The organism is Roseimaritima multifibrata, from assembly GCF_007741495.1.
In the GTDB taxonomy this organism is placed as follows: Bacteria; Planctomycetota; Planctomycetia; order Pirellulales; family Pirellulaceae; genus Roseimaritima; species Roseimaritima multifibrata.
In genome coordinates, this window is the sequence record NZ_CP036262.1 from 2825901 (window position 1) to 2883571 (window position 57671).

At 55.0% G+C, this 57671-nt stretch carries 33 protein-coding genes (2 of these 33 cut by a window edge); 16 read left to right on the forward strand and 17 right to left on the reverse strand.

Annotated features, from left to right (window positions below; translation table 11 throughout):
- Both FF011L_RS10350 and FF011L_RS10355 read right to left on the reverse strand, forming a co-directional pair.
- On the reverse strand, positions 1–1311 hold the 5' portion of the coding sequence (locus FF011L_RS10350; RefSeq protein WP_145351607.1) for a hypothetical protein. Its footprint begins 735 nt before the window's first position; only the first 1311 of its 2046 coding nucleotides appear in the window; it begins with the start codon at positions 1309–1311; its stop codon lies off the left edge, out of view.
- A gap of 54 nt (positions 1312–1365) precedes the next feature.
- The gene (locus FF011L_RS10355) at positions 1366–4065 is read right to left on the reverse strand and encodes a multiheme c-type cytochrome (RefSeq protein ID WP_246109847.1); all 2700 of its coding nucleotides are present in this window, start codon (positions 4063–4065) and stop codon (positions 1366–1368) included.
- A gap of 325 nt (positions 4066–4390) precedes the next feature.
- On the opposite strand from FF011L_RS10355, the gene FF011L_RS10360 reads away from it, so the two are divergent.
- Both FF011L_RS10360 and FF011L_RS10365 read left to right on the forward strand, forming a co-directional pair.
- Positions 4391–4885: a hypothetical protein gene (locus FF011L_RS10360; RefSeq protein WP_145351608.1), complete on the forward strand. Its 495-nt coding sequence runs from the start codon at positions 4391–4393 to the stop codon at positions 4883–4885.
- 83 nt (positions 4886–4968) lie between these two features.
- Positions 4969–5550, forward strand: a complete 582-nt coding sequence (locus FF011L_RS10365; RefSeq protein ID WP_145351609.1) for an adenine phosphoribosyltransferase — start codon at positions 4969–4971, stop codon at positions 5548–5550.
- On the opposite strand, the gene FF011L_RS10370 is transcribed toward FF011L_RS10365, so the two are convergent.
- The 12 genes from FF011L_RS10370 to FF011L_RS10425 form a co-directional block, all read right to left on the reverse strand.
- Complete coding sequence (locus FF011L_RS10370) at positions 5547–6470, reverse strand: formylmethanofuran--tetrahydromethanopterin N-formyltransferase (protein ID WP_145351610.1); 924 nt, start codon at positions 6468–6470, stop codon at positions 5547–5549. The two genes, FF011L_RS10365 and FF011L_RS10370, sit on opposite strands and share 4 nt — an antisense overlap.
- A complete protein-coding gene (locus tag FF011L_RS10375; RefSeq protein WP_145351611.1) occupies positions 6467–7078 on the reverse strand; it encodes a 5-formyltetrahydrofolate cyclo-ligase in 612 nt (203 codons plus the stop codon). Before FF011L_RS10375 ends, FF011L_RS10370 begins: the two co-directional genes overlap by 4 nt.
- Positions 7079–7227: 149 nt before the next feature.
- Positions 7228–9570 carry a tetratricopeptide repeat protein gene (locus FF011L_RS10380; RefSeq protein ID WP_145351612.1) on the reverse strand — a complete coding sequence of 781 codons (2343 nt, stop codon included), beginning with the start codon at positions 9568–9570 and terminating at the stop codon, positions 7228–7230.
- A gap of 46 nt (positions 9571–9616) precedes the next feature.
- The gene (locus FF011L_RS10385; protein ID WP_145351613.1) at positions 9617–10552 is read right to left on the reverse strand and encodes a hypothetical protein; all 936 of its coding nucleotides are present in this window, start codon (positions 10550–10552) and stop codon (positions 9617–9619) included.
- A complete protein-coding gene (locus FF011L_RS10390; RefSeq protein ID WP_145351614.1) occupies positions 10549–11829 on the reverse strand; it encodes a glucose-1-phosphate adenylyltransferase in 1281 nt (426 codons plus the stop codon). Before FF011L_RS10390 ends, FF011L_RS10385 begins: the two co-directional genes overlap by 4 nt.
- 203 nt (positions 11830–12032) lie before the next feature.
- The gene (locus FF011L_RS10395; protein WP_246109848.1) at positions 12033–13235 is read right to left on the reverse strand and encodes an ABC transporter permease; all 1203 of its coding nucleotides are present in this window, start codon (positions 13233–13235) and stop codon (positions 12033–12035) included.
- Positions 13236–13322: 87 nt separating this feature from the next.
- Positions 13323–14276: an ABC transporter ATP-binding protein gene (locus tag FF011L_RS10400; protein ID WP_246109849.1), complete on the reverse strand. Its 954-nt coding sequence runs from the start codon at positions 14274–14276 to the stop codon at positions 13323–13325.
- 317 nt (positions 14277–14593) lie between these two features.
- Positions 14594–17317 carry a DNA translocase FtsK gene (locus tag FF011L_RS10405; RefSeq protein WP_145351617.1) on the reverse strand — a complete coding sequence of 908 codons (2724 nt, stop codon included), beginning with the start codon at positions 17315–17317 and terminating at the stop codon, positions 14594–14596.
- Positions 17318–17620: 303 nt separating this feature from the next.
- Complete coding sequence (locus FF011L_RS10410) at positions 17621–19021, reverse strand: IS4 family transposase (protein WP_145351618.1); 1401 nt, start codon at positions 19019–19021, stop codon at positions 17621–17623.
- Between the two features lie 398 nt (positions 19022–19419).
- Positions 19420–20955, reverse strand: coding sequence for a sulfatase family protein (locus FF011L_RS10415; RefSeq protein ID WP_145351619.1), 1536 nt, complete (start codon positions 20953–20955; stop codon positions 19420–19422).
- A 7-nt stretch (positions 20956–20962) separates the two neighbouring features.
- Positions 20963–21652 carry a 4'-phosphopantetheinyl transferase family protein gene (locus tag FF011L_RS10420; protein WP_145351620.1) on the reverse strand — a complete coding sequence of 230 codons (690 nt, stop codon included), beginning with the start codon at positions 21650–21652 and terminating at the stop codon, positions 20963–20965.
- A 12-nt stretch (positions 21653–21664) separates the two neighbouring features.
- Positions 21665–23104, reverse strand: a complete 1440-nt coding sequence (locus FF011L_RS10425; RefSeq protein WP_145351621.1) for a TlpA disulfide reductase family protein — start codon at positions 23102–23104, stop codon at positions 21665–21667.
- Between the two features lie 275 nt (positions 23105–23379).
- Here FF011L_RS10425 and FF011L_RS10430 point away from each other — a divergent pair, with 275 nt between their 5' ends.
- From FF011L_RS10430 to FF011L_RS10455, 6 genes are all read left to right on the forward strand, one after another.
- A complete protein-coding gene (locus FF011L_RS10430; RefSeq protein ID WP_218933120.1) occupies positions 23380–23658 on the forward strand; it encodes a hypothetical protein in 279 nt (92 codons plus the stop codon).
- Positions 23655–25997, forward strand: coding sequence for a hypothetical protein (locus FF011L_RS10435; RefSeq protein ID WP_145351623.1), 2343 nt, complete (start codon positions 23655–23657; stop codon positions 25995–25997). Before FF011L_RS10430 ends, FF011L_RS10435 begins: the two co-directional genes overlap by 4 nt.
- Complete coding sequence (locus FF011L_RS10440; RefSeq protein WP_145351624.1) at positions 25994–26953, forward strand: ABC transporter ATP-binding protein; 960 nt, start codon at positions 25994–25996, stop codon at positions 26951–26953. Before FF011L_RS10435 ends, FF011L_RS10440 begins: the two co-directional genes overlap by 4 nt.
- Positions 26950–28533 carry an ABC-2 transporter permease gene (locus tag FF011L_RS10445; RefSeq protein WP_145351625.1) on the forward strand — a complete coding sequence of 528 codons (1584 nt, stop codon included), beginning with the start codon at positions 26950–26952 and terminating at the stop codon, positions 28531–28533. Before FF011L_RS10440 ends, FF011L_RS10445 begins: the two co-directional genes overlap by 4 nt.
- Before the next feature lie 236 nt (positions 28534–28769).
- Positions 28770–30077 carry a glycosyltransferase family 87 protein gene (locus FF011L_RS10450; RefSeq protein ID WP_145355199.1) on the forward strand — a complete coding sequence of 436 codons (1308 nt, stop codon included), beginning with the start codon at positions 28770–28772 and terminating at the stop codon, positions 30075–30077.
- A 334-nt stretch (positions 30078–30411) separates the two neighbouring features.
- Positions 30412–33312 (forward strand): hybrid sensor histidine kinase/response regulator, encoded by a 2901-nt coding sequence (locus FF011L_RS10455; RefSeq protein WP_145351626.1) that lies wholly within the window; start codon positions 30412–30414, stop codon positions 33310–33312.
- 355 nt (positions 33313–33667) lie between these two features.
- On the opposite strand, the gene FF011L_RS10460 is transcribed toward FF011L_RS10455, so the two are convergent.
- Both FF011L_RS10460 and FF011L_RS10465 read right to left on the reverse strand, forming a co-directional pair.
- A complete protein-coding gene (locus FF011L_RS10460) occupies positions 33668–40480 on the reverse strand; it encodes an ICP22 family protein (protein WP_145351627.1) in 6813 nt (2270 codons plus the stop codon).
- Positions 40477–43728: a hypothetical protein gene (locus FF011L_RS10465; protein WP_145351628.1), complete on the reverse strand. Its 3252-nt coding sequence runs from the start codon at positions 43726–43728 to the stop codon at positions 40477–40479. Before FF011L_RS10465 ends, FF011L_RS10460 begins: the two co-directional genes overlap by 4 nt.
- 401 nt (positions 43729–44129) lie before the next feature.
- Between FF011L_RS10465 and FF011L_RS10470 the strand changes: the two genes are divergently transcribed.
- The 7 genes from FF011L_RS10470 (at position 44130) to FF011L_RS10500 (ending at position 53403) form a co-directional block, all read left to right on the forward strand.
- Complete coding sequence (locus FF011L_RS10470) at positions 44130–44753, forward strand: ECF-type sigma factor (protein WP_246109850.1); 624 nt, start codon at positions 44130–44132, stop codon at positions 44751–44753.
- A 139-nt stretch (positions 44754–44892) separates the two neighbouring features.
- Positions 44893–47556 carry a serine/threonine-protein kinase gene (locus tag FF011L_RS10475; RefSeq protein ID WP_145351629.1) on the forward strand — a complete coding sequence of 888 codons (2664 nt, stop codon included), beginning with the start codon at positions 44893–44895 and terminating at the stop codon, positions 47554–47556.
- An 89-nt stretch (positions 47557–47645) separates the two neighbouring features.
- Positions 47646–48641, forward strand: coding sequence for an AEC family transporter (locus tag FF011L_RS10480; protein WP_246109851.1), 996 nt, complete (start codon positions 47646–47648; stop codon positions 48639–48641).
- Between the two features lie 401 nt (positions 48642–49042).
- Complete coding sequence (gene pgl / locus FF011L_RS10485) at positions 49043–49765, forward strand: 6-phosphogluconolactonase (protein ID WP_145351630.1); 723 nt, start codon at positions 49043–49045, stop codon at positions 49763–49765.
- 550 nt (positions 49766–50315) lie between these two features.
- On the forward strand, positions 50316–51488 hold the full coding sequence (locus FF011L_RS10490) for an efflux RND transporter periplasmic adaptor subunit (RefSeq protein WP_145351631.1): 1173 nt from the start codon (positions 50316–50318) through the stop codon (positions 51486–51488).
- Positions 51485–52696 (forward strand): ABC transporter permease, encoded by a 1212-nt coding sequence (locus FF011L_RS10495; protein ID WP_145351632.1) that lies wholly within the window; start codon positions 51485–51487, stop codon positions 52694–52696. The genes FF011L_RS10490 and FF011L_RS10495 overlap by 4 nt, the downstream gene beginning before the upstream one ends.
- Positions 52693–53403: an ABC transporter ATP-binding protein gene (locus FF011L_RS10500; RefSeq protein ID WP_145351633.1), complete on the forward strand. Its 711-nt coding sequence runs from the start codon at positions 52693–52695 to the stop codon at positions 53401–53403. The genes FF011L_RS10495 and FF011L_RS10500 overlap by 4 nt, the downstream gene beginning before the upstream one ends.
- A gap of 81 nt (positions 53404–53484) precedes the next feature.
- Here FF011L_RS10500 and FF011L_RS10505 read toward each other — a convergent pair whose 3' ends face one another.
- On the reverse strand, positions 53485–54900 hold the full coding sequence (locus FF011L_RS10505) for an outer membrane protein assembly factor BamB family protein (protein WP_246109852.1): 1416 nt from the start codon (positions 54898–54900) through the stop codon (positions 53485–53487).
- Between the two features lie 477 nt (positions 54901–55377).
- Between FF011L_RS10505 and FF011L_RS10510 the strand changes: the two genes are divergently transcribed.
- Positions 55378–57671, forward strand: partial view of an AsmA family protein gene (locus tag FF011L_RS10510; protein WP_145351634.1) — the 5' portion only. Its footprint extends 1294 nt past the window's final position; only the first 2294 of its 3588 coding nucleotides appear in the window; the start codon lies at positions 55378–55380; its stop codon lies off the right edge, out of view.

Below are 57671 nucleotides of genomic sequence, written 5' to 3' on the forward strand. Positions count from 1 at the left end.
GTCGAAGTTCGACCAGTCCAGCAACACACTATGTTTGGCGGGAATGGTGATCGCGGCAGCCGTCACCGCGTCCTCCATCCAAACGCCATTTTGAAATAGCAGCGGAACCAGCCCTAACGCAACGGGCATTTCGAATGGGGAGGGCGTTCCGTCCAGCCCACCCAACATGGCACCGATGTCCCCTTCGAAGAAGCCGGTTACCGGATTCAAGTTCACGAACGAATCGTACTCGACACTGCCGTCTTCCAGTCGAAATTGCGAGAACTGCGTTGCTTGATTTAATGGTCCAATAAACGCGTGGAACCGCTCGGTCGCCGTTAAACGTAGGTCCAGGTCCAGGTTTAACCGGTGCGCGACATTGTCGATGCGGCCCCCGGCATTACGTCCCGTGGACGCACCGATTCGATAGTCCCCATACATGTAGAACGCAGGGTGCAACAGATTCGTTTCGCCGAATAGCGTTCCTCCGCGAGGCATCATGCCGGGAGCATAAAACGGGATGCCCCATTCAATCAACGGTCGTTGAGTCGGCACATCGTACTTCGCGTCATAGACGTACTGTTGTGCGGAGGGATCGTAGAATTCGGATCCCATTGGCAGCGGAGTCGGGGAGAAATCGTTCCACTCAGGCAAAGGGCAAGAGAATAGCTCTAGCGGATCGGCCGGGTTGGGCGCAGGCTGTTGGGCATGCGACGTATCCGCGGGAGCTTTTGGTTGAACCGGAGAGTGCGAAGGAGTTGGCTGGAATAGGGGATCGTTGCTTTGCTGGGGACTCGGTGCGGCGGGAACGCTGGGACCCGACGGAAATGGTGGTGTAAAGGGCATCGCCGGACCGGCAGGAGGAAGGTCCAGTCGATTGGGATTGCTTTCCAGTAGATCCCATTGAGGGATTCTAGGGATAGGGTCTCCCAGAGGGCTTGATGGCGCGGCCGGTGGATTTTGCATCGGGGCGGCAGGTGCCTGCAGCGGCCTATGGTTTTGGAAGTCGTCCACCCCTGGTAACCGTTGAGGAACCTTCGTCGCGTTCGGGGTTGGCAAGATCTCGAAAGGCCCCGAATCGGGCGAAGTCGCTTGCCCTGCAGGAGGCAGCCGCGTCGGTGCAGGCAAGGGGCTTGGGGTGGTCGGTTGAACGGGCGGAGGTGCCTGCGTGTAGGTGACCGGATACCCTTGTGGTTGTCCATAACTAATCGACCCCAGCCAACCGAACTGCGCAATCAGTAGCACCCCGGCAGCGCAACGTCGACGCCAACGGCAGCCTGTCGGCAGCGGCAGTTCGCATCGGGGGACGGTTACCTGGGGGGACGATTTCATTAGGCTGCGGTGATTCTGTAAGGAACTAAAATGAGAGGGCTTGCTGCAAAGACGTTAACGGACGTGAATCGTGTGGCTTTGCGGATGTAACGTCAGGATTCCCTCATTCATGCGGCGAATCATATCGGGGGTCGCTCCGACCAGTCTCATCAGGTAACTCGGTTCGGGTTTGCTTCGAAAGCGAACGGCCAGTCGATAGAATCCTGGTTGCGACAGATGTTCTGCTGGAATCCGGTAACGGGCTTTCCGGGATCCCAGGGGAGGCAACGAGTGAGCCTCCATGCGAATCCCTGGAGGATGATTTAGCAGGCTGACTGGAACCGCTCCGGGACGCAGAAAGACCAATTGGTCAACGTTGAAGTTCAGCGGTAACGCGACCTCTCTGTCGGTTCCCCTAAACGAGTTGATCAAGAATTTTGTTTGCAGGTTAAACAGCTGCGTATCGGCAGGCAGTTGGCCGGTCGCGACGTCATAGGATTGAACGTCCGCGAGGTCGCCATTGCTGTCCAAGTAGCCCGATTCCCAGACTCGCATTCCCTCTGGATTGATCAATGCTACATTCATCCAAACTTGTGGTTGAGCCCCGAGCGAACCGGTCGAAAGGTTATGTCCTTCACTAACGTTTGTGACATCAAAATAGAACGCCAGGTCACTTTGTGCCGTTGGTGGGTTGCTGAAGAACGGGCCATCTATTTTCAAAGCCGATTCCAGCACTTGGACGGCGGACTGTCGCTTCCTATCCAGGCTTTTCATATTGGCGTCGATGATTTTCCTGGCATCACGGCGATCGTCGGTGTTGTCCCATGGTTTTGGGAACGTCTGCCCTTTCGCCGCGTTCCGTTCGAATTTGTCTTTGCCCCAATCGCTGTAGTAATCAAACGCTAACCAATCACGCGGAGTCCAGCGGTCTGCGACCTTGCTGATCGGGTAGATCCCTGGATGCGCAATCGAATAGTTGGGACCCCAGAAGGAATGGTTGGCATGTTTGCGCACCTCTCCCCAGGGTTTGCCCGACAGTTCGGCGATGTGGCATTCCTCGTATCCCTCTGCTTTGCCAGGGACAGCGCCCATGTGACAGTCTTGGCAACTGATGCCCTTGGCCGCGGCGGGGCCGGCGCGATACTGAGCATGGACCACCTCCAGACCGATTCCGGGATGGACGGCCACTTGATGGCAGGTTGCACAGAAATCACTCCGAGTGATCGGTTCGAAGAAGCGTCCTTCGGTATGGATCGCTTGCCCCGGCCCTTTATCACTAGGGTCGGTTTTTAGTTTCAGCTGTTTGCGATCGGAAATCGCTTTGGCAATCCCCGATCCATTACCGCCACCGTAGACCGGTGCAAAGATATCGCCTGGTTCAATCCGGCGGCGACCATTGGTGCGTCCGTATGCTTCGTTGACACGGTGGCAGGCGATGCAGGTGATACCTTCGCGAACGATTTCAGGTGCTTCTAGAGCAGAGACGGCGCGCGAGAACGATTCCTGGGTCGCTACGGGGCTGTGGCATCTGGCACAGAAGGTACCGACCGTTCCCTGCGTCAAGTCGGTCATCGTTTGTTCAAAACGTTGATACATGGGGGATAGCATCGAGTAAGCATGGGCGCTGACCCGCCATTCCTCAAAATGTTTTGGATGGCATTCGGCACACGTTCGAGCCGACGGATAGCGCGTCTCTGCAAGTAACGCGGCATGGGGATCGACGTTCGATTCGGGTGACAAGATCGACGCGTCGCCCTTCGGGGTTAGCGGTTTGCCAGCCGGAGTCCCTGTCGCGCTGGCGTGCGGATTGGGGAGCCGACTTGGGGAGGCCGAAGCGTGTGGGTTGGCACCGCCAGACATATTGCTAAGCGGATCGGGACCGTCCAGCAGACTTTCATCGTCCAGCAGACTGTCATCGCCCAGCAGGTCATCCTCCTGCCAAGATGGGGACGCCGGTGCGTTGCTTCCACCCAGCAAGTCGTCTCCGTCCAACAGATTGTCCCCCCCCAGCAAGTCATCCCCCAGTACGTCATCCCCCAGCAAATCATCGCCATCCAGCAGATCATCATCCCCCAGTAAGTTCCCACCCAGCAAATCGTCCGCAGGTGCTGGATTGCTCGACCGGTTGGGGGCCATTGCCGAAAGCTCATCCTCCAGTAGGTCCGCTCCGCCGGAATGTTCCGGTTCGAAGAGGGCTTCTGGTCTGGAGAAGTACTGGTTGGATTGGATGTTTCGAGTTTGTGACGGTTGGTTGGTTGGTTCTGGCGTCAGGTTCCCGGGATTTTCGCTGTTAAATGGATTGGGTTTGGCATGCCCGACCGTTGATGAGCGACCGCCAGCCCGCATGTAGGCGGGTGGTGTGATCGTTCCTTGGCCCCATGATTGGTTGTTAACTGCCGGAACTGCCGTCTGATGTCGTTGCCGATAAGGAAACGATTGGGAAAGCTGGGCGGACTGGAGCGGTGTTTGTTGCGTCGTCCGCTGATTGGCTACGCGGGGGATTTGAAGTCGGCCGTAACTGGAATTCGCTTGGGAATTGGCGGCCGGTGGATCGGCTTGCCACGTATCCAGGCATCCCGGCGGCAATTGCTTCAGCCATTCTGGCGAAATGGGTGGAATGTCGGCCGTCGCGGGGCGCCCTATATCACTCGCTGGGCGTCCCATACCTTGAAATTGGTAGCCTGACGGAGCCTGACCGTACGCTGCAACCTGAGTAAGGCACCCGATCCAGAGGATGAGTTGAGCGATTCGATGTCGGTCGTAGAGTACGTCCATGGATACACAAAGGGCTGAGGAAAGGCCCTTGTTTCGAGGCTATTCAAAACGTGACGGCCGCAGCGATGCCACGGTATCAATAATCCAATCGACCAGACTGAGCGGGAGATTTGGTTCGTTCGTAACATCCAGAAAGGCTGACGTAGGCTTTGGATCTTGCCAGGGTTCACTACAGTCCCATTCAGGCCGCTTTATCGTCACAGTCGTTACAGTCTGCGGCGGATCTGACTAAGCCTTGCGGCGACCCGCAATTTTGGCCGTTCGGGGGGAAAATCGGAGATAGGTTTCAGATTGACACAGCACCCTTTTCTTTTGGTGATCCTCGATGCCTGCAACCGAATCTAAGCAAGCCGATTTTTTCCGCTGTCCTGTTCAACCGGACGTGGCGGCTGCTTCCATACGAATTGGTTTCAGTACCATTCCGGTCGTTTTGCAGGAGCAGTCGATCGATGGTTTCACCGTAAAAGTGTCTGCACGGGATGCGGTCAAACTTCGAGTGGGAAAGCCCTGGAGACTAATGACCGCCGGAGAGTGCAATTCGGTGCGGGCGGAGTGGATGTTTCATGCGGGCAATGGCGAGGTGCAGCTAGCCCTGCGGCGGCTTGAGGACTTAACCAGCCCCGAAGAGAAAACACGATTTCGTTGGTCGTTCTTTCAGCGAGACACACGGGTCAACGGCGAGTACGGGGGGAGCCAAATTCTCTTCGCCGGCGTTGTGATCGGTCTGTTTATCGTGCTAAGCATGCCCGGTATCGGCGACAGCTTGGGAACGGCGCCACGCATTCAGGCGGCCGTCCGAAGCCTGTTTATGAACTACTAAGCGGCTGACCTGGATTGCGATTCGTGGTAGGCTGTTGGAACTGGAAACTCGTTCCACATGCTTTTTTGCGCAGGCTAACCATAATGAATTCGCATCCTTTGCAACGTTATATCCGCGACATTCCAGATTTTCCTAAACCAGGAATTTTGTATCGCGACATCACCCCTTTGCTGGCCAATTCGGCGGCATTTCAAGAAGCGATCGACCGGATGGCCGAACCGTTTTTTAACCAACAGGTTGATGTTATCGCTTCGGCGGAAGCTCGCGGATTTATCTTTGCTGCACCGCTGGCCCTACGGTTGAACGCAGGATTTGTCCCGATTCGAAAGCCCGGCAAATTGCCGTTTGAACGGAATTCATTTCGTTACGAGCTGGAATATGGCGCGGACGAGCTGGAAATTCACGTCGATGGTGTTTCTGCGGGGCAGAAGGTTCTGCTGGTCGACGACCTGTTGGCCACCGGAGGAACGATGGAGGCTTGCTGCCGGCTGCTAGAGCAATGCGATGCAGAGATCGTCGGCTGTAGTTTTCTTGTCCATCTGGTGCAACTGGGGGGAGAGGACCGGCTTAGTCCTTATCCTTGCCATAGCGTGTTGCGTTACGACGACGACGATTCTGAATGCGAGTTAAGCGTTCAGAATCGTGAGCCAGGTCCTTCGGTTTAAGCGTCTAGTAATTCATGTAAATGAACGAAGCTTTTTCCGAGTCTGCCGTTGTAGTTCCCCGCACTGATTCGCATCAGTCCGGGGGTGGGGGCGGCTGCCAGGATGGCGTTTTTGGTGGCGATTTTCAAAGCGTCTAAGTCGCGTCCGTTAACGATCAATTCCATGATCGAATTGCAGCCTTCAGGCACCTTGGAAGTCTCCCCTAACTTTTCTTTTAGGGTGGGACAAAATTCAGCGTAGGTACTCGCGATCGTAAACGAATAACTACTGCCTGCTTTGCTTCCGCTGGCAGCGACGCCGCCGGGGAAGGTGGTGATGACGCCCGGGGTTGCTTCCGCCGCTTCTGCAGCTCGTTCCGCGGCGATCAATGCCGCCTCTTCGGTCTCTCCGAGGAACCATAGATTGCCGCCCATGACACCGTCGCGGAATCCAAATCGCCGTGACAGAAAGAACTCGCCCCCCAGGATCGGAATCACCCAGCCTTTGATGCCATAACGAGAATCACGGAACTGATGGCCGTCGCCGAAGAAGGCGATTTTGCGTCCCAGCTTGTAATAGTCTTCGGTTTCTAGGCGGTTGAAGCAGCGAGCGGTCGGACAGGTCAGCACGTTTTGGCTGATCCGTGCCAACATGACTTTTTCAAGATGTTCGCGGCGGTCTTTGCGAAAACGTGGCACATGAAATTGGATCACTGCGCCGGGGCGACTGTCGGGCGTGGCACCGCCAAGTGCGGCATCTTTGTCGATCCACTCGGAAACGCCCGCTTCACAATCACAGAGGATCGTGCTGGAGGCGTGCCCGGTCACTGCGTTGACCGCTTTCTCTAACCAATTTTGATCGCGGGCGGTGATCAGGATTTCGCCGTAGATGCTTCGAAAACCTTCCGCGTATGTATCTTCTACTAATTCGTGCAAGTTCATGATGCGCGACCTCGGCCGGGATGGACTGCGGTTTCGGTAACCACTTTGTCCATGTAGATGTCGTGCGACTGCATCGGGATTTCAGGGAACATCTGACAGTCAAAGGCGAGCGCGATCAGAGGTGCATCCTGGCGGGCGTTTTCCAACAGTTTGTCGTAGTAACCCTTGCCGTGCCCGGTCCTGCCACCCTGGTCGTCGAAGCCGACGCCCGGCACAAGGACAAAATCCAGCTGGTCAACCGGGACCCGTTTGGAAGCGACCTCGCGAAGGTCCGCACGTGGTTCCAGAATTTTGTACATCCCCGTTTCTAGTTCATCCATCGATTCTAGGTGGAACAATTCCAGTTCACCGTCGACGCAAAAAGGGACAACGATCTTTTGCCCTGTCGCAATTGCCGAGGGGAGGGCATGTCGGGTGCGGACTTCGTCACGCACGTCGACATACCACATAATCGTTTTCGCCGCCTTGTACTCGGGTAAGTCCATGACGGTTGTGGTGATCTGTTCACTGACCGAATCTTTGTCGGCTTGAGATTTTCGATTGGCGTGTGCCGTTTTGCGGATTTGGTTTTTCAGTTCCGTCAATTCGTCGCCATTCTGAACAGTCATCTGGGATTCTCAGTAAGAGGCTTCGTTCAATTTAGTGCTGTTTGCTGATCCACGATGATAGCGTTTGATGCAGGCCTGCTAAATGACCCATGGTGGACGGAGGAGTCGTCTTAGGCAGAGAGGCGTTTGCTCCCTCTGGGAATCGCCACTTAGGGCTGCTCGGCTAGTTTCTCTTTCAGCAGTCGTAGGGCGAGTTGGTAGTCTTGGTTTTGAGGTTCCAAATCGATGGCCCGCTGCAACTGTTCCAGCGCTTGTGGGTATTCTCCCGCCAGATAATAGGCCAGCCCCAGTCGATATTGCAAAAACGCGTTATCCGGAACCAGGTCCGCGTCCCGTTTCAGGAATGGGAGTTCTTCCTTGCGGAGCTGTTGAATCCGATCTTGGCGGCGCTGCAGCACGTCGGGCTGCAGGCGTTCGCGTTCGGCTTCGGTCATCTGTTCTAGCAAGCTTGCCAATTGCGTTCGTGCACCGGTCCGTTTCGGTTCGACGCTTATCGCGGTTTCGTAGGCGCTGATGGCTTCTTGGAAATCGCCTCGTTGTTCGCAGATGCCAGCCCATGCCATGTGAGCGCCTGCTCGATCGTTCGTCGCCATTAGCGATTTCTTGATGTCCAGCAGGATCAGGTCGACGCGGTGACGCTCGTTCGATGTCAGGATCGAGTAGATGGCAGGTTGCACCAAGGCGCGGGCGGCATCCTGGCGTTCAAGTCTGGTGTTCGCGGACAATTCAGGAAGCAGCGTTTTGCGAATGGCGCGGGGATCGATGGGCGCCGATCCGACGACGCGTATCGCTGCAGCACGGACAATCGGTTCCTGAGCCGGGGTGGTTTGCGCCAGTAACTCCCTTGCGGCTTTAACGGCTTGAGGCGATGGAGGACCGGCGGTAAGTAATTCATCCAACGCGGTAGCTCTGGCGATCGCGGCGGTCTGCAGGTCCGTCTGCAAGGCAATTTCTAATAACGCTTCTGCCGAACCCGGTTTTCGTTCTCGGAAATTCAGCAGCGGTTCGGCAAAATGAGGTTCGCGGTGGCGTTCTTTTCCGTACCACTTCTCACATGCCGCGTCACACCACTCGTCGGTTTTCAGTATTAGGTCAGCAAGTTGTGCATCGCCTGCAAGTGCTTGTTCTTGCCAATCGGCATATTCGTTCAGGGATTCACGGGCTGCTGGCGGCAGTTGGTCTAACTGGTCCTCGACGTGACATCCGGAACAGGCATTCGGCAGCCCATGTTTGACCGATAGATCAGGGCGTGGGATTCGAATGCTATGGTCACGCCGTGGATCGACTTCCATATAGGTCCGCTCCGGCATGTGGCAATTCACGCATGACGCGCCGGGGGTGCCAGGTGCATGGTGATGATGAGCCGGCGTGTCGTACTTGCCAGCGGGGTGTTGGTGGCACGAGGTGCAGGTTTGGTTCCCGGTGAACTTCAGTTTTAACGAGTGCGGGTCATGGCAGTCGGTACAACGAATATTCTTGTGGTACATCTTGCTTTGGATGAACGATCCGTAGACGTAATCTTCGTCCCGAACTTGGCCGTCCGCGAAGTAGGTTGGGTCGCGGAGGATTTCTAGATTGAAGTGATCGCAAAATGCATCGCCCGCTTGGTAATCGTCGCTCAGGACGCCTCGGCGGCTGTGGCAGGGGGCACAGGTTTCCACTTGGGCTGTATTGGATTCCGTCTTCAATTTGGCTAGACCATAGCCATGATGGCGATCCCAAAAGAGCGATTTGGATTTGGCCATTTCAACATGCAAGCTGGCAGGGCCATGGCAGGCTTCGCAGCTGACATCGATTTCGGAAAAGGTGGTGTGATAGACCAGGTCCTGGTCGTCAAAACCGATGACCAGATCGGTTGAATGGCATTCGGCACACATGGTTTGCCATCGCTGGGCGATTCCGGTCCAGTGCAGCGGATCGTCCGGTTCCAGTTTTTCGCTGACATCGGGAGGGGAGAGGTAGAACCAGCGCTTCTTTTCGGTATCCCAGCTGATCCGGAGGACCTGCAGGCGAGCGACTTCGTTTTCTTTCACCTCAGCCGTGCGATCGAATTCAACCATGTATTGCTGAAGCGGTTCGTAACCAAACACATATTTGACTTCGAAATCATTCAGTTCGCCATCCGGCCCTTCTGTGTTAACAAAGAACCTTCCGTCTCGCTTGAACATTCGACTGACGATCCCGTGGGTTTCGATCGTGGCATCGTCAAAATCGCCCCGGACCGTTTCTTCTGTGGCTAGGTCCATCGCTCTGTCATGATGCGAACCGTTGAAAGCTTCCACTTCGGTTTGGTGGCATTCAATGCAGCTTTGTCGCCCGACGAATCGAGGTTCGGCATCCAGCGGTAAGCCGGTGAAGTAATCGGCCAGGACGGCCGCTCCCAGTAGGCTTAGCGTCAGGACCAAGCCAGTGGCGAGTAGAGTTCGTCGTGACAGCCCGCGATTCGTTGAGGGATCGGGGGCTGGAGAAGAACGTTGCGAAGGCTTAGGCATGCGGGTCCAAAGCAAAGCCCTTCTGCCGGCGATGCGGCGGGGCTGGTTAGTAGGTGGCTATTGCGGGCTGCTGCACGTCAGGCATCAGGCACTTGAGTGCTTGCAGTCGCATCAAGCGGATTGTTTCGGTTCGTTGAGGGTCGTTTCCCGGCATTTCGGCAAGCATCCGAGCACCTCGGAGCAACGTTTCGGACAGTCGGTACTGAGCCTCTGGTAGCGACGCGGGGACCGCGGAATCAGGAGGAATCGGAAACCAAGGTGCCGTCCGTCGTTGGTGGGGCGCCTGCGGTAAGGCGTATGGATTCCCCTGAACCGAATGAGGCATGGGAAGGGCGGGCGGTGGAAAGGAGCCCCTGTTAGGAATCCCCTTGTTAGGAATCATTGGACCGACCGGTGGACCCTGGTGCTGAGGGTTCGGGCGATTTTGATTCGGCGGTCCAAACTCTTTGCGTGGATCACGCTCCGCATCCTCTCGCTGTCTAGCAGGGGCTGGGCGGACATGCGGAGGAGCGGAGCGATCCATTTCGGGGGCGTCCGGTTTGGAGTTCGGACGCGTTGTTCGCCCACGTGGTGGGTGGGGATCGTTTCGTTGTCGTTTTGAATCGCGGCGATCGGCTGTCGGACGTGAATCTTCAGGATTCAGTTCTGGAAAGTTGTCGACAACGCTGCCACGGTTCCGGACCCCTTTGAGGGCTTCGTCGAGAAGCGGGATGCCCGTTTCGCCAACATCCTTGCCGTTTAGGGCGTCTTGGATCCAGCCTTCAATTTTGGGGTTCGGCTCTGTCGGGGTTGCCTCGGGAAATTCTGCGACTGGGGGAACGACCAGTTTGGTCGCTCCAGCATCTCCGGGCACGTCGATCAAACGAGGTGCCTCTACCGATTCGTTATCCAGGGAATCAATCGATGGTGGATCATCGGCAGGGAAAGCCCACGCCAATGTTCCACATGCTAGCCACAGCGTAACCGCGAGGGATTTGATCATCCGAGTTTAAAACCGTCTGCGAGTTCGGCGTTTTTGATCACGATAGGAATCCCATCGCGGATTTGAACGGGCTCGTCTTCGCCTTGGTTTTCGACCCCGTTATCGTTTACGATACGGCAGTTTTTACCAATCCGCGCGTTTTTGTCCAAGATCGATCCTTCGACGATCGAATTGTCGCCGATTCCCAAGGGGATTTCACTGACCGGTTCGACAAACTTGCTGTCGGTGTAATCGGCACCCATGACGACGCTGTTGCGAATCGTCACGTTTTCTCCGATGACGGTTCGCAGACCGATCACGCTGTTTTCGATGACCGCGCCTTTACCGATTTTGCAACCGTCCGCGATCAAACTGCCAGTGACTCGAGCGTCTTCCATCAAGCTTGGAGGGAGGAATCGCGGCCGACTGTAGACCGGGGCCTGCATGCAGCTGAAATCAAACGGAGCGTCGCGGCGCGCCAAGCTGAGGTTGGCTTCGTAAAAGGCCCGAATGGTACCGATATCTTCCCAGTAATCATCAAACAGATGCAACTGGACACGGCGAGTGCGAATCGCTGTTGGAAAGACTTCTTTGCCAAAATCTTCGTAGTCTGTTTTTTCCAGCAAGTCGATCAAGAACTTCTTGTTGAAAATGTACAGCCCCATGCTGGCAACGCAGTCACGCCCTTTGGAGGGAAGTCCCTGGGCATCGATCCAGGCCGGATCGGTTCGCACCAAGTCGATCTCTTCCTGGGTTTGCGGTTTTTCGAGGAAACCGGTTACGCGTCCGGTGTCGTCCGCTCGCATGATTCCCAGTGCTGAAGCTTCTTTGCGTTCGACAGGAATCCCCGCGATCGTGACATCCGCCTTGTTGTCGATGTGGGTTTTCATCATGTCGCGGAAATCCATGCGGTAGAGTTGGTCTCCCGAAAGGATCACGACATGTTCGACGTCGGCTTGACTGACATAACGCAGGTTCTTGCGGACCGCATCTGCGGTCCCTTGATACCAATCGGTTCCTGCGTCTACCGTTTGTTGGGCAGCCAGTAGTTCGACAAATCCGCCTCGGAAATTGTCGAAGCTATACGTCTGCCGAATATGGCGATGGAGGCTCACCGAAAGGAACTGAGTCAGAACGTAGATCCGGTTCAGTTCGCTGTTAATGCAATTGCTAATCGGGATATCGATTAGACGATATTTACCTGCTAACGGTACGGCCGGTTTTGACCGAATTTTCGTGAGCGGAAACAAACGTGTTCCACGTCCGCCGCCAAGGATCAGAGCAATTGCGTTCCGCATAATGGGCGGTACCTTTCAGTAAAACCGGGGTGTAGGTTGGGTCGACGCCACAATCGTCGACTGGCAGACGAGATTATCTAGAACCCAAATCGTACCAGTTTCCCGGCCGTATTGCATGGGGCGATATGCCGATTCAGCCGAAACCGAACGACTCGCAAGCGGGAGAATGGAAAAGAAGGAATCGCTTCGCTAATTGGCAAAGTTCAGTTGATTTCCCAGCGAAATGCGAGCAGGCGAGCGGCGATTAGCATCACAAATCCCGAGACCAGCAGAACCATCACCTGCGGCCAAAGGTCGGAAACCGGCAGCTCGCGCCAAAAGACTTTGTTGTACCCGTCCAGCGCCCAGGCATTAAACGTCCAGAGCCCGGCGGTTTGCAGCGATTCGCTCATGATGTAGCGAGGGACCATCGACCCTCCGAGGGCGCTCATCGTTAATACAAGTATCACGGACAACCCGTTTAAGGCGCCACGCGTTCGGCACAGCGTTGCTAGTAACAGACCAAAACTGGAGGCGGCCGCTGCGGTCACGATGGTCATCACGATGAAACCGTCCAGATGCCCTGCTAAGTCGACATCGAACATCCAGGCTCCCCAGATGAACATCAGCGTCGTCTGCAAACATCCCAGGCCTGTCAGGTAACACCATTTGCCCAGTAGTAATTGATCCATTGTCAGTCGAGTCGCTAGCAGGCGGTCGAGGGTGCGGTTCTCTTTCTCTTCCAGGAGCACGCCCCCACCGCCGGTCGCTCCAAATAACAAAAACATCACGGCGATCCCGGCTGCATACATGCTGACAACAGGCTTGTTCTCGTCAGCTCGCATGACATCTTCCAGCGTGACCGCGGAGGGGGGACCCTCCGGAGGGCTGGGTTGGACGGTTGGGGCGATGGCCTGCCGCGCGGCGACTTGATTGACTCCGCTGATCGTTTGCTGCACGATCGCTTGCAGAAGCTGTCCGGCGATTGGATTGGACGAATCGGTTAACAGCCTAGCGGTCACCTGCCGTTCGGATTGATCGAGCAGGATGGCCACGGTCACCTCTCCACGTTGCACCAACTGCTTCGCGGTTTCGATCTCTGGCGGATCCGTTGATCGGTGGGAGGTTTCAACCAAGGCGAGCGTTGATTGTTCGGGTTCTGATGCTGCTCCGTTTTCCGCCTTTTCCGCAGGAGCGATCGTCATCCAGCGAATGGCATCTCGGAGGCGAAGTTGTTGAACCACCATCGACGAGATCGGCGACTTTGCCGAATCGATTACCAGTACATTTATTTTCGGAGCCGAATCGCTGCCGGGGCGACCTCCAAAAATCAATGCAAAAACACTGAAGAACGCGATAGGCATCACAAACGTCAGCAACAGCTCCGCTGGGCTGTTCCGTAGTCGCTGCAAGCTGATTTGGATCACGGTCCTGATCATCGTGGCCGTTCGCTGAGGATCGCTAAAGGGAGGGAATGTTTGAGGAAATGCTGGGAACTGAAGATCGAGTGACGGTTAATCGCGAAGTTCGTTCCCTGTCAAATGAAGAAAGACATGGCTTAGAGATGGTCCTTGGATGTCAATGTCCTTCGGGTCGATTCCCGCGATGGTTGCCCGGTTCAGTAAGTCGGGCAGTTCGCTGGCGACGTTCTGGATCGCGGCGGTCCACTCGCCAGGCTGGGGGCCCTGCTGCCAGCCTGGAATTTGCACGGAAGATTCCGCTGGAGCTCGCAAGCGAATGCGGCGTGAACTCCCTACCGTTTGTTGAATCAGGTCATTCAAAGTCCCCGAGGCGATTACCTGGCCCCTGTCAAAAACAACGATTCGATCGCACCTTGTTTCGACTTCGTCAAGTTGATGGGTGGTGAGAACGATCGATGTCCCCGCGTCGTTTAGGTCGTCTAGCATCTCAAAGATTCGTTGGCGACTTTGAGGGTCGACGCCCACGGTTGGTTCGTCCAGGAGGAGGACTTGAGGGCGGTGTAGCACCCCGCAGGCAAGATTGACGCGGCGCTGCATCCCGCCGGAAAAGGTGCCGACCAGATCTTTGCGGCGAGGTTGGAGCCCGGTCCATTCGAGCGCCCAGTCGACCTGTTTTCGCAGCGCTCGCCCTGACAGGCCGTGGAACCGCCCGAAAGCGAGTAAATTTTGCTGAGTCGTTAAATCGACATAAATCGCCAATTCCTGAGGGACCAAGCCAATCGCTTCACGGCCCCCTTGAGGTGGCAATTCTTTCCCGTTTAGGAAAATCTGTCCCGAATCGGGGCGACTGCGTCCGGTCAGGCATCGAATCAGAGTCGTTTTGCCAGCTCCGTTAGGACCAAGCAGCCCCAGGCGTTCGCCGGCGCGCAGTTCTAGCGTGGCCCCGTGAAGGACTTTGTGCGAACCGTAGGACTTATGCAGCCCGTCAGCGTGTAGTGCTAGCGTGGGATTCCCGTTTGTCACGTTATCAACAGAGGTTTGCGTCAAAACCGAGGTAGTCAGATGTCCGCAAAAACCGTTGCTACGTCAATCCCACATAGGGTGACGCTTAGTGATCCTGTTGCCGCAAAAATAGAGCGGAAATCACCCCAAGTGAGGAAATACCATTGCGAGGAAACATCGAACTGCAATGAAGAACGGAGGAAAGAGAGGACGGAAGGCTGCCAAAAATTCGCGTTCCGCTCCACCCCCTAAACCAGCGGCGTGACCGGCGGTGGAGCGTCTGCTTCGATCCCTGGTAGGTTTCCTGCGAGGGGGGTAGGTTTCCTGCGAGGGGGCAGCCCAGTGTTGATAGGAGGCGACGTTTAGTGAACGTCTTCCCATTCTTGATCCTCGTCGTCCGCATATTCTTCTTCCTCCTCTTCGAGGATCTCTTCTTCTTCGTCTTCCTCTTCTTCGACTTCTTCGTAGTCGTCGTCTGGATCGCTCTCGCCGCCGGGAGGAGGATCGCTGGGCTCGACGCCTTGCATGGCGTCCCATTCAGCGATCGTCATGACGACTTCGCGGGCTTTGGAGCCGTTGTAGTGACCGACGATTCCGTCTTCAGCCATGAAATCGATCAGTCGTGCAGCACGTCCATACCCGATGCCTAGGCTTCGTTGGAGCAGGGAGCAGCTTCCACGTCCTTCGCGGATAACCACGTCGACAGCACTCTCGTACAGGTCGTCGCGAGATCGAATCGAATCGGCCGACACCCCATCGCCGCCGCCCTCTTCTTCGGTTTTCAATTTCATCAGTTCGCCAACGAAATTCTGTTCGCCGCCGTCACTGCAGTGGGCACATACCGATTCGATTTCTTCGTCCGATAGGTACGTACCCTGACCGCGAATCAAGGTGCTTGTGCCTGGCCACAGGAATAGCATGTCCCCGTTACCCAGCAGTTTGTCGGCACCATTTTCATCCAAGACGACGCGGCTGTCCGTTTTACTAGCGACCTGGAAAGACAACCGGGCAGGCAGGTTACTCTTGATCAAACCGGTGATCACGTCGACCGTTGGTTTTTGGGTTGCCAAGATCAAGTGGATCCCGACCGCTCGTGATTTTTGAGCCAAGCGAATGATATGTTGTTCGACGTCTTTGCCTGCGGTCATCATCAAGTCGGCCATTTCGTCGGCGATAATCACGATGAACGGCAGATGATCGGGGACGTTTTCCATTTCTTCGCTATCTTCGATCTGCAAACGACGAGCAACCTCATCGCGTCCAAGATCGTTGTAGCTGTTGATGTGCCGGACGCCTGCCTTAGCCAACAAGGAATAGCGTTCCTCCATTTTCTCCACCGCCCAAGCCAAAATCGCTTCGGCTTTTTTCATGTCGGTGATGACGGGATGCATCAGGTGAGGCAGCCGACCGTAGCCGCTTAATTCGACCATTTTAGGGTCGATCATCAGCATCCGGACTTCATCGGGACGGCAGGTCATCAAGATCGAGGCGATGATCGCATTCAAACAGACCGATTTACCGGTACCCGTTCGACCCGCGATCAGAAGGTGAGGCATTTTTGCCAGATCGACGGTCATCGCGTTGCCGGAAACGTCTTTCCCAAGGAACACGGGGATGTTCATTTTGCTGACCGATTGTCCGGCCTCTTCGATCACTTCGCGCAGCCGGACCACTTGCCGATTCTCGTTGGGAACCTCGACGCCAACGGTGTTCTTGCCCGGGATCGGGGCGACAATTCGAACGCTAGGGACTCGCAGTGCAATCGCGACGTCATCGGCCAGTCCGGTGATTTTGCTAAGTCGCAGGCCCGCTTCTAGTTCAATCTCGTACTGCGCAATCACCGGACCGGTTTCGATTTCGACGACTCGAACGTCAAACCCAAAACTCTTAAACGTTTCTTCTAGAATCTTCGCTTTGCGACGGACCTCGCGCAGTTGATCGTCATAGCAGATGTCGTCCGATTCGGTCAGCAGTTCCAGGTTTGGCAGCGAATAATGGTCGACGCTGTCAGGTAGGTCTTCACTGACGCTGTCGAATACTTGCTGACGTTCATCCGCCGTTCGTTTCGGCGCTTTGACTTTTATCTTGGGTTCAGGGTGATTGGGATGCGCCGGGTCTTGACGGAGATTTTGCTCTTCGTCGTTGACGGTTAACGTGCGGGTTTCGGAACCTTCGAGAGGTTCCTCTTCTTCGTATTCCGCGGATTCCGAATCGTCCCATGTTTCGCTTGACGCGGTATCCGATTCCGCGACCGGTTCGTCCGCGGAGGGTTCATCGGCAGCACTGATCTCGGATTCGTCTAATTGACGCCCCCGAATTTTGATGGCTGGTTCGGAATCCGATTCAGCGGCAACAATCGCCGGTTGTGCTTCTGCTTCGCTGCTGCCGTCGCTGGCGCCGTCGCCTACCAGGACTTCGTTATTCTCTTCGGCTCCATCGGTAAACGGGCTGCGATGACGTCGTGGGAATCGCTCGCGGACCCGACGAAGGCCCCCGGCCGAAGCGGCAGCGCTTCCCGCGATCGCTTTTCGGCTGGCGTGCAGCAAAATGTAATCGGTCGACAGCAGGGTTCCAAACAGCAGCAACGTCAGCGTTAGAATCCAAGCTCCGAAAACCGCAAAGTGTTCGCCTAACCAAGTGCTCGTCATCGCCCCCAGGTATCCACCCGCCCCGACGATCGGCATGCCCGCGGGATGCCACGGAGACATCGCGGCAGCGGTCACAACCGCAACCAAGATAATCGAAGCTCCCAACGACCGAAGAGCGGGGGCATTCAGGTCGCCGCGAATGAGCAGATTGGCCGAAAGAGCGCCCAAGCAAAAGACGATCAGGCTGGCGCCAATGCCAGTCGCTTGTAGCATTGCCGCCGAAAAAAGGGCTCCCCAGTACCCACATGCATTGTGGATCGAGGGATTGGTCGGAAACACACTGTTGGTAGGCGAAAAGATCAGATGGATAGGCCAGACAGGTTTATCGATCAGATCGGCAGGATCGTGCGTCACCAACGAAACCGTTAGAAACAGCGCACAGGCCGACAGCGCAATCGCCGCCATATCGCGGCCCATTTGTCGCGGTTCTTCTGACATCGTTTCGTACGGTCCCCCGGATTGAAGTGCAGGCGGTCCTGCCTGTATAGAAGGCTATCGACCATCTCCGTATCGAAGGCCAGTACAGTTGCGTTTGCTAGCATTTGTGGAGTATTCGCAAGAATCGTCAAAAGAACGGAGTGCAATTACCCTCCTTCCTAGCGGCAGGGCGCGAGCCCTCCGGCCCGTTGCGGCTCTTGCGAGAAAGGCCGGACGGCTTGCGCCGTTCCGCTAAGAATTTGCGAGCGCATTCAGCCTTCTTCCTAGCGGCAGGGCGCGAGCCCAATGCCACTTACTTTAAGTCTATTCGGGGGGTGGAGGTTGTTCGGTTTTTGTTTTTTTCTTCTTGCGCAATGACTTTTGGAACTTGGTGGTTTTGGGGCGGCGCGGGTGGGCGATCCGTGGGTAGTTGCGTGGTTCCTTGCGAACTGGAAGCTTGCGTTTGGAGGCGCTGATTAACGCGCTCGTGAATGCTCGTTGCCACTCCTCAAATGTATCGCAGGACTTGCGCAGCAAGTGATCTTGGAAGCTCAGCCATACGCCGCTGAAGCTCAGACGTCGGGGTGTAACCTTGGCAAGTTTCGCCGCACTTCTTCGGAGCTGAGACACCAAGTTGTACGCGACGACCGAGCCCATCAGCTCTTTCATTACCATGTCCACGCTCTTGGCACGGATGTCCTCAGTGTTCATTGTCACTTTGGCATCCCGTATGTCGAACTCCACGTCGTATCGTCGACGATAAAGTTCTGCCAGGCAGGTCGCGTCGAACTCCAGCGAGCTGACCATCGCCAAAGTCGTGCCTCCTTCGAGTTGGACCTCGTGAATGAATACATCCAGGCATGTCCCCGGAGGGATATCGGGATTGCCTTTCAGATCTTTTTTTGTTGGAGTCCATTTGAGCCGGTAGCTCTTGTAGCCTTCGCCTTCATCGACCAGTTCCGCTTTTTTGCGATACGACTTGTACCGCGTCATCGACAGGCGAAACAAGAAATCATGTTTTGCCACACGTGTATGATAAGCCACGCCATAGATGCCAAAACCACTGTCAGCAAGCACAATGCTGTTACTGGGTAGTTCGCCAACAATCTCGCGAGCTTGCTTGGCTTCGCTGGAATTATTGGGTCCGTACATTGGGTCGATTTTGGGGACCAAAATGCAGCCACTTTGCATCTCGGCAGCGACCATTAGCATCGCCACTGGCCAAACCGATTCGCCGTACTGGTTGGTTGAAGGTGGAAAAGCTTTTTTCAGTTCTGGTGTTGGTGGCAGTGTGATCGTGGTTCCGTCGATAATGAAGACGCGGCGGTCATCGAAAGCTCTTTCGGCAGTGCGTCCTAAGTAGTCACAAACACATCGCGAGAATCGCTGGATCGCTTCGAGCGGCAGACGGGTGCGTGCCTTGGAGAACGTGGAAGTATTCTCTCCCAATGTTCCTTCGCGGACACGTTTATTGTCCGGAAAGAGGTCGGTTTGATGGTTCACGGCTTCGGAGACAACTTGACTCAGCGAAGCGCCACCACGTAACCGCTGGAGTATTAACAGCCAGATGGTCGCAGCTTGGCTGTAGACCATTCTGGTGTTGGGGCGATCATCGATATCGAAGATATTTTTGAGCTCAGGAACCCGCAGGATCTGATCGAGAAGTGCCCTGGCAGCGACGAATTGCTCATCAGGCGGATCGGAAGGGTTTGGCGGAATAAGCATGGCAGACCGTCAGAATGGCAGGGGATTGGAAACCTCCTGCAATAGCGCAAATTTTGTTCCATTCGCTCTGTTTAACGAAATTTTCTCCAAAGGAAGCGGCATTGGGCGCGAGCCCTCCGGCCCGTTGCGCCTCCTGCGTGAACATGCCGGACGGCTCGCGCCGTTCCGCTAAGAGTTGCGAGCGCATTCAGCCTCCTTCTTAGCGGCAGGGCGGGAGCCGTCCGGCCCGTTGCGTCTCCTGCGTGAAAGGCCGGACGGCTTGCGCCGTTCCGCTAAGAGTTGCGAGCGCATTCAGCCTTCTTCCTAGCGGCAGGGCGCGAGCCCTCCGGCCCGTTGCGGCTCTTGCGAGAAAGGCCGGACGGCTCGCGCCGTTCCGCTAAGAGTTGGCTTTCCAACGACTACTTGATCCCGAGGGCTCGGGTTCCCTGCTTGGCCTGGACCATTGCTTTTAGCTGGTCCGACAGTTCGTTGGCGATGGCTGGATGTTCCTTCGCGACGTTGGTTTGTTCCCCCACGTCGGTCGACAAATCATATAGTTCGTTCGGCCGCTTTTTGTTCCCTTGGATAAATTTCCATTGTTGGCGGCGAATGGCGGTGCTCCTTCCCGACTCTTCCAGCATGACCGTCAGTCCGTCGGGTGAGCTGCCGAGGAACGCGGGCATGGTGTTTCGGCTGTCGATCGCTTGTTCTGCGGATAATTCGATTCCTAGCAAGCTGGCAAATGATGCGATGAAATCAATTTGATTGACCATTGCATCCGAATGCCCCGGAGTGACCTTGCCCGGCCAACGGATGATAAGAGGAACCCGTGTCCCTCCTTCGTAAGGTTGGTACTTACCGCCCCGATAGGGACCGGACGCATCATGTCCTCGATCACTTTCCTTGGTCGAGGTAAGCACGGTGGTCCCGTCTTCGTAGCCGTCGTCGTAAACAGGTCCGTTGTCACTGGAAAAAATCACGATGGTGTTTTCGGCGAAACCATTCTCCTCTAACGCATTCAGGATTTCGCCAGCGGCCCAGTCCAGTTGGACCATTGCGTCTCCGCGAAAATCAAGTTCCGACTTGCCTTTGAAACGGGGGTGAGGTGCTCGCGGGACATGAATGTCTTGCGAGGAGAAGAACAGGAAGAAGGGTTTCTCTGCCGAACGGGAATCGATGTACTTCTTCGTTTGCTTGACAAACTCATCCGCCATCGTTTCGTCGTTCCACAATGCGGATTTACCACCGAACTGATAGCCGATTCGTCCGATCCCATTGATGATCGAAAAATCGTGCCCGTGGCTGCTTTGGTAGTACGTCATCGCCGAGCGATCTTTTTTGCCATCCGGGTACTCGGTCACATTGGCACCGTCTGGTTTTTTGCCCACGTATAGCGGGTCGTTAGGATCTAGGTTCACAACGCGATGGTTTTCAACGTACACGCAAGGGACGCGATCGTTTGTCGACGGAAGCAGAAAGGAATAGTCAAAACCGACTTCCAGTGGTCCTGGTTTGACATCGCCATTCCAATCGACAGGGTCTTTGCCGTTTCCCAGACCAAGATGCCACTTGCCAACGATGGCGGTTTCGTATCCCGCTTGTTTGAATAGGCTTGGTAGCGTGAACATTTGTGGTTGGATCGTCAACGGAGCATTGGGGGGCAGGACGCGAACCCCGTGACGAAAACCGTGGATACCGGTCAGCATCGAAAATCGAGAAGGGGTGCAGGTCGATGCCGAGCAATGCCCATCGGTGAATTGAAGTCCTTGACCGGCCAATCGATCGAGATTGGGTGTGGGGATCTTTTTAGAACCGTAAGCTCCAAGGTCCGCGTATCCAACATCATCGCCGTAGATGATCACAACATTCGGATGTTCGGCTGCGGCGGCATAAGAGGAAAACCCAAATACAACTGCAAGGGTGCACGCCAATAAGCGAATGGGAAAGGCATTCATGATGGGATTAGCTTTCGAAAGGATGAGTCGTGAAAGAAGGCCGGCGAGGATCATGTACCGAGAGTGCGGCGACATAACCTGGAACCGGTTGAAAGACGAAGGCATGCCAATCGGTATCTTTGCCATGCTGGTCCGAATCGATGCGAACGGTTGGCTGTGAACTTTCTAGATCATGGAATGCAAATTCATCCAGCGGCATGGTTAGGCCGGTTCCAATCGCTTTGATGAAGGACTCTTTTAATGTCCAGATTTTAAGGAAGGCGCTTGTTTGCTCGGCGGGAGGGCGGGCGAAGACCCATTCTACTTCGCTTTTCGCGAAGTAGCGTTCAGCGAGCCGGATGTCGACTTTTCGACCCGTCGATTCAACGTCGACGCCAACTTGCTGGTATTCGCCAATCGCACACAGGACCATTCCCGTTGTATGAGCAACATTAAAGCCTAATTGCTGCGGCGAATCGAGAAGTGGTTTTCCATGAGGGGAAAACCGAAAAGGGATGGATTCTGGGGCGCAGTTCAGTTTTGCACCCAGTAATCGCCGGGCCATCCCTCGGCCGACGACAAATTGGTTCGCGGAGGTCGGTTTGCGAAACAGCGTTGCTCGCTCTGTTTCTTCAGCGCAGAGGGCTTTGCGGCAGTCCGCTTCAAGAGGCCCCGGCGACTCCGCCGAAGCCTCTGCATACCAAACCTGGACAGCCATACCGCTTATCCGTTATTCAGCCGGAGTTGCATCAGCAGGCTTGTTCTCAGGAGCTTTGTCGCCCCCTTCTTTCTTTTCTTTCAGCTCGTTGAGGAAAACGGTAAGACGATCTTTCATTCGTCCTTCAGAGGTTTCAACGGCTTCGGTTTGAGCGGCAATCGCGGAATCAATGTCCCCGTTTTGCTCGTGCAGATGGGCGATCGTATCGAGCATGAATGGACGTGCTTCGGCGTCCAGTTCTTTGATCGAAGATTCACTGGCGGCGATTGCCTTTTTGATCAGGGCTTTATCGACGTCGGTGTTTTGGCTTGCCTGGTAGATGTACCAAGTAACTCCATTGATGGTATTCGGATCGGAGACGTCATCCAGCATCTGATTCGCTAGGGCAGAGAATTCTTTGCCCTTGTCGGCGGCTTGGGCGTACAACCCAAGTTTCAGTTGCTGCAACTGTAGGGCTCCGCTTTCGCCCAAGGTCTTCGGATCGATTGCATCGATAGCCTTGATCGCACCATCGGCGTTACCGCGGCGGGCCATCATCATGATTTCAGTCATTTGCTCTTTGGCTTTGAACTCGGCCAAGTAAGCATCTCGATCCCATGAATCGCCAACAACTTTTGCCAGCGGTTCATCCATTTCCATTGGGTGGCCGATCCATTCGATCTGGCCGGTCTTGCCAACGATGAAAGCGGTTGGGATACCGTTTTGGTTGGACGCACGCATGTAGTCGGTCTGGCAAGATCCGTCAGGGTCGGTGGTCAGGCTGTAGGCGCTGGTCAATTGTCCAAAAGTCTCTTCTTTCCCGTCATCTTCGCTGCTTGGGACTTTGCGTTCCAGGAATTTTTCGACCGTGTCCAGGTCTTCGTCGCTGATGCTGATTAAGCGAACGCCTTTGTCTTTATATTTCTTTTGAGTTTCTGCCAGATGTGGCATCGAAGAGACACAGGGACCACACCAAGTCGCCCAGAATTCGACAATGTAGACATTTCCTTTTTGGAAATCGGTGACTGGTTCAAAGTCCTTAGATACCCAGTACTCAATATTCAGCGGAGGAGCGACACTGCCGATGGTCATCGGAGTCGGTTCAGCTGGTGCCGTGACTTGGGCGGTCGGGGCTCCGGCGGCTGCGTCCTCGGGAGGCAACTTCAACGCAGGTGCGTCAGAAGCATCCGGAGTTTTCGGAGCCGGTTCGCCTGGCTCAGGGGCGACCATCTTTGGTGCGGGTGTCTCCGGAGCGGCTGGCGCGGGGGTGGATGGTTCGGGAATGACCATCTTTGGTGCGGATGCTTCAGCGGCTGGTTCCGGCGTCGCTTCAGGTTTAGCGGCCTCTGGAGTGCCCTCTTCAACCGAAACTACCGGATCGGCGGTTGGCTCTTCAACGGGAGTGGAGGAGTCGCAACCGACTTGGAAGCCTAGCCCGAGAGCCAGGAGAGTGGACAGCCATAGAGCACGCATTCGAAATTCTCGCAGTTTTTGGAGGGGAGGTTCGGGGAATCGGATACCAGCTTGATTCGTCCCGAACTGTCAGTTTAACCGTCGCCGGCAGAAAGTAGCAAGCGACCCGGGGAGTCTGCTATGATTGCCCTTTGTGGCGGCGAAGCGGCACAGATGGACTCTTCTATTCTTCTCTTCTTGGTCGGGCTCCGAACGCTATGGTACTGAGACCTTGGAATTCGATTTCGAAAGATTCGCAGGGCCGCGGAGGATTTCAGTTTTCCTTCAAGACTTTTATGGTCTGTTTCACCGCAGCGATTGTCATCACCTGGGCCGTGCGCGAAGGTTTACGCGGGAGTGAGATCCTGTTTGCGTTGATCGGCGCAGTCTTGATTGTTTTTAGTTTTTTCACAATGGCGGCCCTGTTGTTTCTGATTGGTTGGGTCCCAGCGGTGATCGCCAAGCGGTTAGGAGTACCGATCGAAGACCGAGACCCCTACGGACGAAACGCGGCCCCGCCGGAAATCCCCAATTCGATTCCGACGCCGACAACAGAAGGCGTACCCGTGGAATGAGGTTTGCACTCTATAAATCTTCGCCGGTACCGAATGATGCCAAGGCACGCCCAACGCGATTGCTTGCCTTGTGCCCATTGGTTTATTGCTTATTTGCGCCGTTGTCCGCCACTTCGCAGCAAATCGATCCTCGCCAGAGTTCTGATTCGTTGCCGCAGGGGAGTCTGAGCAACGAGCGTAACGACCTGGAAGTTGGAATCGTTAAATCGTCGGACTGGCGGGTAACGCTTCCGTTGCAATCGCGGATGGCGGATGGTTTCACGGTAGATATCTTCACGATCCCGGCGAATTCGATTGGGTACCGTCCAGTTCATATGACCGCGAAATCGACAACAACATTCCCCTCCGAACGAACGTTGGAAGTCAGTTTTACTCCACTAGATGATAGGAAAACGAAACGTTTCGAATCGGGGATCCGCAGTGTGGTTACGAGCTCCCTTGTGCTGACGCAAGGAGATTCGGTGGTCTCGAAGGATTTCTACCTCCCGCAGTACACGTTCGATTCTCGCTATTTGATCCAAATTCGCGAAGCGGGCCAACTGTTGGCTGGGTATCAAATCATTGCCGGAAGCGCGAAATATGCTGTCCCGTTGGATTTGTTGCCATACCAAATCGGAGTTCTACTGCCTCGCGAAATATTGGTTGACCCTGTCGCGGGCGAGCAACCGCCGGAATGGACGGCGGTTCCTGAATTGGAAAATCTGCTCAGAGAAGTCGGAAATTTCCGTTATCGGGGGGCGATTCAAGGTCCTCGCGGAATCGCTCCGGGGGATAGGCATTCGATGGATTATTTTTTTCAGAGGGTCAGCAAGTTTAGCGATTCCAGGCAGGACGTCCGTCGCAATTCATTAAGGCAAATCTCGCCATATTTCGGAGCGGTCCTTGATGAAGACGAATTGTGGGATTCGTGGCTTGGGTACGACGGCTTGGACGTGCTGTTATTGCCGCTTCCGATGCTGGAAAGGGTTGCCTTGGAATCACCCAAACAATTCCATGCGATTCAGGATTTCGCGGCGGCTGGCGGAACGCTGTGGCTTTATGGTGCGAGTTCGGCAGACGCTGCGAACGGACTGTTTGCGTTAAATAAATCGACAAAATTGATGCAAGATAGGCTCTTCGAGGCGGCTCGAAGTGATTTGTCCCCGGCGGAAATTCAGCGGCTTCGCGATCATGTTTGGATCCGGGAATATGTTGCCGGCAGAATCGTCTTAATACAGGATCCGTATCCCTTCCCCGGATCAAAGCCGGAATGGAAAACGTTGCTGGGAATGAATCAAAGCCGCTCAACAGCGATGATTCGTCGCGGGGTCGATTCAGCGATAGGGGACAATCGATATTGGAACTGGGTGCTGGCCGACGTCGCGAAACCGCCGGTCTTTTCTTTTCTTGCCCTCTTGGGACTCTTCGCATTTTTCGTGGGGCCCGTGGCCTACTACGTTTCCAGTCGGTTGTCGCGGATCTATTTGATGCTGGTTGCCGCACCCGTTTTTGCATTGTTGACCACAATGGCGATGGGCATTTATGGGTTGGTTTCCGATGGCCTTGGGTATCAGGGACGCGTGCGTCAGGTGACATGGGTCCACAGTGCATCAGGCCGAGGACTGGAGTGGTCGCGAGCAACCTATTTTGCCGGAATCCAGCCGACCGATGGATTGCAGTTTCCGGCTCAGACAGCGGTCTATCCTTACCCCCAGGGAGCTGAGGGGCGGCCTCGCTTCGCGGCGCCAGATTCGACCGTCGGTCAGATTCGTTTAACTCCCGACCAACAGATCTTTCAGCATGGTTTTTTGCCCGGTCGCGAGCAACGACAATTTGTAACGTTTGCCCCGCAAGGCGGTTTAGGTGGCATTCAACTTTCCGTCTCGGATGCTGCCTCGGACGGAGCACAAACGGCCACCGCAAAAAATCGTTTTCCTTATCCGCTAAGAAACGTCTTGCTGCGAGACCTTCAGGGGACTTATTGGTTTGCCGAACAGGTCGATTCATCGGAGCAGGTTTCACTTGAGGTCCGAGACGAAAGCGAGATCGCTGCGATCGTTCGCCCCATCTACACCGAAACGATGCCGGAATTGCCAGAAGGTTTTCAGCGAAGACGCTCCAATCAAAATGGATACCGCGGTGCCGACCGTCTTTCTGCGACGCTGAGTGGTTTGCCTTCTTCATCGCAGGGATTACAGGATGGGATCGTCGAAAACCGGCTTCGCGAGTGGATGCAGACGACAGGGAATCTGCCTGAGGGCAGTTTCACCGCAGAGGCGGATGTCACCGAAGCGATCGTTGCACGTCCGCAAGCGAGATTGTCGGACAGTATCCATTTTGTGATTGGGACCTGGGAATGACAGTTGGCTATCACCGGTTAGATGCTGGAGGGATTCGACTTCAGCAGTTGTATCGTATCTTCGGCCGGACCGTTGCCGTTCAAGACGTCAGCTTCCATGTCCCGAAGGGGAGCGTGTTCGGGTATATCGGACCAAATGGAGCTGGGAAAACGACCAGCATGCGAATTCTGGCGACGCTTGATTTGCCAACGTATGGCGATGCATTTGTGGATGGTTTTTCCGTTATCCATGATCCGGAACTGGTCCGTCGGAAACTAGGGTTCATGCCCGACGCGTTTGGTAGCTATCGAGACGTTAGCTGCTGGGAATACATCGACTTCTTTGCCCGTGCATACGGGTTGATCGGCAGGGAACGCCAGAAACGCCTTGAATGGGTGACAGACTTTACCGGAATTCGAGGGATGCAGCACAAGCCAATCAGTGGGCTGAGCAAAGGGATGAAGCAGAGGCTCTGTTTAGGCAGAGCCCTCGTTCATGACCCCGCCGTATTGATTTTGGATGAACCGGCTGCAGGACTGGATCCTCGAGCTCGGATTGAACTGCGAAATATGATCGGAACATTGGGGGCTGAAGGCAAAACGATCCTGGTCAGCAGTCATATCTTGACCGAGCTAGCGGAGATGTGTGATTCGATTGGGATTATCGAACAGGGCCGTCTGTTGGCCACGGGATCGGTCGAAGCGATTCAAGAAGCGCAAAGAAAGACCCGCGATATTCGGTTGCGGGTGGTTTCCGATCCGGTCGCGGCTGAAAAGTGGTTGACGCTTCATTCCGACTGTCAGTCGATTTCTGTAGCCGGAGATACACTTCGTTTCGATTTTAGCGGAGACGAAGAAGCGCAGGCCGACTTGGTTGCTGCTCTCATTCAGGACGGCTGTCGAATCAGCGAAATTCACGCTCATCAGAAAAGTTTGGAAGATGTCTTCTTGCATGTCACCGAGGGGCTGGTCCAATGATCACTGAGTGGCGGGAACGCTTGCTGCGCTGGGAGGCGTCGTGCGAACGACTGGGCGATTCATTGAATCCGATTCTGGTAAAAGAGACTCGGCAATCTTTAAAGAGCCGCCAGTTTCTGGTGACCTTTTCACTGTTACTGTTAGCTTCTTTTGGCTGGTCGGTCGTCGGCAGCATGATGCTGATGCCGGGGCTGTACTACAGGCCTTCGGCGGCTCCGATGCTGGTGGGGTATTACTTGTTGCTTGCGGTGCCGATGTTGTTTGTCGTTCCTGTCGCTGCCTACCGTTCGTTGGCGGTCGAGATTGACGATGGGACTTTGGAGTTGCTTCGGGTGACCACTTTGTCGCCGATGCAGATCGTGATGGGCAAGTTTTGCAGTGCCCTTTTGCAAATGATGCTTTACTTCATTGTCCTGATTCCATGTGTCGCCTACGCCTATGCCCTACGGGGAATCGATTTTCCGACCTTGGCGGTTCTCTTGTCGCTGGTTTTGTTGGCCGCGATTCAATTGACCATCTTTGGGCTGTTTCTCGCGCCAGTTCCTTCCGGGCGAACAGGCCAACTGACGGCACTATTCGCTTTGGTTGGGGTTCTGTTGGTTGCGGAATACCTGATCGGTACTCAGGCAATCGCATTAATTCAGCAGGCCAACGCGATGTCCACTTGGGTACGCGCGTTCCTCTCTTTTAGCGGCGTCGCGATTGTCGCCAGTACGAGTTACGTCTTTATGACCGCCTCGGCGGCTTTGTTGGCGCCTGCGTGTTCCAATCGGTCCACTCGAGTTCGAGCTGCGTTATTGATACAGCTGACGGTCGTTCTTGGGTTGTTTGGCTATGTCGTGGTCGAAAACCTGCAGTTTGCAACTTCAAATCAAGGGTTGTTAGGTTTGGGGAGTGTCATCTTTATGATCCTTCCCTGGGTTGGAGTAGGGTATGCGGTTTACTGGGCATTGCTGGGTTCCATGATGGCTTCTGAATCGGGGGACCTGACGCCGCGTGTCCGCCGTGGATTGCCCGCTTCGTTCCTGGGGCGGCTGTTTCTGACATTGTTTATTCCGGGACCGGTTACCGGTTTATTGTTTGCAGCGACAGGGGCTGCGATCGCAATGCTGTTTGTCAGCGGAGGGCTGTACTACCTGCGTCCAGCGGGGAGCCCGCTGCAGGACGTTGTCGCGAATGTTTCGCTGGCCGTTTTTGGGTACTTGGTTCTGCTGCTGACATTGGTCCGCTGGAGTGCTGGGGCGCTGCGGCGGTATGCCGTTTTTCGACCTGCCGTCGGGTTGGCGTTGCTGTCGATCATCGCGCTATTATGCTGCATAATTCCCTATGGCATTTATATGGTCTGGGCCGACTATCCATCGCGTCCGACCTATTCGAAGTGGCAGCTTGCCAATTGGCTGTGGACCATTCAGCAAATCGGCAACGGTCGCCGTGATTTGCATTGGATCGTTTTTTCTGGCGGGGTTTTTTGTCTGCTAGCGCAAGCAGCTTTTCTGGGACGTGGGACGTTGACTCAAGTACTGCCAATCCCCGAACGCGTGCGGGTTGAACAGCAGCGGACCGCTGACGACGAAGATTAACGCTGCGGCTGCATTAACGCTTCGGCTGCAACGAATATTGGGAACGCAATCATTCCACCCCACAAAAAAACGTTTGTGTCTGTCGAGATGGTTTGGTGGAGTTCAAAGCGGCTGGTGAACTGAAACCGATGGAGCTGTTTAAAGTTCTAATTAGAATAAGAAGTCCGTTTTGATCTTCTTTTTCTTTTTGGTGCTTCACGTGGAAGCTTGTTTGCCCTCTCATGCCTGCTCAATCAATGTCACAAAATCGCGTCACGCGGTGGCTCTCTTTGCCGGCAGCCCAGTGGCTGGCGGTGGCATTGTTGGTTGTCGGATTGGCTGCGACGGCCGCGCGCGTTGTCAAACAGTACCAGACGCCCGGTCCCTTCGATCCGACGCGGCAAGGGTATTGTGATTTTCACAACGGAGTTTACTTTCCGGCGGCCGCTTGGCTGCAAGGAATCAGCCCCTACGGCCAGGAGTACGCGAGTCGTTTTCCGGTGGCCCGCAGCGTCCCGTTCTTCTCGCCTTCGATTTATGTCCTCCATGTGCCGTTTGCGTTGCTGCCGTTGCACGTTGCCGAAGTCGGTTACTTTCTGTTTTCGATCGGTGTCGTTTTAGCGATAGCGCAATTGGTTGCAAAGGATGTGGCCTCCTCGGAAAAACTGCAGAGATCGGTGTTTCTGTGGACGGCCGTGGGTATTGTTTTTTCGCGTGGAGGGCACATCACCTTGTTTGATGGGTATTTCACTCTACTGCTTATTGGAGGGTCGTTCCTTGCGATTTCTCAGGCCGAGAAACGCCCCTGGTTGGCAGCGGTGGGGTTGCTGCTTGCGTCGTCCAAGCCGACGTTTATTCTGCCTTTGGGAATTCTGCTGGTCGCACGCGGAAACTATCGGGCGATCTGGCGAGGCGCTTTTTTGTCTGTCTTTTTCGCAGCAGTCGGTTTTGCTTGGATTGCATACCACCAAAGTGAAGAAAGCATGTATGTGGGAATGCAAGAAATCGTCGCTCAAATTTCTCAGACGCAAGAGATTCATCAGGCCGAGCTTGACGAGATGCCGGTGCATTCGTGGACCCGATTGGATTTGCTGGCAATCATCGCAAAATGGACCGGTCACAATCCCGGGGCCCTTGTCCACCTTTGGGGCATGTTTGCGGTGTTGGTGATCCCTTGTTGGGTTCTACTGCGCCGGTCCGCCGTTGGTGAGGATGATGGCTTGACCGGAGTTACTGGGGCATTGGTTTTGGTAGCAACCTTGGTTTCACTTTATCACCAGTCGTACGATGCGTTGTTGGTGGTCGCTCCGCTAGCCGGTGTGGTCGTCGGGCAAAGTGAATTCTGGACGCGGTTGCCGGCAATGTATCGCTGGGGGATCGGGCTGGGATTGCTGATCCCGCTATTCAATTACTTATCTACCCGCATGTTTATCGATCGAGTGAACGTTTCGGACAGGTTCATCCAAGTTGTGACTAGCTTGAACGGAGTTTGTTTGACGCTTGTTCTGTTGATGCTCTGCTGGTCTGCAATCCGTTATTCTTATGATTCGCCCGCAGATGCCTAAGTAAATGGCATTGGGCCAGCGCTGGCCGGCGCTTGATCGGATGCCCCGCCGCGCAAGTCGATTCCAGCCTTTTCTGCTTTACTCAAGCAGCGGGTTACCGTTTTTCCGCTAAAGATATAAGGCGGATGGACCAGAAGAGAAGGTGTTGGCTGTGGGTTTAAGTACAGACGTTCACTGGCATTTTTGAGCGGGGCGATTGGCTATTCTGTTCAACGGGGTTCTTCCCCGCCGCCTTAAGTTTGCAAAACTTCTTTGGTTGGAACGACCTTGTCTCAGCCAACTTTGATTTCACTTTTCAGGTGACCGTGTTGGATCCTTGGAGGAATCGAAATCGATGTGGTTTTTCGTCCATTTGAAGTCGAATTGGATCCTGTGCGGTTTGCTTGTATTCAGTTTTAGTCCGGCTGGATCTTTGATTGCGAATTCGATCGAAGCAAGCGAAGCGGGCGTGATCACCAGTTTCCCTGAAATGCGATCTCGGATGCGGGAAAGCCCCGCACAGTCTTTTCCGTTCGACATCAAAGTTCGATTGGCTTTTGTTAGTCCTGGTTGGAACCGGTTTCGAGTCCAGAACGAGGGGCTTGGACGATGGTGTACGATCAGCGCTGAACTGCAGTCCGTCGTTGAAAAATGCACGATTGGTGATCAGTTGCGAATCCGCGGACACATCGTGCACCAAGGTTTCATCCAGGTAGACGATTTAGAATTTTTGGCCGAAGGTTTAAACCGAGACCTCACATCGATCCCTGTCGTGCAGGATGGCGAACCACAGCTTTGGCGATACGTCGAGTATGAAGGAATCGTCGAATCCGTATTCGAATCTCCATCGCAGATTCAATTTACCTTTCGCGATAACGGTCTCCAGCTCTGCGCGAAACTCCACACAACGACGTCGGATTCAGCCAGTTACCAGTTGGCAGGAAAGCGGGTTAAGTTGTGGGGCTATTTAGAAAAAGACGCCGGTTTCGCCAACGATCCATTTGACGGCCTGCGTATCTTGATGATGTCTCGCGATCAGTTGCAGATTGTCGATCCGGAGGAAGCGGCCGCGAAGATTCCTGAAGCGGATGTTTTGACGGATAAGGTCGTCCTTTTTCAGGATAGTGATCACTTGATCTTAGACGGTTACCGGTTGTCTCCGATCCCGCAGATAGTGCTCTCGCCAGGTGATTTAGTGGACGTCTCTTTGGTCCCGGTCGTCCCTGAGTCCGATGGAGAATGGAGCAAGCAAGCATCGGCGGAGAATAAGCGAGTCGGGTGGATGCATTTGGTCTCGGTGGGCAATACGCTGCGGGCAAAAGAAACGACTCCTCAAGCGATTCTGCAAAGCCAAGCCTTCTACCAGAATGCCACTCTGGAATCGACCGTCGAAGAGATTCTGTTTGATGTGCGTCATACCACGCTGCGGCTATCCGAAGGGGGAGTGAATTATGTTGCACTATTTCCTGCCCCGGAAAGTGTTGACTGGACTTACATATCGACCCAGCGAAAGCGATACCCGGTCGGTTCCCGGATCAAGCTAACGGGAGTGGTGGATGTCGCGGACGCGGACTTTATGAACGCCGCTTTTTTATTGCGAGGGGACGAATTGGATAAAATTCAAATCCTAGTGATCCCATTGCAGTGGACCTTGGCCCAGTTGAAGTGGGCTTTTTTACTCCTGGGCGGCATTCTGATTGTGGTTTTGCTATGGCAGTTTAGTTTGCGCCGCCAAGTCTTGGCCGCGACTCAAGAATTACGGTCTTTGAATGCGAGGGTATCGGCGGCGACGAGAGCCGTTCGCGACGGCATTCTTGTTTTTGATCTAGACCGGAAGGTTTCCCAGACGGATGAAGATCTGGAGCGAATTATTGGCGAATCGATTGATTTAGGGGTGACCGACGCGATTGTGTTAAGAACGCACTTGGGAGCTCGGTTTAGTCGAACCGCGGCGTTCAACAATTTCTGGCAAGCGGCTTTCGATAATCCGGCTTTGACAAAAACAAACGAGTTTGAAACCGTTTCTCCAGCAGGCTGGCTGTCGGTTTATACGGCCCCGGTGTTTGATGATGAGGGAGTCTATTTCGGCCGGATTTGGACCTTTGACGATATCACCCAAAGAAAACGGTTCGAGGAAGAGTGCGTCCAGTCGCAGAAGATTCGCGCCATTGGAAGGTTAGCGGGAGGGGTTGCTCACGATTTCAATAACCTACTGCATGTGATCGGGGCTAGCCTAGACCAGGTTGTGGCCGCTCCCGATTCTTCGACGGTCGCTGAACCGATCGCCATCGCTTCTGCGGCGGTCAAACGCGCGTCGGACATCACCCATCACCTGCTAACGTTTTCCCGACGCTCGACGCTCAGTAAAAAGACGATTCAGGTTACCGAATTGATTGACCAAGTTGCCGGTTTGATGCGTTCGACTTTGGGCGCCGATGTTGATTTCCGTACCGATGTTTCGAAGGATCTGTGGCCGGTGGAAGCGGACGCTGGACAGTTAGAGCAGGTCCTAATCAATCTTTGCCTTAACGCGCGTGACGCGCTGCGCAAGCGGCCTGGGGTGATTCGAATTCATGCGGAGAATTCAACCTTCGATAAGATTGGACAGACGGTCAAAATTCGTGTTTGCGATAATGGTGGGGGGATTCCTCACGAGATGTTGGATAAAATATTTGAACCGTTCTTTACAACGAAGGAGATCGGGGAGGGGACAGGGCTTGGCTTGGCAACTGCCCTTGGAGTGATTGAACAGCATGGTGGCAGAATTTTTTGTGAATCGGTTTATCAAAAGGGGACAGAAATCGTGATTCATTTACCAAAATCAGATAAACCGGCGGTACCCGTTCCGGTGAAAAATCATTCGCTTGCGTCGGAGGAGGTGAGGCGACCTAAGCGGGTGCTGTTGATCGATGACGACGATATGGTCCTGCGCTCGACGTCCTTGATGCTGCAAAGATTGCACCATGACGTGGTCTGTGCCATTGGAGGTCAAGCTGGTCTGGAACTACTCGGTGCGGACAAACCATTTGACGTTGTGATGCTTGATTTGACCATGCCGGAGATGTCAGGGCTGGAGACGCTGGAGGCTATTCGCAAACAGAATGCTGAAATTCCTGTAATCATTTGCAGTGGCTATTCCGAGGATGCCGAGCAACTTATTCACCAAAAAGAGATGCGTCCTGACGCATTCTTGGCTAAGCCATTTCGAAGCAAAGATCTTCGAGAAATCTTGCTGGCGTTCGATAGCCCTAAGTAAGACACGATTGTCGCCTTTCGCTCGGGACGTGGAATCAATAAATGACGGGTTTGCAGCCGTTGAGGAGTCTACTTGGGGCCGCGTGAACACGTAGCCCGGAGGGCGACAGATACTTGCTGGCGGCGTAAGCCTTCGGAGTGGGAATCGCGAAAAGGAAAGCCCAGCGGGCGACAGAACCAGGCTTGTCAGTCGCCCGCTGGGCTAAAACCACTGCACTCAGACTCGGACGGGCAGAGTTGAAACCGTCACTCATAAATTTCACGTCCCAAGCGAATGACGACAATCTTTTCCCGCTGACGATTCGATCGACCGGCTGAATGCGAAAAGGAAAACGCTATTGGCGGCCGCGTCTGACTTAGGGATGGGCAGGCGTTGTTTTACGCAACCGTTTGGCGGTCAACCCAATTAGGCAGATCGCAATCGCGACCGGCAGCGGGGCAACGATAAGCCCTGCAAGTCCAATCAGCAGTAGCCAAAAAGCGGGAGTCTGGATCGCTTCCTGGAAACGGTCATGAAACTGAAATAGCGCTAATATGAACAGGCTGGCTAGCATCCCCATCGATAGATAGGGAAACCAACGCTCGAGTTGCAGCGGTTCTTTGATCACGTGCTCTCCGGGAACTTCGGTGGCGCCGCCTGGGTATCGCATCACCGTTGCAACGTTCCAGTCGGCCGGCAGGAGAGGAAGCAAATCTTGCTCCTTGGCTTCAATCTCAGTGGTTCCTAACACCGAATTCAAATACTCGCTCATGCGGACTTCAAGAACGGATTCAATTTCCATGAGGTTTTGGTCGTCGTCGTCGTCTTCGGATTGAATCGTTCCGATTTGCTCTGCGGACATCAATTTTTCGAACCGATAAAGCCATGGGGACAGCCAAGCTTCCACTTCTTCGATTTGTCGGTTCGCCAATCCTTCGCGGGATGCTTCCAACGACTGCAACACGGAATCTGCCAAAGCGGTGTAACGTTCGGTCTGAGTTGAGCGTTCCCATTCTGAATCGGTTAGCGGGCTGTTCTTGGTCGCCTCTGTTTCATAGCGAGTCACCCATGTTTCTTCGGCAGGCAGTCCAATCAATGTCGGCAAGGGGATTGCCGATGATTGAGGGGGTGCCTTTGTCGCCGAGGATATTTCTTTGTATCGTCCCAGCAGCACGATCGGCTGGGCTATTCGGCTGATGCTTAAAGGGACGGTCAGTTCGTTTTTGTTTTGTTGAAGCGGAACGGCGATACCGGCTGTCCACTGTCCAAGCGGCTCGAAATTTTCTGGCAGTCGGATCTTGACGGTTTGAGTATCGGCGGGGAACAGATCCCAGCGACAGAGAACCAAGGGTGCCTGATTGGGCTGGAAGAACAGTTGAGCGTCCAGCAAGCTGACAGACGGGACAGGAGGGGTCTGAGTCTGGTTGACCATCACCACCGACCAAGCACCGGTCACGTCAAATAATTTTTTGCCTGACAAATCACTTTGAGGAAACAAAGTGTCAATTTCTTCGGTGTCGATGTCGCGGCGGGCTCCGGTCGCATCCCATCCAATGGTTGTTTTATCCATCTGCAGCGGAACCGCGACGATCAACCGTCGAGGACCGTTGCCGAGCAAGCGGATCTCAGGGACGGAAATTTGGCTAAGGTCCCCTCCGACCAAACGGCTTCGGAAGCGGATTTCGTGGCTGGAGGACTGAAGGTTTTCGGGGAGGATGCGGACAAGTTGTTTCGCTGGGTCGGCGGCCGGTTGCGTCGACCATGATTCCGCACTGGTGACTTCCAGGTCTTCACCCCAACGCGATGGGATCTCTACCGTGAGGAAATCGATTTTGCCACGCCAGGGATCAAGTCGAATCGTTGCTTCCATCGTCCAGCGACCTTCTGAAAAGGTCAGGTCGGTAACCTGTAAAGCCGAGATTTCAGTCGGGTTTCGGACTGCTTCGAATCGTCCCGGGAGGACCCCCGAACGCATTGCGGCATCATTGGGAGTCCAAGACCATGACCACAGGGGAACAATGTTCTCAGCAAGTCGTGCGCTGTTGGTCAGCGTTGGAGTCGCCGCCGGTAATCCGGGGGCCAGGTGTTCGATGACGTCGACTTCGGTTCCTCGTGCTAAGGAATAGGTCCCTTCCGTAACGGTGACGCCTTCAAGCCCGATGAACGGTGGTGAAAACCGACCGCTGATCGGTACGTCCATCGATCCTCGAAGTCGAATGACAAATGGATCGTTGGTGGTCGGTTCGGGAAGCTTAATCTTTCGCAGTCCGCCGGTCAGCGGAGGCGCCACGGTCACCTCTTGAGAATCCTGGGTGACCGCGTGGATTCGCATTCCTTTGGGAACGCTTAGTTGCATCGGAGGGCTGGCGTTGCCTGTCGGGCGGACGATGGCTTGGTATTCCATCAGCAATTGTAGATTCTCGCGATTCGAATCGCTGCGGACTAACAAGCGTTGACTGGGCGTCGCACGCCAAGGTTCTGGTTCCGCCGTCGACAACAACAGGATTGGGGCGTCCGCTTCGGTGATAAAGGCTTGCTCAAGTACGTCCTCTTGGGAATTCCAGCCGGCCCAGAAACGGTCGATCGGCATGGTCGCCGCCTGGCGCGGGTCCTTTAGTTGTAGCCTTTGACCGCTTGATTGGTTCAGCCCAATAAAGGTTGGACGGAGCGCTTCTTGCCCCATGATTCGAACCGTAGGCAGCGGGTACTCGCTGAGGTCTGGCCTCTCCTCGGAGATTTCAAGATCAACGGTTGGCGTTTCCCATAGCAAGCGAATGGGAGGCAGGCGGCGGTCGCTGCATCGCAAATGAAGGCGGAGTGGAAAGTCGCTGGATGTGCTGGAATTGGCTTTGGGGACAACGTACCAGGATGGCGAGAGCAATGATGGGAGTGGCAGTGAATCGAATTCTAAAACCAGATCGCCGGCCCGGTCCAATTTGATCGAACTAACATCCATTAAACACTCGGTCACGATTCGCTGGGGACTTGCCTGTACCAGGATTCGCCTTGCCACGGGGGAAACCTGAGCCGCCCCGCCACTGCGAACCGGACGCCACCGAAGCGACAGCGTGTCGGTCGGTCCAATCTGAGCGGTCAAATCGCCGCTGGCAAGTTCGGTTTTTTGAATCCCACGACTGGTTGGTGAATCGATTAGGTCCACCTCCACGTCCGCATCAAATGTCAGTTTGCTGGCGCTGATTGCAGGGATCGGACACGCAAAGTTATGGACTCCGTATTCGTCCACTTCCACATCCGCTTCCATGGTCACGCGGAGGGTCGTTACGCCACTTTTGGGCAGTTGCACGGAGATCGTATTGTCATTGGGAAGCCAACGAATGGTGCGCGGAGCGCCGCCGTTTAGGATGTCGACTTCGCGGACCGTGTCGGCGAGAAATGGTAGCCGGACCGGGCGATCAACGCTGCTGGTTTCGATCTCCAGCCGAGCTTCAATTTTGACGGTTGAATCGCGATTCGAATTGCTGCTGGTGCGGACGCGATACTCAGCATTATGGAAACGCTGATTCATTTCGTTTCCGAGGACGTCTGGGCGGCGGTACAGCTGGCCATACAAGCGTTCGGGTACGTAGACTCGCGTCCCGGCCAATTCGCCATCGGCATCGACCGGGATGATGATCGGGAAAATCTCGCGAGCTGGTTTCTCCTGAACCCGCGGCGTCGAAGCGGGAGGAGCCGTCTCTTGGGCGGACACCTGCGAAAGGCCCGCAAACATCGACCCGCATCCGATCAATAAGACCACACCACTTTTAGCCAATCCAAGGTCCAACGAATTACTGGGCGATGTGGAACGTAGGAATTCAGCGTTTCTGTCGCGCAGCGCCGTTGAAAGTAACGCCGCAGCAATCGTCGGAGTGATCCCAAACGCCAAAATAATAAAAAACCAATCCGGTAAACCGACCGCGCACGTTAGGCCTAGCAAGACCAGAAGCAAGACCACCGTAGGGCGACGCCTTGTCAGCGACCAACTGATTGCGAACAGAAGAAGCGCGGTGACGATTCCGATGGTCAGGGCTAATTCGATCGAAAGGAGCCAAAGGGATGAATCCCGTTTGGGCAGGTCGACCGAGTTCGAGGTCGTTGTCGGTAACCCCAGCGGTCCTCCTGCGAAGGCTGGTGGCGTCATGTCGCCATTGGAGCTGAGCGGAGTAAACGAATCGGCGGCGGGCCAAAGTCGCCAGTTCCGCTTCATCACGACGCCTTCTGGTTGCAATGTTGGCGCGGTCCACTTGCGCACGGCCCCACCGGTTGCCTGAGCACGATCGAATCGCAATTCGATTTGCTGCGGAAACCCATCGGTGGGAATGCTGGTGTGCGCCAAGGTTTGGTCGGTCGAGTTCAGTTCGGTCCGTTTTCCATTAATGAAAACTTCAGCGAGTCGCAGATCGGGATCGTGTTCCAGTTCGAAGTCTTGCCGTCCGTCGGTCTGATAGCGGGCGAGGATCGTGTCGCCCCAGTGGACCGATGCGATCACGTCAACCGATTCATCCCAGAGGACGGCAGGCGAATAGTCACGGGGACGTGGACCTAAGAAGATGGTGGAAGGAGTCGATGGTTCGTACCGAAGGCGGCGGAGACTTTCGCTGGTATCGATGCTTGGGACTCGTTCGATCGGCCCCGACGTTTTCTGTAGTTCGATACCGCTTCCCAGCGACGCCGTCAGGTTCTGCTGAACCGCGATCGATGCGTTCGCTTCACCAGCGGAAAACTGAGCCAACGAAGGCAGGTCAATCGCCTGGTCGTTTTGAAGGCGATAACGCCGGCGACCTGTCAGCTTGACGTCGCCGCGATGCCCGGGAGGAAGGGTGATCCGCCAAGTTTCCTCGTTGGGTTCCGCTTCCGTTTCCAGTGTCGGTAAGGACCATCCCGCGCCTGCCGCTTTTGCCAACGACCAAGTTAGCAACGGGCGATCGTGGCGATCCCCGCAGCGAACCAATAATGTTGTCTGAGTGGAGGATGGGGACTTGCAGGACAGCGTAATCAATTCGGTAAGGTCGCTTCCCTCAGTGCCAAGTTCGTAAGTTAAATCGGCGTTGATCGTCGGTACAGGACGTTCCAGTTCTAGGGCCGGAGTATTATCGAATGGCAGGCGGAAATAGATCGCTTCATTATTGACGGGGCCCAATTGTTCTAGCTCGGCGGCAGAAAATTCGCTTGATTTCGCCAATGGGCCATTCAGAACCGTCCCGGCAGCCCAGCGAAGGATCTGTGGAGGAGAAACACTGCCGAAGGTCTTTGTATGGCAACCCTGAACCCGTACGAACCAAGTCGCCGGAACCGTTAAAGTGTTGTTGCCTTCAGGAATCTTAAGGATTTGCTCGCCGCTAACGCGAAGCCGAATTTTCCCCTCTTCAACATCCGCCGGTTCCGGCCAGATCATTACATTGCGGCGATTCCCCGGAAGTTCGATGACTCGACCTGAACCCAAAATGACCAGAGACTTTAGTCTCCAGCCGGGTTGGAATTGCAGCCGGATCGGTTCCAGTTGACGGTCTAGGTCAATGTCCGCCGTCCAGCGAGATTTCAGGACGTACTCTTCGATGGTCAGGTTTAATGCGGCGTTGACTTCACAGCCTTCAGCGGTCTGTGTCAGTTGCGCAGCAGGTGGTTCGAAGTCACTAAGGATGCTGCCTTCCATAATGTAAGTATGTCCCCCACCCTCGGACATCAACGAAGGCCGCAGGCTCCAGCCGGCCGGAACTTCCAATTGGGTTAACGTCACTGCGGGATCGGTCAAGATCTGAGCCTGTGCCGCAGGGGTAGCCGTTACCACATGACGATCAATGAACTGAGGCCACGGCAGCGCAATAAGATTCTGAGCCGGTCGCTCAACAACGCCGGTTAGGGTCAAATCGACCGCCGTGGCGGTCGACGCATTTCGTCCTGGGACCGGGTCGGTGATTTGGATCAACGTCTCATCTTTGCTGAGCGTTTCCTGCCATTTCACTTTTTCTCGATTGACCGTGATCGAGGTCACGCGGCCATTGCGAATGCGGAGCGGGGCAAACATCGATCCCGGAACGATGTCGACGGTGAATCGCTGCGACCATTCAACGCCATTGGCATTGGCACGATACTGCATCGCTTGTTTGCGAATCACCAAAGGCGTTTGATCGGCGGTCGCTTGCACGGGGCTTAATGTCAGGATCAACTCCTGGACTCCCCCCAATTCAATTCGATACCAACGATTGGGAGCACCACCCGCTTCATCAGATTCATCGGTCTGTTTCTTGGTGGCAATGGGTTCAGGCGAAGCGGCAGGCTCGGTCGCGTCGGCTTGTTCGGCGGCGTCGGCAGGCTCGGGCTCTGAAGGGTCGCCGGAGTCAACTGAATCGGAGTCGGTTGTTTTCTCAGCTTCGGTCGATTCTTCAGCGTCGGACGATTCCTTCTGTGTTGACTCCTTCTCCGAGGATTCTTCGGTGTCGACTGGATCGGGTTTATCCGCGGCATCTGAATCTTCAGCGGAGGCATCTTGATCGGGCGATTCGGGCGGCAAGATTTCCTTCAGCACGCCGTGATCGGTTTCCGGACGCAGGTTTGCCGGCAGTTCCAGAATCATTTCGGTGCGCGCACACCGCGGCATTTGAAGGGCAAAGCGAACCGATTGGTCGGGCATTTCAATCCCTTGCGACGACCAGTTCAAATTGACATCGCCAGCCTCTTGAATCGCAACAACGGTATTTCCTTGGCCATCGGTCAGAACACGCGGAAACGAAACCTCTTGGCCGCTAGAACGTTCGATGTCGGTCAACGCCCAGTTCAGTTTGCCCAGGTCCAGTTGCGTTTCGCCTTCGTCGTTGTAAGAGATGCGTAAAACGGTCTCTTTGGAGATCAGGGCTTGGCTTTGAGCGTCGTAGCGGACGGTGCAAACGACGTGATCGAGCCGCGGACGCGATGCGTTCAGTTGATCCGCACGTTCGCGTTGCCGTTCGATCTTGGCTTCCAGTTCATCAACGGCCACCGGTCGATAATTGCGAGGAAGGAGTGCCGCCGCCTGTTTCTCTAAAACGAAGATCCGGCGGTAGTGGATTTCTTGATCGTCCTGCGGCGACAGCACCGAATCTTGCCCGTCAGCGAGTGGAGTCGCGCAAGCAGCGATCATTACGGCCAGCAGGACTCCACACCATGTGAAATTCCTGAAAACGAATGCTGCCAAACATTTTCGGGAATTCAAGACTGCTCTCCAACGTTGGCGGTTGCCGGAAGCGATCGGGTTAGCGAGGACCCGGAGGTACCAATCCCGCTGGGGCTGGCGGTCAGACTGCGAGTCGATCCTTCGCGTGGGATCGGCCGGCTGCTGTCCAAAATGCGTTCATGAGGTCGCGTCCGCAAGGCCGCGCGGACGCCTAACATGACCGCGGTCAAGGCTAGTGCTAACAAGGTCAGTTGGCCACTAAGGACCGCAGCATCGGGTGCCAGTAAAGTCAGTCCACAAATACCAACGGCAGCCACCACAACCATCAGGGGATGCCGCAGTTGGCGGATGGCCACCAATAAAGTCGAAATCAGAAGCACCAGGCTGCCCACAATCGCCCAGATCACGGCTCTTCCCAACGATACCGCTCGGAGTGCAGCCGCATCGGTCCCGATGTAAAGATACCGATTGGGAATGGTGGTTTGTTCATGCGAAGCGTCCGCGGCCCATTCTGCCAGGGCGGCTTCGCTTTCGATTGGGATTCGCCGCATTCGCCAGCGATCAAATTGCCACACCATCGCGCGACCCATGGTCGGCGATCCCCAGACGACATGCTGGTCCTCGGGGACGATCACGTTCCAGTAGACTTTTCCGACTCCGATCGGCAACTGAATGGTTGGGCTTAACTGCATCGCCAAGGAGGAGACTTCGCCGCCGAACCATATTTGCAGATCGATCACATGTTCGGGTTGATCTTTGGGAAGCGTAATCACCAACGAACCGTCGGTGCTGCGAACGGCAGACTGAGGTGTTTTGTCGACTTTTAGATCGACGGTTAAATTCGGCAGTTCCCCTTTCAGCGGGATCGTTAAATTCCCGCTCCCACTGACCGTGGCCAGCAGACGCTCGTAGCGACTTCCCCGACCGCACTGGGTTGTCAGCATCACACGGCTCATGACAATGCGCTGCTGTTGCAGTGATTTTTCACGCAGCCGAATAACGAGCGGACGTGGAGGCAAGGCGTCCAACCTTAGTTCACTCATCGGGCGGCCAGCGAAATCGATGTCGATGTCGATGGTTGCGGACCCGCGGAGCGTGATCGGGATTTCCCCAAGGATTGACAGGTCGTTGATTGCCGGACGCGGCAACTGGATCGATAGGGTTGTCGGCAATGCTTGAAACGCGTCGACTTCGCGGATGTTCGTGAATCGAACGGCGTGGGTTTCACTTCCCTGAAGTGCGGCAACAAGGTCGATGCCTCCCTCTTTGTTTTCACGCAGGACCGCGGGACGGTCGTCGACGGTGACCGACCAGTTTTTCCAATCCTCATCGGCCGGCATCGCCAGGGGGACATGCCCGGAAAGTCCTCGCTGCGGCTGCAATTTCCAATTGACAACTGTCAGCAGTTGATTCTCTTCCAGGGTGATGTTGGCGTTGGCTTCAAGCGTGACGCGGGGGCGATCGTTTTCTAAGAATCCGACCAGTCGAGCATCCGGAGCCAGCGTTTGGACGTCAAATCGCAGGACCGGCGATTGTTCTTCTGAATCGATGTAGGAAGGTTGTTCATCGACGTTGATCGAATCGGCTAGATCGACCACAAGCGTCAGCCCCGGGTCGGTGTGAACATCCAATTCCCCTGGTTGAATCAGCAATGTGTCATCATCGGAAATGAAATGGGGAAGAGGCAATTCAATTCGATTTTCGTCCGCGGGGATGGTTCGCACCGCTTTGATCTGGAGCCCTCGTTCTTCATTGCCCGTTCCGGTCAATGAAGAGAGATCGATTTCCTCTAGGCTCTCGTCGGCGATCGATTCAACATTAACGTCCCCCGATTCGGTCGTGATCGATTGGACTTTCCAGGACCCCATTTGCACTGGCAGAACACGCCCGTCGGTCGCCGCCCCGCTAATGCGGATGTCCAGTTCCAGTTCCGCGACGGACTGGCGGAGCCGAATTTTGAAAGACGGGTCAACCTGCAGGCGACGTTGACGTGCTGCCAGCCATACGGGCAAATCGAACGGGACACGATTAAACGAATAGCGATAGATATTGGGGTCGTTGTCCGCAGTCCCCGAATTGGGAAGGTTGCGAACCCAGGGACGACGAAGCCAGCGTAAGCGGTAGTCTTCATCGCTGCGAATTTCGACTTCGCCACTTTGGCTGACGGCACCAATAACATTCAATCCGCGAATTCGTAGTGGATTGGTTTCATCAAAATTGTCTGCAGAAAATTCCAGCTCAAATTGCAGGTCGACCTCATCGGTGGTCGTCGCGTTCGGGATCACTCGGTATCGCTTAGGACGATCGACCGCGGTGTTTGCTGCTTCACCATTTTCCGTTGGTTTGTCTTCTACCAATACGATCTCGGCGCCCAGATGCTCAAGCATTCTCAGGTCCGAGGCGAATTCGATTTCAAACGGGGCCAGATCGCCTCGCAGATTGGTAACGGTCAGGTCGACCGACGCGGTTGGTTTGTCTTCGATACTTAACCAACGCAGCGACCATGCGGTTTGGGCTTCCAGAACTTGGCCGGTCCGTTCGGTTTCGTTGTCGGGTTCCCAGTTCAAGCGGAAATCACTGCCGCTGCTTTCCACAATCAGTTCGGTTTTGCCATCGGGTTTCTCTTGAGGCCGGACAACTTCATCGCCGCGACCTTCGGTCGTTACAACAATGTTCTTACCGGGGACCGACAAGGCGACCGTCGTCGGGGCTGCGGGCAGCTGAAATTCCAGACTGGAACGGGAGACCACGTCGATTTTGGCGCTGACCTGCAGTTTGACTTTGATCTGTTTGGCCGTTTCGGCCTGAATCCAGAGGACGTGCCCGTAAAGTTCGGGTTCATAATCGATCCGGAAATCTTCAACGCCTGTTACTTCGGCCGGTGCGACCTGATGGAAATTGCCCATTCGCAGGGGAATTCCGATACTCCCGTTAGGGGAGGCGTCCACCTTGATTTCCATGTCGACTTCTAGGTCGGCATGATTCTGTTCGCCGGTCCCCGAAATTTGGACGGAGGTGTAACTGAATGGCAGTTTCGGTTTTGCGTAGCCCTGGTCCAGATTTTTCAGGCGTTCCAGTTCTTCCAAAGTCATCCCAGGCATGATGACTCGATTGCCTGATTCATCCAGCAGATAAAACGCCGACGTGTTGAGGCTTTCTTCTAAGACCGGGGTTCGCTCCGCTGGAATAACCGGAGGTTCTCCTTGCGCAGCAACCAGCCCTTCTCCGACCAGCATCATGCAGGCAATCGAGAATAAACGGAAAGCGATAGCAGTTCGAACGGACATCAAGAAAAGACAGGCTGCTGGATGGTAGGCTGCTAGATTAGGCACACCACGTTCACAATAACGAATAAACGGGGCGGATGTGCTCCATATTATGCGACGTTGCCAACGATAGACAGTGAAAGGCCTCATTCCGGATTGCTTCGGGCGTTTTCTATCCCTCCAATCCGAAAAAACCGGCAGAATCATGCACCCAGGTTTTTTTGTCGGAGCTTAAAAAACTTTCCGAATAGCCTGTAGAGGGGGAGCTGGTTTCTTTGTTGGGGGCGATCGTCAGTTCGGGCTACCAAACCGCTCGCAGACCAAGAATCGAGACACGGATGGTTTTTTGGCGAAAAGCGGTATACTGACCTTCTAGTAAATCAATTGCGAGGCCGTTTTTACTCTTGGTTCAGGTAGTTCCTTTGTCGCAGTCGAGCGAATCCTTTGCGAAGATGATCGATGCGGTCCGCACGGGGGACCAGCAGGCGACCGCCGAATTGTGGCATTTGTACTACCAGCGATTGGTACGCGTTGCGGCTAGTCGGCTGCCCGCTTCTTTGCGTCGTTCTAGCGATGAAGAAGATGTCGCTTTGAGTGCTTTTCACAGCTTTATTGCCGGAATTCAGGAAGACAAATTTCCCGACCTGTCGGGTCCGGAAAACCTTTGGGGATTACTAATTACGCTGACTGGCCGGAAAGCGCACGCTCATTTTCGTCACCAGACCCGTCAGAAGCGGGGTGGGGGGCAGGTTCGGGGAGAATCGGTTTTTGTCGATGCGAACGATATTCGCGGAGCCGGACTGGGGGGAATCGCCAGCGAAGATGAGACCGCCGATCTCCAGGCGGAATTGGCTGAAGAGTGTGACTCGCTGCTAAACCAGTTGCCGGATGAGCAGTTGCGTCAAATTGCGATCATGCGAATGGAGGGTTTTTTGGTTGACGAAATCGCCACACGTCTAGAATTATCGAAACGAGCCGTCGAACGCCGACTGCAGCTGATTCGTAAGACTTGGACCGAGGCGGTGGAAACCGAGGAAACCCCCTGATAGGTGCGGTATGATAGAAGTTGTTCGAGACCAGCAGGATTAGCGAGACCTGCAGCATTGATGGCGAACACTGCCTGTGTAGCAAAAGGCGACGACTGTTTAATTCCAAAATTGCATCGGTTTTGTGCAAGAGGCCCGCGTGACATTTTCTAATTTAACCGCTGATGAGATGGCTCGAATCGATGCCATCTGCTTGAATTTCGAAGCTGAATTCAAAGCGGGCCAAGCACCGCATGTTTCAGATGTCATCGCTGCGAATCCTGATGTTGATCGTGAAGCATTGGTCGCCGAACTTGAAGCGGTGAATGCAGAACTGTCCAGCAGTAAAGTTTCGACGCTGCAGCCAACCCAACCGAAAACCCTTTCCGAACCACACGATTCGGTTTTTCGCCCCGGTGTCGATATCGGTCCCTACCGGATCGAATCGCTGATTGGACGCGGAGGAATGGGGCGCGTTTACCGCGGGTACGATTCGCGGTTGGCAAGGCCGGTTGCGATCAAAGTGCTGGCCGATGACTGGTCGCAGCACCGGGAAAGGGTCGACCGATTTGAGCGGGAATCGCGAGCCGTTGCCGCGATGCGACACGCCAATATCGTCTCGTTGTATGACGTCGGAAGCCACGCTGGGCGGCCCTATGCGGTGATGGAATTGCTGGAGGGTGAAACCCTCCGGGAACGGATTGCACGCGGGCCTATGACCCCGACTCAAACCCGCTGGATTGGAGCTCAGATCGCCGATGCCTTAACGGCGGCCCATGAAGCAGGAATCGTGCATCGGGACCTGAAGCCGGAAAATTTATTCCTGATCGAAAATTCAAAATCCGATTCGGATACGAAAAACAGTTCCTCCGTAAAACTGCTCGATTTTGGGCTCTCTCGAGCTCCGGAAGGACAGCAAGCCGATAGCCATGATCCGACCGCAAGTGGGATCGTGATGGGGACGGCAGGCTACATGGCCCCGGAACAGGCCCGCGGGGAAAAAGCAACCGTCGCTGCCGATATCTTTAGCCTGGGTTGTGTCCTGCACGAATGCTTCTACGGAAAACCGCCGTTTCCTGGCAAGACACTGGCCGAATCCCTCGGGGCGGTTTTACATACGCCTCCTGTCGGGAATTCGCAGATCGAGGCGACCGACCCTGACTTGGCTCTGACGATCCTTCGCTGCTTGGAAAAAGATATTCGACAGCGTCCCTCGTCGGCTGCCGAGGTGGCTCGTTGGCTGCGTGTTCCCGCCGCGGAAACTCTGCCGCCGACTGCCGCAGGTGGCGGCGTACTGGCAAATGGGGCAGCGTCTGTCTCGCCCGCAGCTGCACACAGGGAAGCGATGCGGGAAACCGCAACGCACAGCTCGATTGGCCGGCCGATGCCTGCCAAGCCAATGCTCTTCTCGCGAAGGAATATTTTTAAAGGAATTGGCGGTGGCATCCTGGGAGCCTTCGGTGGTGTCGCACTTTGGAAGGTGATGAGCCCTCCCGGCTTGGCAATCAATTCGCTTGCCGTGCTGCCGATCCATTTTGAAGGCGAAGGGGACCGTCTGCCCCTGGGCGATCGGCTGATGTCCGAAGAAGAACGCCTTGCAATGTCGGTGCATTTCCAATTGGCAAAACAACCCTCGCTGCGACTTTTGCCCTATCGATCCATGAAAGTCGATGCTTCGAATTACGTCGAAGTCGGAGAAGAACTGGGCGTCGAGGGCTTGGTGTTGGTCGGATTAACAGGAGAAGGCAAATCGAACCAAGTGAACCTGCAGTTAGTTGACACTTCCAATGGTGAATTGCTGTGGGGCGAAGAGTTCATCTACCACGCCGATACTTTCCCCTTTGAGCAACGCAGTAGCGCCACCGTGATCGCCCAAAGGATTGGTGATGAGCTGTCATCCCTGCGGATTAGTGGGCAAGTTGAAAACGATCAAGCGTACGGTTGCTTGGTCAACGGGGAAGCAAGGCTGGATCCTGATAGTCCGGCTGGAATGCGGGAATCGCTTTCTTGTTTCGGGAAAGCGCGACGGGCCGATCCGGGGTATGCAGAGGCTCATGCAGGGTTTGCACTGGCCGCCCTTTCGATCGCCGGGTTAACCGAATTCAAAGAACGTGTCGGGCTGATTATTGAAGCGAGAGAGGCGATTGATCAGGCATTGGTGCTGAACGGTGATTCGGGAATGGTTAACCTTGCGGCGGCAATGTTCCGCTGGCGCATTGATTTTGATTGGATCCTTGCGGACAACCATTTCCAAAAAGCACTTGATTTGATGCCCAACAGTTGGCAGCTGCAGCATGAGTACGCGTTGTACTGTGCCGCTTCACGGTTCGGTGATCAAGCGGTTGAATCCGCCAGTCGTGCAGTCAAACTGAATCCACTTTCCCTCACGTTGAGAATCGATGCGGCACGGATTCGTTGGTTCAACGGCGATCGGCTCCGAGCCGGCCAACAGACAAAGGCGATCCTCAGAGAATTTCCGGACAACCGGGATGCGATTGGGTTGGTGATCGATTTGCACGAGGAGCGTGAGGAATATAATACCGCGGCTGGTCTGCAAGGCATTCTGGGGCGGCCAGGAATGTCGCCTGAAGAATATTATTTGAATCGAGAAAAACGCTTAGCAGATTTTCCGTACGGAGCTTTCGGTCCGGAAATGAATCGCGCCATCTTGGATGCAAGGCGGAACCGTGCGGATCGACCCTATATCGAAACGCTCGCGCTGGCACCGCCAACGTCTTTTGCACTGTTGATGTCGGCCCATCCAGCTTTTGCGGATGTGCGCCACTTTCAGGTGGTGGAGGACATTATTCCACCGGAACTGTGATAAACGCCCCCTCAATGTGCGAATTGTCAATCGACTGGTTTCCTTGTTGATCGTGAATGTTAGGCTTTGCGGATTCATCGATCCGTTTTTTGCCCACATTTCGCGTTGTCGACTTCATGGATGATCTGCTTCCGATCGCGTCCCGAGTCACCGGGGTCTTCCTTGTGATGGTCGCTGGTGGGTTCTGTCGTAAAACCGGATGGTTGACGGTCGAATCGGATCGCTCGCTCGCTAACCTGACGGCTAACGTTTTGCTGCCAGCGCTCTTTTTTGATCGCATGATCAGTAGCGACACGGTCCAGTCGCTGTCCGAGACATGGTTTCCTCCGCTGGTTGGATTCCTTTTCACGGTGCTTGGGTTTGGCATGGGAGCCTTGGTCGCCCATTTCTTGGGGCCTGCGATCGGACTGACGACAACGGCTCAGAAAAGAGCTTTTATTCTTTGTGCGGGGATCGCCAACTATGGCTACATCCCACTCCCTTTGGCTCAGCAGTTTTACCCCGATGCTGAAGTCTCTTTGATCATCCACAATGTCGGCGTAGATATGGCTTTGTGGAGCCTGGGCATCATGGTGATCGCCGGGCGTGCAGGGACTCGCTGGCGGCGGATTTTCGGCAGCCCCCCCCTCTTGGCCGTTTTGATTGGGCTGGGGCTGAAGCAGGCGGGCGGGGCCGAATGGATACCGCAACCTGTTCTCCAAATGACGCAGGCGTTAGGCGCCTGTGCGATTCCGCTGGGGCTGTTGCTTAGCGGAGCGATCATTGTCGATTATCTACCTCGGATGCGTTGGCATGAGGGCAAAGCCGTCCTGACAGTCGCATCGCTTTTGCGCTTGATCATTTTGCCGGTCTTGATGCTGGTGTTTGCAAAGTTCGCCGTTGGTGAATCCAACTTGAAGGAGGTTTTGCTGCTGCAAGCCGCCATGCCAGCGGCCACGTTTCCAATCGTTTTGGTCCGCCTGTATGACCAGGATGTAGGAACCGCCGTGCGCGTGGCATTGGGGACATCCGTGATCGCATTGGTCTCGATTCCGCTATGGATGTGGATCGGTGCGATATGGCTGGGACTTTCACCCGCCGGGTAAGCGGCGCGTCGTGCGGACCACCTTCTTAGCGGAACGGCGCGAGCCGTCCGGCAGATACGCGTGAGATTCAGGACGCTGGCCGGACGGCTCGCGCCGTTCCGCTAAGAAAGAAAGGAAGTGACATTGGATGCGAGCCGTCCGGCAGATGCACACGGGATTCAGGACGCTGGCCGGACGGCTCGCGCCGTTCCGCTAGGAAAGTCGGTGCCTCCGGCCGATCGTTCGTATTGCCTGGGAGCAATACTTTGCCGGGCGACGGATGCTGCTCTGGTATTTCGTGCAAACACGCATCTTGGTGTGACCGACTCTACTTGCTCTTTGGTTCTCGACGATTTTCCCGGGGACGTGTATTCTGGGCGGCTTGCTAAAACCTCTCCATTCTTTACTTGCACGCCATTACCATGACCGCCAACGTAAAAACATTTGCAGATCCCTCTGCTCTCGCGACCGCATTCGCTGCCGACTTTGCCGCTTGGGTTCCCACACAGACTCAGGAAAAAATCAATGTGGCTCTCTCCGGTGGAAGCACGCCCACCAAACTGTTTGAAGTTTTGGCGGCGGACTATGGAGACAAAATCGATTGGTCTCGGATTCACTTCTACTGGGGCGACGAACGCTGCGTTGCTCCGGACGATCCGGAAAGCAATTATGGCGTTGCAAACGAATTGCTATTTAGCAAACTGAATATCGCTGCGGAAAATATCCATCGCATTCACGGTGAGGACGATCCCGACGAAGAGCGTTCACGTTACGAGAACGAAATTTACGGAGAAGTCGAAATTGATGATGACGCCATTCCGCAATTCGATTTGGTCATCCTTGGCTTGGGGGACGATGGACACACGGCTTCGATTTTCCCACACCAAAGCCAGTACTTGAAATCCGATCAAGTTTGCGAAGTCGCGATCCATCCCGAAACGGCACAGAAACGCATCACCCTTACCGGCCCCGTGCTAAACGGAGCTCACAAGGTTGTATTCCTGATTACCGGAGCGAACAAAGCCGAAGTTCTGCAGCAGGTGATTCAGAAGACGGGTGATTTCGAAAGCTTCCCCGCTTCCCATATCGGCGCTGCCGACCTGACCTACTATGTCGACGAAGCGGCTGCTGCGAACCTCGGCTAAATCATGCCGAATTCGATTCGCCAATACTTCTTCGTAGGCGAGTTCACAACACACAAACGTTAAGCCTCTTCGCCCTGCGGTGGGGGCTTGATGGGAATTCGTGCACGGTTGAAAGCTGAGGCGGTTGCGGCGGGGGGGGCCCGCACTGAAGCTGGCTGCCGGGGGAGAGAATTGCAAGAGGCTGTTCCGTCGGGGATTTAGCACTTTGCGATGCTCCGTTTGTCTTTCGCAGTCTTTCACGCGGCTCGTGGAATCTTGTGCCATGCAGCGCGATCAGGAGAGAAACCTTTTCGTCAGCCCCATCGCACGGCAAGTGAACCGATCGCTCGCTCGCTTCAACCTCGCCAAGCTGTTCTTCTCTGTAACGATCCGCGCCGTCGATGGTCAACCAAGGCTTTCGCGCAGGATCCCATCGGCGAATCGATGGAAGTCGCCGGTCTAGCGGATCGGTATCCTCTATACTCATTGTTAGTGGTGAATGAACAACAGGAAGCGCACGCTTGTGCCGTCAGTGAGATAACTGAGGATTCACCGCGGAGAATCTGCAGCAATGAAATACGTTTGGACTGGCTTGAAGATCGCACTTGTCGTGGGCGTGTTGGGTGCCGTTTTCTATCAGTATAAATTTTCGCGGGTATCGGTGCTCGCCCACCCTGTTGGACGTGGCACGATTGTCGGGGAAGTCATGGGGACCGGCACGCTTGAAGCCCGCGTCGAAGCGAAGGTCAGTCCGAAGATCGCCGGCCGCGTTGTGGAATTGTTGGTTGATCAAGGCGATCGAGTTTCGGCAGGAGATCTACTTGTCCGTCTGGACGACGATGAATTGACGCAGCAAGTTGCGATTGCGACCGCCAATGTCGATGCCGCATCCGCGGCGATCGAGCGTCTTAAAACCGATAAAGAACGGGCGGAAGCCGTCTATCAACAGGCTCGAAAGAGTCACGATCGCGTCCAGCAATTGGTCGGCAAAAATGCGGCGAGCGTTGAGGATGAAGAGAAAGCGTCCGAGGCTTTGTCGGTCGCCGAATCTGGCATTGCCCGCGCTGAAGCCGCGATCGCCGAAGGTCAAAAGAATCTTGTCGCTGCCGAAAAAACGGCTCAGTATCACAGCGCTCGATTGAACGATACCGAAATCCGGGCTTCGTTCGATGGGCTTGTTGTTAAACGCAGTCGTGAACCTGGCGACATCGTCGTGCCCGGTAGTTCCATTTTGACGATAATCTCCACCGACGAACTATGGATCAGTGCGTGGGTGGATGAAACCGAGATGTCTTCACTGGAATCTGGCCAGCCGGCACTTGTCGTGTTCCGCAGTGAACCCAATCAATTTCGTTCCGGCGAAGTCGCTAGGCTCGGGCGTGAAGCCGACCGGGAAACACGTGAGTTTATCGTCGATGTAAAGGTGTTGGAGCTGCCAAAAAACTGGGCCGTGGGGCAGAGGGCGGAGACCTTTATCAAGGTCGCCCAGCATGATCAGGCACTGATTCTGCCCTCGCTGTGGTTGATTAACCGAAATGGAGCAACTGGCGTTTTTGTGAATGTGAATGGGGTGGCGGTTTGGCGGACTTTGTCGCTAGGTGTTCGCAGTCGCGAGTCGGTGGAGGTGTTGGAGGGGCTTGAAGAAGGAGAAGTTGTGATTGCGCCCGAAAACGCCGCGACGAACCTAACCGAGGGAAGACGTGTTGTGGAAGTTGCCAATTCTTCCGAAAAGAAATCATCATGAATCTTGCCGTCAAAGACATTCGCCATAATTTGGGACGTTTCGCACTGACCGCCGTCGGTATGGGTATGTTGTTGATGGTCGTGATGGGGATGGGGGGTATCTATCGTGGGGTCGTGGAGGATGCAACGTTATTGATCGACCGGGTCGACGCGGATCTTTGGATCGTGCAACGAGGCACTCGCGGGCCGTTTGCCGAATTGTCGCGACTCCCGTCGAACTTGGTTTATCGTGCGGCCGCGGTACCCGGTGTCGCTCAATCACGCGAGTTCGTCTATCACACGATCCAACGGCAGCGCGATGGAAAGCCACTAAGGATTGCTGTGCTAGGTCTTAGCTGGCCGACCGACCGGGGCGAATGGATACCGCTGACAACAGGGCGGCCGCTCGGGCAGGCTCATTTCGAAATCATCGCCGACAAGACACTTGGGCTTGCAGTCGGCGAGAAGATCAAGCTTGGCAAAGAAACCTACAAGGTTGTCGGAACGACGACCAACATGATCAGCTCTGGCGGCGACGGGCTGGCGTTTTGCACGGTTTCCGATGCGCTGGCGATTCAGTTCGACACGCCCGGCGAAGCGGTGCGACTTGAACGGGCCGCACGCGAAGCGAGGGGCGAGAAGTTTGAACTTGCGATCCAGCAGCCAACGATCCTCGAAAACGCATGGAAACCGTCCAGTCAACTGCCTGGCATTGCGAGACCGCAGATCAGTGCGGTGATGGTGACGCTGTCACCTGGTGCGGATGCGGACCGGGTTGCGGAAATCATTTCGGGATGGGGCGACGTATCGGTGTTTACCGCCGAAGGTGAACGAGAATTGTTGCTGAAGGGAAGCGTCGAGAAAGTACGACGACAAATTGGGCTGTTCCGCGTTCTGTTAACGTTGATCGCAGCAATCATCATGGCGCTGATTCTGTACACGTTGACGCTTGATAAAATACATTCGATCGCACTCTTAAAACTGATTGGAGCCCCTAACACGGTCATCCTCGGATTGATTTTGCAGCAAGCGTTGATACTGGGAATGGTCGGATTTGCCATTGCTTATCTGGTGGGGCGGCAACTGTTTCCGATGTTTCCCCGCCGTGTCATTTTGGCGGATGCGGACTTGATTCAGTTGGCAGCGATCGTGCTGGCGATTTCGGTGGTGTCCAGTCTGCTTGGCATCTGGAAAGCGTTGAAGGTTTCACCGAACGAGGCATTGGCATGAGCGATTCGAAACCACTTGCTGTCGAAGCTGAATCGCTCACGAAGATTTACGGTTCTGGCAATACCGAGGTCGTCGCAATGAAAGATGCGTCGATGAAAGTCGCGAAAGGGGAAGTCGTTGCACTGCTTGGTCCCAGTGGCAGCGGCAAGTCCACTTTCCTGACCGCCGTCGGACTAATTAATCCACCGACGTCGGGGCGGATCACCATCGGTGGCAAACTGGTTCTGGACGGCGATACTGCGCACGCGAACCTGCGTTCCTTCCGCCGACAGCACCTCGGTTTCATCTTCCAAAAGTCAAACTTGATCCCGTTCTTAACCGGTCTTGAGAACATTCAAATCGCGATGCAGCTGAATGGGGAATCGGCCCGGTCGTCACGCAAACATGCGATGGAGTTGCTTGATTACTTAGGCGTTGGCGACCGAGCCAACAATTTCCCCTCGATGTTGTCAGGGGGCCAACAACAACGGATCGCGGTCGCCCGAGCCCTTGCCAATCATCCCAGCGTGATCTTGGCTGACGAACCGACCGCCGCTCTCGATGGGCACCGCGGACGCCAAGTGATGGAACTGTTCGCTCAAGTCGCCCACGAACAATCGGCTGGCGTGATCGTTGTCACCCACGACCAGCGATCGCTGGATGTTTTTGACACCATCTATGAAATGGAAGACGGACAAATGAAAAAATCCCAAGGCCTTCCGCACTAGATGTTTTTCATCAAGGGCGAAAAGGCATTGGGAATTTCAATCGCTTCGATAGACGCACGGTCTTCTTTTTCAATAACCCCTTTATCGATTTTCGATTCGGTATAGGGCTTTTGCGGTCCGCAGGTAGATCGCACCATCGGCAACGGCTAACGATGCTAGGGACCGTTCCTCAAGATCGTTTTCGGCCAATAATTCAAATTTGCGGCCGGCCTTCATGACGGTTGTTTTGCCCTCCTCGCTAGTGACGTATAGGTGGTCTCCGATCAGGGTTGGAGAGGACGAAAAACCGCCGCCCAGGCGTTCTTTCCATACCAGTTCGCCGGTCGTTTGCTCAAAGCAGGAGACGATGCCGTCGTCGCTGACAACAAATACCAAGCCATCGGTTGCAATCGGAGAAGGCGTTTTGGGAATCGCTTTCTTGGCGACCCAGTCGACGTGGGTGTCGGTGATGTCCCCTTTGCCTGTTGGCTGAATCGCCATCAGGGTCGATCGCATGAATCCTGAAATGACAAACAGCCGGCCATCCGCATAAACCGGTTTGGGAATCACTGAAAATCCATCGTAGGCAACCTGCCAGATGATTTTTCCCGATGCGGGGTCGAGGGCTAAGACACAATCGCTTCCGGGGGCGATGATTTGAATTTGATTGTCGACATCGATCACCGTCGGAGTCGCAAACGAAAACTTGCGAGCTGAATCGACCGGCCGTGGAGTCCGCCAGGCGAGTGATCCGTCTTTGGTGTTTAACGCTGCAACCGAAGGCGAATCGCCGCCGTCACAGGTAAAAATCAGTTTCCCATCGGCCAGCACCGGAGACCCACCATTCCCGTGAGTCGGTTTGAACGAAAGATCGCGATTGACCCACTGCACATTTCCTTGGCGATCGGTGCAGGCGGTTCCTTGGTATCCGAAGTGGATATAGATCCGATTCTCAGAAAGCAGCGGCGTGGGGCTGGCGTGGGAATTTTTGTTGTGAATTTTCGGAGTCGTCGAACTCTCTTGTTTCATGAGTTTGACGGTTTTTTCCAACGAGCCTGTCGCTTGGTCCAGGATCAGCAAACAGAGCACTCGGTCATCCGAGCCGTCGTCACTTGGCATCGCTGCCGAGAGGTAGATTTTTCCGCCTCCAATAACGGGCGATGACCAGCCTTCGCCCGGCAACTCGGTGCGCCAGGTGATGTTCTCCTCCGGCGTCCATTTGGTAGGAATTGAAGGTGCCAACGAAGGAACCACCCCATCCCCTCGAGGTCCGCGGAATTCTGGCCATGCGTCGGCTGCTAGGCTGGTCGACTGGAAACCGACAGCCATCAGGATGGTGCAAAGGGCAGGGCGAATCATGGTCAACCATGCGGAGGCAGACAACGGCATACGAATATTCCAAGTAAATCGGGGTGGAGATTCGGGGTCGGGACGCCCACCGTTCGTTCGGTTGGCACCTGAATTGTAGTCTCCTATCCCTCTGTAGGGAATCAACGCCATACCTAGGCCATTTGCCATTTTCCATTCGACTGAACGCCGAAAATCCAAAAACAAGGGCCGGTTGCTCTCAGCATGGCAAGCAACCCACATTCGGATCCAACATAACCACAAAATCTGCCCGTCCTATGCAAGCTGTCAGGTATCGCGACCGGACAGCTCGAGGCTTGCTGATTTAGTGATTGTCGCCGTTCGCTCCGCAAAAGAACGCTCGCTTTAAGCTTCTTTCGAGCAGCCAACCGCTACAATTTTTCTCCGCTTTCGATTGAATCAACCGCCCGCTCGCGCCGTTCGGCTAAGAAACAAATGGTCGCGAACGATGGGTCGCTTTCCGCTTTTACGAAAGCCAAGAATGGACGAGAACCGACTGTTCTCACTCGATTTCCCCTTTTTTCTTAACAAAAACTTGTCTTGGGCTAGGGGGGGCGTTTCGCCTAGACTGCCACTGTGGCGGTTCCGTTTTGGTGCAGCCCTCTTTTCCTAGGATATGAGCGTGTCATGGCGGACCGGAATATCAGTAGTCGCTTCTTTCAAAATTTGCGAGACCGGACTCAGCAAAGACGTGGAGAACGGCGCCGGCGTAAACGGACGACGGTGCTGTTTGGCCTTGCGCTGCTAGCAATGTTCGTTTTGGGGCTTCCTAGCATCGTTTCCAAAATGGGAATGGTCGATGGAATGGTCGGAGATGCGGCGGCTGGCTATGACTGGGACGTCGAATTCGAATCCTTGGAATTCGGTTGGGTCACACCGGTTCGTATCCAAGGGGTATCGGTTTTAGGGAAATCCGGGGAAACGCGCGCCAAGTTGGATGTGATTGAAACCGATTTGACTTTGATGGATTTGCTTCGGCAGCCGACCGATTACGGCACCATCCGGGTTCGTGGACTGGTCGCAGAGATCGCCGTGGCGGATGGGCGAAGCAGTCTGGAGGATGATCTCGCCAAATTTATGAGTGAAGAATCAAGCGGGCCGCCCGTGTTGGCAACATTGGAAATCCAGGATGCCTCCGTGACGGTTTCCGATAAAGGGAGCGGCACCGCATGGTTTGCTGGGAATATTCAATCGACCGTCGCCCTTCGCGGCGAGGACGTCCAGGTCCAAGCAACTTCGGTTTTGACCGACCCCGTGGGAGCTAGCGGTTCACTTGAATTGGGAGCCGTTGTGTCGATGTTGCCGGGGCCACTGCCCGCGGACGCCTCTGCATGGCAAACCGAAATTCGACTAAAAAGTGTTCCTCTTCACGCGATCACGTTGCTCAAGCGAAGGTTTCCGGAATCGGCCAGTTCGTTGCCGGATCGGCTGAGCGGTGACGCTAGCGGATTGATCGTCGCTTCCCAGCAAGGTGACGGTGCCCTGTTAGCGAACTTCAGTGGCGTCGAAGTCCGCCAGTTGGTCGCCGTCGACCATCGCTTGGGAGATCGCACCTGGACCAATCAGATGGCGCGTCTGAACGGACGAATGGTCTACCAAAACGAGGCACTCCAGACCGAGCAACTGCAAGCGGCATGCGATTTCGGAAATGTCACGATGACGGGAAATTTTCCGATTCCTAGTAGTGCCAGCCCATCGTTGGCTTGGGTCGAAACCATTAGTGGCAGCGGAGATGCCGACATCGACCTCGCTAGGTTGACCCGCGCGGCTCCCGGATTGTTGCCGCTGCGAAGTGGAGCCGAAATTTCGGAGGGACGAATCGTCGCCAAAGTGAATTCTGGTCTTGGCGGGGACGGCAGTTATCGAACAAGTCTTCTGGTCGAGAGCAGCCCACTGCGCGGCACAGCTTCCGGACGCCCTATCCAGCTGGAACCGGTTTCGGTCGACGCGACGTTCGCGATCTTGAACGGGAGTGCAACGGCTGAAAAAATAAGTATGACCAGCGCCTTTGGAACGGCCATTGGGAAAGGTGACCTCCGTTCAGGCACCGGGGAATTTCGCCTGGATTTCAGTCGTCTGGCAAGCATCTTGCAACCGTTGGTGGAGATGCCTGAAGCGAGTTTACGAGGCAACGCAAATGGCAGTGTCCGTTGGGCCGCTAGTGAGGGGAATCAATGGAATCTGAGCGGAGACCTAGCAGCACAAGGATTGTATATCCAATTGCCAGCGGGGCAAACGATCCGGCAGAATCGACTGCTGGCAAAGCTGGAAGCGGTCGGTGTTTGGGGCGGCGATACGTTAACCGAACTGAATCGATTGAATGCCGAACTGGAAGGGGATGGAATCACCTGTCAGGCGAAATTGTTGCAGCCCGTTAACCGTCCGGTCGATGGAAATCCGCTTCCACTGAACGTCCAGGCGACAGGCAATTCGTCCGACCTGATGTTGTTGGCGGCTCCGTGGTTGCCCGCCGATCTGAAGTCGATCGATGGGACCTTTGCGGCAAACTGTAACCTTCAGCTTGCCGCCGACCACGGCCAAATCTCCGCGGCAAGTATCGATCTGCAGCGTCCGCAGTTGGTTTGGGTTGAACAGCGGTTCTCACAGCCCTATTTGAAGTTGCGTTTTGAGGGTGTGTACGCATGGCCTGAAAACACTTTGGCTGCCAATACCTTGACGCTCGAAGGGGAAGCGGTTTCGTTTGCTGCCGTCGGCCATTCTGCAATCGAATCAACCCAATTGGAAATTGGTTGGCGGATGAATTTCGAACGATTCCAGAACTCCTTAGCGTCCACTACGGTCAAAGGGAAATCAGACGTTCAACAGGTGAACTATGTCGATAATCGGGTGCCGAGTACTGATCCCGGTTATGTGTTGAAAGGGACCGGCGAAGGGACAGCAACTTTAAAGGGTAGGGATGG

Excerpts from the sequence above, each read along its gene's own strand:
- FF011L_RS10355 (WP_246109847.1), bottom strand. The coding sequence starts at position 4,065 with ATGGACGTACTCTACGACCGACATCGAATCGCTCAACTCATCCTCTGG.
- FF011L_RS10360 (WP_145351608.1), top strand. The coding sequence starts at position 4,391 with ATGCCTGCAACCGAATCTAAGCAAGCCGATTTTTTCCGCTGTCCTGTT.
- FF011L_RS10365 (WP_145351609.1), top strand. The coding sequence starts at position 4,969 with ATGAATTCGCATCCTTTGCAACGTTATATCCGCGACATTCCAGATTTT.
- FF011L_RS10370 (WP_145351610.1), bottom strand. The coding sequence starts at position 6,470 with ATGAACTTGCACGAATTAGTAGAAGATACATACGCGGAAGGTTTTCGA.
- FF011L_RS10375 (WP_145351611.1), bottom strand. The coding sequence starts at position 7,078 with ATGACTGTTCAGAATGGCGACGAATTGACGGAACTGAAAAACCAAATC.
- FF011L_RS10380 (WP_145351612.1), bottom strand. The coding sequence starts at position 9,570 with ATGCCTAAGCCTTCGCAACGTTCTTCTCCAGCCCCCGATCCCTCAACG.
- FF011L_RS10385 (WP_145351613.1), bottom strand. The coding sequence starts at position 10,552 with ATGATCAAATCCCTCGCGGTTACGCTGTGGCTAGCATGTGGAACATTG.
- FF011L_RS10390 (WP_145351614.1), bottom strand. The coding sequence starts at position 11,829 with ATGCGGAACGCAATTGCTCTGATCCTTGGCGGCGGACGTGGAACACGT.
- FF011L_RS10405 (WP_145351617.1), bottom strand. The coding sequence starts at position 17,317 with ATGTCAGAAGAACCGCGACAAATGGGCCGCGATATGGCGGCGATTGCG.
- FF011L_RS10410 (WP_145351618.1), bottom strand. The coding sequence starts at position 19,021 with ATGCTTATTCCGCCAAACCCTTCCGATCCGCCTGATGAGCAATTCGTC.
- FF011L_RS10415 (WP_145351619.1), bottom strand. The coding sequence starts at position 20,955 with ATGAATGCCTTTCCCATTCGCTTATTGGCGTGCACCCTTGCAGTTGTA.
- FF011L_RS10420 (WP_145351620.1), bottom strand. The coding sequence starts at position 21,652 with ATGGCTGTCCAGGTTTGGTATGCAGAGGCTTCGGCGGAGTCGCCGGGG.
- FF011L_RS10425 (WP_145351621.1), bottom strand. The coding sequence starts at position 23,104 with ATGCGTGCTCTATGGCTGTCCACTCTCCTGGCTCTCGGGCTAGGCTTC.
- FF011L_RS10430 (WP_218933120.1), top strand. The coding sequence starts at position 23,380 with ATGGTCTGTTTCACCGCAGCGATTGTCATCACCTGGGCCGTGCGCGAA.
- FF011L_RS10435 (WP_145351623.1), top strand. The coding sequence starts at position 23,655 with ATGAGGTTTGCACTCTATAAATCTTCGCCGGTACCGAATGATGCCAAG.
- FF011L_RS10440 (WP_145351624.1), top strand. The coding sequence starts at position 25,994 with ATGACAGTTGGCTATCACCGGTTAGATGCTGGAGGGATTCGACTTCAG.
- FF011L_RS10445 (WP_145351625.1), top strand. The coding sequence starts at position 26,950 with ATGATCACTGAGTGGCGGGAACGCTTGCTGCGCTGGGAGGCGTCGTGC.
- FF011L_RS10450 (WP_145355199.1), top strand. The coding sequence starts at position 28,770 with ATGTCACAAAATCGCGTCACGCGGTGGCTCTCTTTGCCGGCAGCCCAG.
- FF011L_RS10455 (WP_145351626.1), top strand. The coding sequence starts at position 30,412 with ATGTGGTTTTTCGTCCATTTGAAGTCGAATTGGATCCTGTGCGGTTTG.
- FF011L_RS10465 (WP_145351628.1), bottom strand. The coding sequence starts at position 43,728 with ATGTCCGTTCGAACTGCTATCGCTTTCCGTTTATTCTCGATTGCCTGC.
- pgl (WP_145351630.1), top strand. The coding sequence starts at position 49,043 with ATGACCGCCAACGTAAAAACATTTGCAGATCCCTCTGCTCTCGCGACC.
- FF011L_RS10490 (WP_145351631.1), top strand. The coding sequence starts at position 50,316 with ATGAAATACGTTTGGACTGGCTTGAAGATCGCACTTGTCGTGGGCGTG.
- FF011L_RS10495 (WP_145351632.1), top strand. The coding sequence starts at position 51,485 with ATGAATCTTGCCGTCAAAGACATTCGCCATAATTTGGGACGTTTCGCA.
- FF011L_RS10500 (WP_145351633.1), top strand. The coding sequence starts at position 52,693 with ATGAGCGATTCGAAACCACTTGCTGTCGAAGCTGAATCGCTCACGAAG.
- FF011L_RS10505 (WP_246109852.1), bottom strand. The coding sequence starts at position 54,900 with ATGGCAAATGGCCTAGGTATGGCGTTGATTCCCTACAGAGGGATAGGA.